We start from the raw sequence: 55,581 nt of genomic DNA, 5'->3' as shown, positions 1-55,581 counted from the left end.
CCCGAGCCCCACCTCGTGTCCCTCGCGACCTGCGACGCGGAGGGCCGCCCCGACGCCCGCGTCCTCGTCCTGCACGGGGCGGACGAGACCGAGGGCTTCTCCTTCGCCTCGCACTCCGGCAGCCGCAAGGGCCGCCAGCTCGCGGACCGGCCCTACGCCTCGCTCGTCTTCTACTGGCCGGTGCTCGGCCGCCAGGTACGGGTGCGCGGCCCGGTGACCACCGCCCCGCACTCCAGGGCCGTCGCCGATCTGCACGCGCACTCCGCGGGCGCCCTGGCCGCCGCGCTGACCGGCCACCAGAGCGAACCGCTGTCCGGGACCGGCGAACTGGACCGCGCCTCGGACGCCGCCTGGGAGCGGGCCCGTCGCGAGCCGGAGGCCGACGCCCCGAGCTGGACCCTGTACCTCCTCGACCCGCACGAGGTCGAGTTCTTCCAGGGCGACCACCGCCGCCGCCACGTCCGCCTGCGCTACGGCCGGGTCGCGGACGGCTGGGTACGGGAGTCGCTGTGGCCGTGAGCGGGTCCGGCCCTCAGGTCGCGCACTCCCCGCCCGGCCCGCGGGCGGCGCGGCCCGCGGGCTCCGGGTCCCCCGCGAGCCGGGCGTGCAGGTGGAGGTCGCGGTAGCGCTCCAGGGTGCTGTCGGCGAACATCGCCTCGCGCAGCAGCCCTTCCGGCCGGTAGCCGCAGCGTTCCGCGACGCGGCAGGAGGCCGCGTGGCCCGCCGCGTGGCCGAGTTCGACGCGGTGCAGTCCGGCCTCCTCGAAGGCCCAGCGGCTCAGCAGGGCGAGCGCGCGGCGGGCGACGCCCCGGCCGCGCGCCTCGGGCAGCACCCAGTAGCCGACACGGGCCTCGCGCAGGGTGGGCTCGATCGCCCGGAGGCTGATCTGCCCGAGCAGTACGCCGGTTGCGGCCTCGGTGACGGCGTACGAGACGCCCCGGCCGTCCGTGCGCAGCTGCGCCATGCGCGCGAAGTAGTCGAGGACGTCCTCCGGTGTCGTCATGGGCTGGCCCAGGACGTTCCAGCGCAGGAACTCGGGGTCGCTCAGCCCGCGCAGCACGGTGCGCGCCTCCTGCGCGCAACCGGCCCGGTGCGGGCGCAACAGCAGCCCGGCGCCCGCTATTTCGGAATCGGGCAGGGGGACGGGTACGGCGGCACGCTCAGGCATGCGCGCCATTGAAGCGGCGACCGGGCCGCGTGTCCAAGGGGCGGCGGCAGTGGACGCGCCTCGACGGTCCCGCCCCACGCGCCTCCTCGCGACCGTCCCGCCCTGCACACCTCGTCGCGACCGTTGCGTCGTGATCATTTCGCAACCGCTTTCCGGGACGACCGCGCCCCTCGCCCGGCACGGGACACTACTGTCCGGTACATGCCCAAACCGCTCCCTCTCGAACAGCTCTCCCCGCTCCCGTCGGACCGTCCCGTGTACGTGGTCGGCGCGGGCCCCGGCGGTCTCGCCGTCGCGGCGGCGCTGCGTACGCGGGGCCTGCGGGTCGTGGTCCTGGAGAAGGCGGACCGGGTGGGCGCCTCGTGGCGCGGTCACTACGACCGGCTGCGCCTGCACACGACGCGCAGGCTGTCCTCGCTGCCCGGCCTGCGGATACCGCGCCGTTTCGGCCGCTGGGTCGCGCGCGACGACGTGGTGCGCTACCTGGAGAAGTACGCCGAGTTCCACGCGCTCGACGTCGTGACGGGGGTGTCGGTGGAGCGGATCGACCCCGTCCCGCACACCGAGGGCGGCGGCTGGCGGCTGAGCGCGAGCGGCGGCAGGCAGCTGACCGGCGCCGCGGTCGTCGTGGCGACCGGCTACAACCACACGCCGTACGTGCCGAAGTGGCCCGGCGCGGACGCGTACGAGGGCGAGCTGCTGCACGCGGGCCACTACCGCAACCCGGAGCCCTACCGGGGCCGGGACGTCCTGGTCGTCGGGGCCGGGAACACCGGCGCGGAGATCGCGGCGGACCTCGCGCAGGGCGGCGCGGGCCGGGTACGGCTCGCGGTGCGCACCGCGCCCTACATCCTGCGGCGCTCCACTCTGGGCTGGCCCGCCCAGCGCACCGGCATCCTGGTGCGCCGCCTGCCGGTACGGCTCGTGGACACGCTCGCCGACCCGGTGTGCCGGCTGTCCGTCCCCGACCTGTCGGACCGGGGGCTGCCGCGTCCGGCGGGCGGCCTGTACTCGAGGGTGCGGCAGGGCGCGATCCCGGTGCAGGACGTCGGGCTGGTCGCGGCGGTACGCGCGGGCCGCGTCGAGCCCGTCGCCGCCGTCGAGGGCTTCGAGAACGGCGCGGTCCTCCTCGCGGACGGCTCCCGCCTCACCCCCGACACGGTGATCGCCGCGACCGGCTACCGGCGTGGACTGGAGCCCCTGGTCGGCCACTTGGGGGTACTGGACCCGCGCGGCCGCCCCCGCGAGCACGGCGCCCGCACGGTGCGTTCGGCCCCCGGCCTCTACTTCACGGGCTTCACCAACCCGATCAGCGGCATGTTCCGCGAACTGGCCCACGACGCCGAACGCATCGCGGGGCGGCTGGCCAGGGAGTCGGCGGGGTAGGGCGCCGCGCGGCGCCCCGGCGCCGCGGATCTCCGGGCGCCCGAGCGGTGTCGCCCGCAGCCGGGGCCTTACGAGGCGGAGGAAGCCTCCTTCCCGGTCGTCGCGCGGGCCCGCGCGGTGTCCGGGACGGCGCGTCCTCGCCACGCCGTCGCGCCCCACAGCACGGCGCCCAGGACCGGGAGGGCGGCGAGGGCGAAGCACACCGCGAGCGGCAGTGCCGCCAGCAGGAGGCCGACGAGCGCCGTACCGCCCGAGGAGCCCGCGTTGAAGGCCGTGTTGACCCAGGCGCCGGTGCGGGTGCGGTGTTCGGGCGCGGCGAGTTCGTCGGCCGCGAGGTACGCGGTGGCCATGGCGGGCGCGAAGAACAGGCCGGCCAGGGCGACGACCGCGCCCAGCGTCCACGTCCCCGGCGCGAGACCCGCGAGGGCGAGGATTCCGCCGAGCGCCCCCGCGCACAGCAGGAGCCGGCCGGTCTCGGTACCGCGTCGGGGCAGCGCGCCCTGAACGAGCCCGCCGACGGCGCTGCCCGCCGAGAGCGCGGCCAGAATCCACGGCACCGCCCCGGCGGACCCGTGCTCCTCGGCGTACGCGAGGACGAGCAGGTCGAGCGCGCCGAGGCACAGCCCGACCCCGCCGAGTACGAGCACGACGCGCAGCAGCGGCGTGGGCAGCCCGCGCGGGCGCCTCGGCCGGAGACCGCGGCGCGGGGACGGCTGCGCGGGCTCGGCGGGCCGCTCGCGTACGGCGGCCACCGGGGAGGTGACCATCCCGCACCCGCCGACGAGCACGAGGGCCGCGCTCAGCACGAGCCCGGCGTCCGGCCCGGTCCGCGTCAGCAGGGCGCCGACGATCAACGGACCGCTCAGGAAGAGGAGTTCCTCGGCGACGGCGTCGAGGCCGTAGGCGCGGCGCAGCAGTTCCCGGTCGGGCAGCAGCCTGCTCCACAGCGTGCGCATGACGGGGCCGAGCGGTGGGGTGGCGGCCCCCGCGAGCGTCGCGAGGACGAGGAGCGGGGCCGTGCCCACGGGGCCGGGCCCGTGGGTGAGGGCGGCGAGCGCGGTGAGCAGGAGGGCGTACAGCGCGCTCATCGGTGGCAGGGCGCGCCGCACCCCGTACCGGTCCAGGAGCGCGGCCCGCGCGGGCGACAGCACGACGCTCGCGGCGCCGAACAGGGCCATGACGAGCCCGGCGGCGGCGTAGGAGCCGGTGGAGCGGCGCACGGAGAGCAGGAGGGCGAGTCCGGCCGTCCCGTAGGAGAGCCGGCCCAGCAGCGCCAGGGAGAAGGTGCGTGCCGCCTGCGGGGTGCGCAGGACAGCACGGTACGACGGTGGGGCGGACGAAGACATGGGGGTTCCTCGAAGTGCCCGGCGGCCCGCGACGGTTCGGGGCGGCCGGTGGGATCAGCAGGGACACCGGGGTGAGCGGTGTCGCCTACGCACAGAGGAGAGCCACGCGCGAGAGCATACTGTCGGCGCGCGGCGCCCGCCACGGGTTTCTGGCGGGCGCCCGGCCGCGGCTCAGGCGGGCGCCCCGGAGGGGGCCGGGCCCGGTGCCGGACGGGCGGCCCTGATGACGAGGACCATGAGCGTGGCCACCGCGCACAGCGCCCCGGAGACGTACCACATGACGTCGTACGCGCCGAAGACGTCCCGGACCACCCCGCCCGCGAAGGCCACGGCGGCGGCGCCGATCTGGTGCGCGGCGAGCACCCAGCCGAAGACGATCGCGCTGTCCTCGCCGTAGTGCTCGCGGCACAGCGCGATGGTCGGCGGCACCGTCGCGACCCAGTCGAGTCCGTAGAAGACGATGAAGAACACCATCGGCAGGTGCTCCGCCGAGGCCAGTGGCGCGGACCCGCCCACCGTGTCGAGCAGCATCGGCAGGAACAGCAGGGAGACGCCGCGCAGCGCGTAGTAGACGGCGAGCAGCCGGCGCGGCGAGTACCGGTCGGTGAGCCAGCCGGAGGCCACCGTGCCCACGATGTCGAACACCCCGATGACGGCGAGCAGGGAGGCGGCGGCCGGGACGGGCATGCCGTGGTCGTGCGCGGCGGGCACGAAGTGCGTCTTGATCAGCCCGTTGGTCGAGGCCCCGCAGATCGCGAAGGACCCGGCCAGCAGCCAGAACGGGCCGGTGCGCGCCGCCCGGGAGAGCACCCCGAGGGTGCGCCGGGCGGCGCCCCGTACGGGCGCGGGCTTGGGGACGAACTCCGTCGCCCCGTAGGGCGCGAGGCCCACGTCGGCGGGGTGGTCGCGCAGCAGCAGCCACACGAAGGGCACGACGGCGGCGGCGGTCAGCGCGACCGTCACCGAGGCGGGCTCCCAGTCGTGGTGCTCGACGATCCAGGCCAGGAGCGGCAGGAACACGAGCTGGCCGGAGGCGCCGGCCGCCGTGAGGACGCCGGTGACCAGTCCGCGCCGGGCGACGAACCAGCGGTTGGTGACCGTCGCGGCGAAGGCGAGCGCCATCGACCCGCTGCCGAGCCCGACCAGCACGCCCCAGTACAGGACGAGTTGCCAGGCCGTCGTCATCGTCACGGTGAGCGCCGAGCCGATCGCGATGACGGTGAGCGCGACCGCGACGACCTTGCGGATGCCGAAGCGGTCCATGAGGGCGGCGGCGAAGGGCGCGGTGAGCCCGTACAGCGTCAGGTTGACCGAGACGGCGAAGCCGATGGTCCCGCGCGACCAGCCGAAGTCGCGGTGCAGCGGGTCGATGAGCAGCCCCGGCACCGACATGAAGGCGGCGGCCCCGACGATCGTGACGAAGGTGACGAGCGCCACCCACCACGCACGGTGCGGGCCGCGCCGGGGGCGCGGGGCGGGACCGGGACCGGGACCGCCGGGGTGGTGGCCGCGCGGGTTCTCGAAACCGTGGGCGCCGGGGACGCCGGGGGCGCCGGCCGGCGCCGGAACCGCCTCGTCGGCCGAGGCGCCGGGGACGCCGGCCGGCGCAGGGACCGCCTCGTCGGCCGCCGCGCCCCCGACCGGCCCCGCCGGGAGCGCGTCGCGGACCGCCCGGCCCCCCACCGCACCCGCCGGGAACCCGCCCGCGCCCTCCGCGGCGGCCTCGCGGACCGTCCCGCCCTCGTCGGGGCCCGCCCCGTCTTCCCGTGTCAGCTGTTCTGCCATGCCCACAGCCTCGGTCGCGGCCGGCCCGCACACCACTGGCCCGATGGACAGCATTCGCTAGGATCGGGCCATGGCTGTCCCCATCCAGCGCCCCCAGGAGCCCGCGCGGCCCGCGCACCGTGTCGTCCTGCTCGCGCTGGACGGCGTCCTGCCCTTCGAACTCGGCATCGCCGTACGCATCTTCGGCAAGGCGCGGGACTCGGCGGGGCGGCCGCTGTACGAGGTGACGACCTGTTCGGTGCGGCCCCCAGGGCCGGTGCGCGCCGAGGCCGACTTCTCGATCCTCGTGGAGCACGGCCCCGAGGCGCTGACGGACGCCGACACCGTGGTGATCCCGGCCAGCCACGAGCTGGGCTCCGCGCACAAGGAGGGCGTCCTCACCCCCGGACTGGCCGGGGCGCTGGACCGGGTACCGGCCGGAACCCGCATGGTGTCGATCTGCACGGGCGGCTACGTCCTCGCGGCGGCCGGGCTGCTCGACGGGCGCCCGGCGGCGACGCACTGGGCCCACGCCACCCACTTCCAGGAGCTGTTCCCGCGTGTGCGGGTCGTGCCGGAGGTGCTGTTCGTCGACGACGGGGACGTCCTGACCTCGGCGGGCGTCGCGGCCGGTATCGACCTGTGCCTGCACATCGTGCGCCGCGACCACGGGGCCTCGGTAGCCAACGAGGTGGCCAGGCAGACCGTCGTCCCGCCCCACCGGGAGGGCGGCCAGGCCCAGTTCATCCGCAGGCCGGTGGCCGCGCCGGGCGCGGAGTCGACCACCTCGGCGCGGGAGTGGGCGCTGGAGCGGCTGCACGAGCCGCTCCAGCTGCGCGACCTCGCACAGCGCTCCGCGATGTCGGTACGCACCTTCACACGGCGCTTCCGCGAGGAGTGCGGGGAGAGCCCGGGGCAGTGGCTCACCCGTCAACGCGTGGAGCACGCGCGGTACTTGCTGGAGACGACGGGGCTGTCAATGGACCGGGTGGCCGAGGACTGCGGCTTCGGCACCGCCCAGTCCCTGCGCCGGCACCTGCGCTCGGCGACCGGCGTCACCCCGACCGCGTACCGCAGGACCTTCCGGGGCGCCCCCGCCGTCCCCTCCCCCGCCTAGGGCCCGTCATCCACAGCCTGTGGACAGAGCGCGCGCGGCGTAACCGCGGGCGGCCCCGCCCACCGGGAGGCGCCGGTCGACCTCGCACCAGATCCGCTTCCCGGTGCCCTCCGGCAGCCAGCCCCAGCGGTCGGCGAGCCCGTCGACCAGCTCCAGTCCCCGGCCGCCCGTGTCCTCCCCCGCGGCGTGCCGCTGGAGCGGGGGGCGCGCACACGCGTCGGAGACCTCGACGCGCACCGTGCCGGTCGGCTCGGGCTGCGGACCGCCCGGCATCTGCATGCGCAGCACGGCCGGCCGGCCGGTGTGCACCACGGCGTTCGTCACCAGTTCGGAGACGATGAGGACCAGCGTCTCGGCGACCGGCTCGTCCTCCCCTATCCCCGATCCCGCCAGGCGGGAACGCACCCATCTCCGGGCCCTGCCGACCTCGGCGGGGTCGGGACCCACTTCGAGCTGCACCTGAAGTACCTGCACCGCTCACACCATCCGAACCGGCGGACACATCGCCTCGCGCCTTCGCTGGGCAATGAGGATCACGGTCTGTGATCTCCCTGCCACACAGCATGGTTGACGTACAGTCACCCCAACAAGCGCTTCGGGCATATTCCCGCGCGAAGGAGTACGCCTGGGGCATACTGTGCGACGCGCCTCCCGGGGAGTCGAACAGGCAGGCACGCGGCTTCGCCCTGCCCTGCGAACTGGGCGCGCCGCGGACACCCGCCCCTCGGCGGCCCTCCGGCCGGCGCTCTCGCCGGCCGGGCCGCGCGGGCCGTGGCCGGGGTTCACTCGCATTGCACAGAAGGTACCGGAGCGCGGGCCCGACTCCGTGCCGTGACGGCCCCGGCGGCGCCCCCGGGCCTTCGTCGACGCTGGGTGACCGCCCCCGGGCGGACGGAAGAGCAGGACAGAGGCCCTTCTCCCTCCGCTCCGGCCGGTACTGGCGCATGCGTTCCCCAGGTGAAAACAGCGCGGTGCCCCGCGACGGCGTGACCGGCGAGGCGGCCCCGGACGCCCCGCACTCCCCCCTTTTGTCACATCCCGCGCACCCGTGCGCCGTACACGGACCCGGCGCGCGGGCGTCGTTTGGTACGCGGAGGCCCGCGACCGTGCGACGCTCGAAGCATGAGTACCCACACGGCGGTGCGTCCGCCCCCGCAACAACCTCCTACCGGGAGTGATTTCGCGGGTCTGTCGAAACTCGTCTCCGAGGCCGGTCTGATGGCCCGCAGGCCCGGCTACTACGTCCTGCGGATCTCGGCGGTGGCCCTGGTCTACGTGGGCGGCTGGACCGCCTTCTTCCTCGTCGGCGCGAGCTGGTGGACCCTCGCGGTCGCCGCCTTCCTCGCCCTCGTCTTCGGCCAGGTCGCCCTGGTCGCGCACGACATCGCCCACCGCCAGGTCTTCCGGCTGCGCCGGGCCAGCGGCATATCGGGCCGGATCGCGGGCGCCTCGATCGGCATGGGCTACGGGTGGTGGCAGGACAAGCACACCCGGCACCACGCCAATCCCAACCACGCGGAACTCGACCCCGACGTCGCCCCCGACATCATCGTCTGGTCCCAGGACCAGGCCCGCGCGGCCACCGGCCTCGCCCGTTTCATCGGCCGCTCGCAGGCGTGGCTGTTCTTCCCGCTGATCGCCCTGGAGGGCTTCAACCTCCACGTGGCGGGCGTGCGGGGACTGTGGAATCGCTCACTCAAGCACCGCACCCTCGAAGGCGCGCTGCTCATCGGGCACTTCGTGCTCTACCTCACGGCCCTGTTCCTGGTGCTGCCGCCCGGGATGGCCTTCGCCTTCCTCGCCGTGCACCAGTGCCTGTTCGGCCTCTACCTCGGTTCGGCCTTCGCGCCCAACCACAAGGGCATGCCGATACTGTCCGGCAAGGACCGCCCCGACTTCCTGCGCCGCCAGGTGCTGACCTCGCGCAACGTGCGCGGCGGCTGGTTCGTGGACCTCGCGCTCGGCGGGCTCAACTACCAGATCGAGCACCACCTGTTCCCCAGCATGCCGAGCCCGCACCTGCGCCGCGCGCAGGTCGTCGTGCGCCGCTACTGCGAGGAACTGGGCGTCGACTACCTGGAGAGCGGCTTCGTCGACTCCTACCGGCAGGTGCTGCGCAGCCTGCACGAGGCGGGCGCGCCCATCCGGGAGAGCCGTGCCGCCGCGGCGGCGGCGGCCAGGGCCGCCGGCCCGGCCTGACGGCCCCGCCCGGCCCGTCCGCGTACTGCCGCCGCCCGCTTTCGTCACGAGGGGAAGCGGGCGGCAGGGTGTACGGCCTCGCCGGGCCGCTCAGGGCGTGTGCTTGACCGCGTCCCCGTAGCCGGCGATGTCCCGCGGGTCCCGGTTGCCGGGGCCCGTGTAGCGCGCCGAGGGACGCACGAGGCGCCCGGTGCGCTTCTGCTCCAGGATGTGCGCCGACCAGCCGGCCGTACGGGCGCACGTGAACATCGAGGTGAACAGGTGGGCCGGCACCTCGGCGAAGTCCAGGACGATCGCCGCCCAGAACTCCACGTTGGTGGCCAGCACCCGGTCCGGCCTGCGGGCGTGCAGCTGAGCGAGGGCGGCCCGCTCCAGCGCCTCGGCCACCTCGAAGCGCGGGGCGCCCAGCTCCTTCGCGGTACGGCGCAGGACGCGGGCGCGCGGGTCCTCGGCGCGGTAGACGCGGTGCCCGAAGCCCATGAGGCGCTCCCCCGAGTCGAGCGCGCGCCGCACGTAGCCCTCGGCGTCGCCGGTGCGTTCGATCTCCTCGATCATGCCGAGCACCCGGGAGGGCGCCCCGCCGTGCAGCGGGCCCGACATCGCGCCGACCGCCCCGGACAGGGCCGCCGCGACGTCCGCCCCGGTCGAGGCGATGACGCGGGCAGTGAAGGTCGAGGCGTTCATGCCGTGTTCGGCGGCGGAGGTCCAGTAGGCGTCGACCGCCTTCACGTGGCGCGGGTCCGGCTCCCCGCGCCAGCGGATCATGAACCGTTCGACGATCGACTCGCCCCGGTCGATCTCGCTCTGCGGCACCATCGGCACGCCCTGGCCGCGCGCGGCCTGCGCGACGTAGGACAGCGCGGTGACCGCCGAGCGGGCGAGGTCATCGCGGGCCTGCTCCGCGTCGATGTCGAGCAGGGGTTTCAGGCCCCAGACGGGGGCGAGCTGGGCGAGCGCGGACTGCACGTCGACCCGGATGTCCCCGGAGTGCACCGGCAGCGGGAAGGGTTCGGCGGGCGGCAGGCCCGGGGTGAAGGCGCCGTCGACCAGGAGCCCCCACACGTTCCCGAAGGACACGTGACCCACCAGATCCTCGATGTCGACGCCCCGGTAGCGCAGGGCACCGCCCTCCTTGTCCGGTTCGGCGATCTCCGTCTCGAAGGCGACGACCCCTTCGAGGCCGGGCACGAAATCCGACATCTTGCGGCTCCTCTATCGGCTGGCTGACTGCGGCTTGGGCGGAGCTGTGCTCATTCCCCGTACGGCACCGTGTCACCCCTTCCGGTGGGGCAGGATGGCGGGGTGAGCGACGATCACCACCCGCAGAGCGCACAGCCCGGCACCGACGCCTCCCGCACGGACGGGGCGGGGCTCCGGGACCCCTTGAGCGACCTCGACTTCGACCCCGGGCGGATGCGGGAGCAGTACCGCGCGGAAGGGGTGACGGCGGCCGGTTTCGCCGCGGACCCGATGACCCAGTTCGGCCGCTGGTTCAGGGATGCGGCGCGTTCGGGCCTGTTCGAGCCGAACGCGATGGTGGTGTCGACCGTCGACGCGGCGGGCCGGCCGAGTTCCCGCACGGTGCTGCTGAAGAAGTACGCGGACACCGGCTTCGTGTTCTTCACGAACTACACCTCGCGCAAGGCCGCCGAGCTGTCCGGGAACGCGCAGGTGGCGCTGGCGTTCCCGTGGCACCCGATGGCCCGCCAGGTTCTGGTGACGGGCACCGCGGTGCGCACCGGGCGGGACGAGACCGCCGCCTATTTCCGTACCCGTCCGCACGGCTCGCAGCTCGGGGCGTGGGCCAGCGCGCAGTCCTCGGTGATCGGTTCGCGCGAGGAGCTGGAGCGCGAGTACGCGCAGCTCGCCGCGCGCTACCCGGAGGGCGAGCGGGTGCCGGTGCCGCCGCACTGGGGCGGCTACCGCGTCACCCCGCGCACCGTCGAGTTCTGGCAGGGGCGCGAGAACCGGCTGCACGACCGGCTGCGCTACGTACGCGGGGACGAGGGGGCCGGCGAGGACCCGTGGCGGCTGGAGCGGCTGAGCCCCTGAGCGCGGGGCGGCGGGCGGCTGCGGCGCCGGGCGGGCCCGGGAACGCAGTCGACCCGCAGGCCGTGGTTCCTCCCTGGGGAGGAAGCCGGCCGGACGTACCGGCGGCCTGCGGGTCGGGTGAACTGCTGGGATTGGGCCGGCGGCGCGCATTTCCACACGCTCCGGCCAACCGCACATGAGTGCGGAGACAGGGGCCGCTAGCCCGCAGTCACCTCACGCGTCCGGCTGTCATACATCTTCCGAACCACCTCCTTTCTCATGTGCCCACCACTGTAGGAACGCCCCCGGGGCCCAGGCAAATGTTTTTTTCCGCGACTTTCCCCGCTTCTCCTCCGCCCTCCCCGGGGGCGCTCCCCGTGCCCCGCCGGGCGTCGTTCCCCGTGCCCCGCCGGGCCTCGTTCCCCGTGCCCCGCCGGGGCGTCCTCCGCTCCCCTCGCGCTCCCTTCGCGCCCCCTGCGTGCGCCGGGCCGCCCCTGGGCCGCATCACCGCCCCGCAACGATTTCTTCGAAGGGTGTGTGGGCTGTGTCACCTTGGAGTTCAATTCATTCGAGGTATGGCAGACGTACGACACGACGTACGTACGGCAGGGGGTGCCAGGTGAGTGCTTCCCGGCGCAGTGGGACCACGGACGAACCGGATGCTCAGGAACCGGAGCACGACGATTCGGACTTGCTGGCCGCGCTGCTCGACGGCATGGACGCGGCGCTCTGCGCCCTGGACGCGGACGGTGTGATCACCCACTGGAACAGGGAGGCCGAGCGCATCCTCGGCTGGAGCGCCGAGGAGGCGGTGGGCCGCGCCGGTTTCGCGGGCTGGGCCGCCCGGGGCGCCGACGCGCCCGAGATGCAGCTGCGGCTGCTGGCCGCGATGCGCTCGCCGGGCCGTCAGGTCCACGAGTTCGCCCTCCTCACGAAGGAGGGCGGCCGGGTGCTCGTGCGGACCCAGACGGCCGCGGTGCGCGACGCCGACGGCCGGCCCGCGGGGGTGTACTGCGCGTTCAGCGAGGTGCACACCCAGATCGACCTGGAGCGGTCCATCGCGTTGAGCGAGGCGCTGTTCGAGGACGTCGGCTGGGGCGTCGTCCTGGTCGACGCGGACCTGCGCCCGGCGCTCGCCAACGCCTACGCGGCGCACGCCCTGGGCACCGGCCGCACCGCCCTGCTGGGCCGGCCGCTCGGCGATCTGCTGGGCCAGGGCGTCGAGGAGCTGGAGAGCGTCCTCGCCCACGTGCTCGCGGAGGGACCGCCGCCCGCCCCCTCGGAGGTGTGGGTCTCGCTGCGCGAGGACGGCGAACCGGGCCGGGACGCGCGCCGCTGCTGGCGTTCCGGCTTCGTCCGCCTGTCCTCCCCGCTGAGCGAGGAGCCCTCGCCGCTCGGGGTGGGCTGGTTCTTCCAGGACGTCACCGAGGCGCGGATCGCCGAACAGGACTCCTCGCAGTTGCGGTTCCGGGCCGGTCAGCTGCACCGGGCGGCGCGCGCGGCGGCCGAGTGCGAGGACCCGGGCGAGGCGGTCACGGTGCATCTGGACTTCGCCCTCGCCGGTTTCGCCGACCACGCCCTCGTCGACCTGCTGCGCGATCCGCTGCCGGACCACGCGGCGCCCGACGAGGCGGAGCCCGAGGTACGGCTCGTGCGCGCCGCCGTCACCCCGGCGGGCCCCCAGGGACCGCCGCGCTCGGCGCTGAGCGGCGCGGGCGTGCCGCTGCGCTACCCGGACCAGCACCCCGCCGTGCAGAGCGTCCAGCGCGCCGGGACGGTACGGGTGACCTGGGGCGGTCGCGACGGTCAGCGGGCCCGGGAGTGGGCGGCGGCCAGGCGCTGGCCGGAGGACACCGCGCACGCGCTGTGCGCGGTCCTGCGCAGCCGGGGCACGACCCTGGGCGTGGTGACCTTCCTGCGCGGCCCCGGCCGTCAGCCCTTCGAGCGCGCGGACACCCTGTACGCCGAGTCGGTCGCCCTGCGCGTCGCCTCGGCCGTCGATCTGGTCCGCCTCACGGAGCGCGGCTGACGCGGCCGGGGGCGAGCGGGGGCGGCCCTCAGTCCTGGTAGAAGATCCGGTCGCCGTACTGGTCGAAGACCCCGGCGTTCCACTCGGTGCCGCCGTCGACGTTGCCGGAGCGCAGCAACGGGGGCTCGATGCCGCGGGCGGCGAGTACGGCGGCGGCGCTCGCGGTCGTGGCCTGGAGGAGCGCGCTCGTGACGACGGTCGAGGCGGGGGCGAAGGGCGCGGCGATCCCGTCCAGCGCGAGCACGGCGTCGCCCACCGGGATCTTGTTGTCGAGCACGACGTCGCAGTGGTCCTTAAGGAAGGTCCCGGAGGGGTTGCGGGCCCCCGTCTCGCTCGCGTACACGACCGAGGTGACGCCGATGACCTTGAGGCCCAGCGCGCGGGCGTGGCAGGCCATCTCGACGGGCAGGGCGTTGCGGCCGGACAGCGAGATGACGACGAGGACGTCGCCGGCCCGCGCGGGGCTCGCGTCCAGGACGGCGGTGGCGAGCCCCTCGACCCGCTCCAGCGCCGAACCGAGCGTCGCGGGCCGTACGTCGACGCCGACCGCGCCCGGCACGGCCAGCAGGTTGACGAGGGCGAGGCCGCCCGCGCGGTAGACGAGGTCCTGCGCGGCGAGCGAGGAGTGCCCGGCCCCGAAGGCGAAGACCCGGCCGCCCGCCGCGATCGTGTCGGCGAGCAGCCGCCCGGCCTGTTCGACGCTCCCGCCGGGCCCCGCCTCCTCGGCCCGCACCCGCGCGAGGAGGCCGGCCGCCGCGTCCAGGTACCGGGTGGCGACGGTCTCGCCGGGGTCGGGGAGCCGCGCCGCGTCCTGGTCCCGGTCGGCTCGGGGCGGGGTGGGCCGTGCGGTGGACTGGTCTGCGGCGGGGGTGTCCGTGGCGCTCATCGGGGGCCTCCTGCTCCGGTGCGGGCCGCCGGGCGGATCGGTCCTGACCGGGCCGCCCGTTCCGGGTGGTCCGGTGCGGCGCCCGGGGGTGGCACGGCGGCGTGCCGCGGATCACGGTGCGGCCCCGGGAGCCGGGCTGTCAACAGGGCCCCCGGCCCGCCGCCCCCGCGTCAGGGGCGCCCCCGGACGGGTCCGCGGGCTTCGGCCGGGGCCGGTTGTCAGTGGGATGCGTCAGAATTGGGTCAGGGCCAGCGCACGCCGACTTCGCGAAGTCACAGCACCGAGGGGCACGTATGTCCGGTTTGATCGACACCACGGAGATGTATCTCCGCACCATCCTCGAACTCGAAGAGGAAGGTGTTGTGCCCATGCGCGCCCGGATCGCCGAGCGGCTCGACCAGAGCGGCCCGACGGTCAGCCAGACCGTGGCGCGGATGGAGCGGGACGGACTGGTGTCCGTCGCCAGCGACCGTCATCTGGAGCTGACCGACGAGGGCCGCAGGCTCGCGACCCGCGTCATGCGCAAGCACCGGCTCGCCGAGTGCCTGCTCGTCGACGTGATCGGTCTCGAATGGGAGCAGGTGCACGCGGAGGCGTGTCGCTGGGAGCACGTCATGAGCGAGGCCGTCGAGCGCCGGGTGCTCGACCTGCTGCGCCATCCCACGGAGTCCCCGTACGGCAACCCGATCCCGGGCCTGGAGGAGCTGGGCGAGGAGGCCGAGGCCGATCCCTTCCTCGACGCGAGCATGGTCTCGCTCGCCGACCTGGACCCGGGCAGCGACGGCCAGACGGCCGTCGTGCGCCGTATCGGCGAGCCGATCCAGACCGACGCGCAGCTCATGTACACGCTGCGCCGGGCCGGGGTGCAGCCGGGCTCCGTGGTGAGTGTGGTGCGTTCCACGGCGGGCGGCGTGCTGGTCGGCTCCAGCGGGGAGGCCGCCGAGCTGGACCAGGAGATCGCCTCGCACGTTTTCGTGGCCAAGCGCTGAGCCGGGCGTCCCGGGGGCCGGAAGGCTGCGGGGGACCGGCGGGGAGGGCCCGGGTCTCCGTCGGCCGGTGACGGGCGGCGGTGGCGGGATCGGGCGCCTCCGGGGGCCGGACGCCGGGGACCGCACGCCCCTTCGCACCGCCCGCGCGCCCTTGTGCGCCTCTGTGCGCGGTCCACGCGGGGCCTGATTCAGCCGCCCCGGCCGGAACGAATCGTCCGTATCCCAAGATTCACTGTGCCGAACCGCAGCGCGGGGGCGCCGACCGTGCCAATCTGTCGCGATGAGGCTTGTGGCCCCGAGGGGCCGGGCGGCCCCGCTCCGGGCGGCGTGCGCCCCGCTGCCCGCGTGCGCCCCCCGGTTGCGCCGGGCGCGTGAACGGTACGGACGCGACCGCGCGCACCCCCTTCTCCTCGCGGGTGTCCGGGCCCCGGCACCTCGCGGTGCCGGGGCCCGGTTCCCCCCGGTGACGACCCGGAGCCCCGAGCTCTCAGGGTCGTCCCCCCACGGGCCTGTTCCCCGAGCGGCCCGTCTCCCGGCAGAGACCTCCCCAGGGTCACGGCCGCCAATCTTCCCAGGTCGTCACTCGAACGAGGGGTATTGGCGACAGGGACAGGGCTTTCGAATGGGGGTTCGATAGCTTGTGGCCGGGTGACCGTTTTCTCCGCGAGGGGGCGCCGACAGGGCGTGCGCGGACCGCGAGGCAGTAGCCCAGGAACACGATCGTGAACAGTAGGGGGGTGCCGGACCGATGGCGCGGCGAATCGACGTGACGGGTGCGGACGGAGTGCGGCTGGCGGCGTGGGAGTTCGCGCGGCCGTCGGAGGAGAGCGAGGAGGGGCGGGCGCCGGGGGTGCTGCTCCTGCACGGTCTGCTGGGCCGGGCCTCGCAGTGGGCGGACGCGACCGGCTGGCTGGCCGAGCGGCACCGTACGGTCGCTCTCGACCAGCGCGGCCACGGCGCGAGCGAGAAGCCGGACGGGGGGCGGTTCACCCGCGAGGCGTACATCACCGACGCGGAGGCGGCGCTGGAGCAGCTCGGCCTCGGCCCGGCCGTCCTCGTCGGCCACGGCATGGGCGCGCTCACCGCGTGGCAGCTCGCGGGGCGCCGCCCCGATCTGGTGCGCGGCGTGGTCGTGTCCGACATGCGGGCCTCGGCCCTCGGGGTGGCCGCGCAGCGGGAGTGGGTGGACTGGCTCAACGCGTGGCCGCTGCCGTTCCCCACGCTGGAGGCCGCCCGCGTGTGGTTCGCCGAGCAGGACCCGTGGGTGGAGCGGCCGAACGCGGCGCGCGGCGCGTTCTACGCGGAGATCATGACGCGCGCCGGGGACGGCTGGCGCCCCGAGTTCGTCAAGGAGCAGATGCTCGCCTCCCGGGAGGCCTGGGTGCACGAGGCGCACTGGGAGGACCTGTCGCGGGTGAGCTGCCCGACCCTGGTGCTGCGCGGCCTGGACGGGGTCCTGGGCCGGGCCGAGGCGCAGGAGATGGTGCGGGTCCTGCCACGCGGCACGTACGCCGAGGTACGGGACGCGGGCCACCTCATGCACCGCGAGCGGCCGGACGCCTGGCGGGCGGTCGTGGAGCCCTTCCTCGAAGGTGTCCTGACGGGGTGACGTACTGAGGGACCGGCGCGGGCGGGGGCCCGGGGCCGTCGGTGAGAGCGGGGGCCCCGGGCGCGTGCGGGGACGGAGTGGGGCCGAGGCCGTGAGGCGCCACCGTGTGCGCTCCGGGGCGCACCGACGTACCCCCGGGGCGCACGGCCGGCACGTCCCTTGGCCCGGCTGCGGAGCGGACGCGCCGGGGCCGGGGCGGGTGCGAGGGACCAGGGAGGACGCGGGACGCCTGGGTGTCCCGCGTGACCCGCGCGGGCCCGCGGCGCCGGCGCGCCGGAACGGCGGCCGCCCCCGTCAGGAGCGGTCCCTCCCGCAGGCGTAGGCGAGCGGGCTGATCAGCTCTCCCACGTCGGGCAGCCAGCGGTTGGCCGAGGTCGGGCGGCGGGCCCACTGCACGGCGCCCCGGCCGCCGAAGCGGGTCGGTGGCGCCGGTACGTACTGGCCCTCGCCGAGCGGTACGAGGTCGAGCCGCGAGGGGGACCAGCCGAGGGCGCGTACGAGGTCACCGGCCTTCGCCCCGCCGCCGGGCAGGACGAAGAACTGCATGCGGCGCTCCGGGGTGCGGGTGACCGGACCGAGCGTCAGGTCCATGCGGTCCATCCGGGCCAGAGCCAGGAACCCGGCCGTCTCCGGTACGTCGATCGCGTCGAAGGCACGGCCGGTGGGCAGCAGGACCGCCGCGCCGGGCCGCTCCGTCCACAGCGTGCGGGCGACGGTCACGCTGCCCGTGGCCAGGGACCGCCAGTCCTCGTCCACCGGGTGCGCCCCGGGGGCCGGGCAGTCGGCGGCGCCGCACGAGCAGCGCTCGGACCCGTCCACCGCCTCCAGCCAGGTGCCGGGGACGACGTCCCAGTGCCGCTCCTCCGTATAACGCGCGGCGGCGTCGCGCGGGGACTCCGCGCGCTGCACGGGGACGGTTCCGGCTCCGGTCACTGCGATGGTCTTTTCCACGTCCAGCACAACTGCGCCCGGCATTCCGGGTTACGGGGCGGGCGCGCGCCGGGGAGGTGCATCGATCCTGCACGTGGGGCGCACGGTGGCACCGCCGGGGGCGCGTACGGGCCGCCGGGCCGGGAGGCGGGTACGCAGGTGGGGGGCGCTTACGGAGCCCCGCGGTCCGGGTACGGCCACCGGCATATGTCCCCGGGAGGGAGCCGGAGAGGACGGGAGGAGCGGCGCGCCAAGGCAGGGACACGGCACGGACACGGCGGACACGGCAGGGACACGGCAGGAGAGGCGGTCCGGCGGGAGCCGGGGAAGCGATCCGGCCGGGAAGCCGGGCGAGCCGAGTGAGCCGAGCGAGGAGAGCCGGGAGAGCCGGGAGAACCGGTCCGAGCAGGGCCGGGAGAAGTAATACCGCATAGGTCCCGTATGCGGCGCATCTTCGGTTTGTCCGCAGGGCATTGATCAGCGAGGGCAGCACTTCACCAGCTCCACGAGGTCACTTCACCCAGTCCATCGAACGAGACCGATCACGCTGACCCTCGACGGTCCACGGTGCACACAGGGGGTATGCCATGGCCGCAAGGCCACTAGTCGCGCGGCAGCCGAACGAACGGCTGCAAGCGCTCATCCAGGAGGCCGGCTGCTCCAACGCCGGTCTCGCCCGCCGCGTGAACATGTGCGGCGCGGAACACGGGCTCGATCTGCGGTACGACAAGACGTCCGTGGCCCGCTGGCTGCGCGGTCAGCAGCCGCGCGGCCGGGCGCCCGCCGTGATCGCCGAGGCCCTGGGCCGCAAACTGGGCCGGGCGGTGACGATCGACGAGATCGGCATGGCCAACGGCAAGAACCTCGCCTCGGGCGTGGGCCTCCAGTTCTCCCCGACGGTGCTCGGCGCGATCGAGCAGGTCTGCGAGCTGTGGCGCAGCGACGTGGGGCGCCGGGACTTCCTCTCGGGTTCCTCGGTGGCCTCCTCGGCGCTCGTCGAGCCCAGCCGGGACTGGCTGATCTCGGTGCCGGACGGGCAGGTCGCGCGTAACGGCGGCCCGCGCGTGGGCCCTTCGGACGTCGCGGCGGTCCGGGCGATGACGGAGGCCCTGGTCGGCCTCGACCACCAGTACGGCAGCGGGCATGTGCGGCCCGTGGTCGTGCACTACCTCAACAGCGTCGTCTCGGGGCTGCTGTCCGGCTCGTACCGGGAGAGCGTGGGCCGTGAACTGTTCGGTGCGGTCGCCCGGTTGACGGAGCTGGCCGGGTACATGGCGATCGACACCGGTCAGCCGGGGCTCGCCCAGCGGTACTACATCCAGGCCCTGCGGCTCGCGCAGGCGGCGGACGACCGGGCGTACGGCGGGTACGTGCTGGCCGCCTCGATGAGTCATCTGGCCGCGCAGCTCGGCAATCCGCGGGAGATCTCGCAGCTCGCGCGGGCCGCCCAGGAGGGGGCCCGGGGCCGGGCCACACCCCGGGCCCGGTCGATGTTCCACGCGGCGGAGGCGCGCGGGCACGCCCTGCTGGGCGACCGCCGTTCCGCGCAGGAGGCGGTGGGGCGGGCCGAGTCGGAGCTGGCGCGCTGCGCACCGGAGCGGGACGAGGACCCGGCGTGGATCGCGCACTTCGACGAGGCGTATCTCGCCGACGAACTCGCCCACTGCTACCGGGACCTGGGCGATCCCGTGCAGTCGGCGCGGGCGGCGGGCGCGGCGCTCGCGGGGCATCCGCGGTCGCGCACCCGGCGGCGCGCCATCGGCCTGGTCCTGCTGGCCACGGCACAGGTGCAGCAGCGGGAGGTGGAGGAGGGCTGCCGTACGGGGCTGCGCGCGGCGGAGTTGCTGGGCTCGCTGCGCTCGAACCGGGGCGCCGAGTACCTGGACGACTTCCGGCTGCGTCTGGAGCCGTACCGGGAGGAGGCGGCGGTCCGGGAGTTCGGGGCGCGGCTCGACCTCCAGGCGGTGGCCTGAGGGCGCGGCGGCGGGGGCGGCACCAGGGCGGGGCGGGCGGGTGGCGAAGCGGCCCGGCCGCCCCGCCGCTCCCGGCCGCCCGGCCCGCTTCCGGCCTGCGGGGTAAGGGAGTTTGGCGGCGCCGCCCGGCGTCCGGGGGTTGGTGCTGCGTGGTGGGGGTACCCGGCGACCGGGTAGCGTGAGCCGACGATTCCGAGGGTCCCCCATTCGTAGGAGTTCCGGTGGCGCAGAGCGGTCATGGCGGAGAGCCGCGTCCTTCCGACGGTCGGCAGGCGCGCGAAGGGGTCGTGCTGCCGGCGGACGGCGGCGCACCGCTGACGCCGGGGCCGACGGCGACGCCCTCGGGCGGGACCCCGTGGGGCCCGCCGCCCGCCGACGCGCAGCGGGCACCGGGCTACGGGTATCCGCAGCCTCAGCACGGCCGGCCGCCCGCCCAGCCTCCGCAGTACCCCTACGGTGACGGCGGTTACGCCGCGCCCCAGGGCGCGGGCCCGGTGCCGCCGGTCCACGGGGCGGGCGGGTCCGACTCCGACGCCACCCAGTACATACCTCCCATACCCGGCGATCCGGGCCCGGCCGGCGGCCCGGGTGCCTTCGGCGCGGACTCGGAGGCGACGCAGTACATCCCGCCCGTGCCCGGCGGCCCCTCTCCCGTTCAGGGCCCCGGCCCCGGTGCGCCGCCGCCGGGGAACACCGATCAGGCGACGGCCTATCTCGGCCGGGTGCGGCCCGGGGCGCAGCCGGGCCCGGACCAGCAGTCCACGCAGTACCTCCCGCCGGTACCGGCGGAGCCGGGCGGCCCGTCCCCGTACGGGGAGAGCCGGACGCAGCCCCCGGCCGAGTTCGACAACCTCTTCCGGACCGAGAGCCCGCAGGGCCCCGGCGCCTTCGGTGAGGACGGGTCCACGCAGCAGATGCCCGTGGTCGCGCCGGGCGGCCCCGGCCAGGCCCCGCCGCCCCCTTACGGCCAGACCCCTCCCCCGTACGGCCAGACCCCTCCTCCCTACGGACAGCAGCCCGGTTACGGACAGCAGCCCGGCTACGGGCAGGACGGCGGGTACGGGCAGCCGCCCCGGTCCGGTGGCGGGCGGCGCTCGGGCGGGGAGGACGGGAAGCGGAAGAACCTCGTGATCGCCGCGGTCACCGGTCTGGTCGTCCTGGTCGGGGCCGGGCTCGGCGTGGGCGCGCTGCTGGGCGGCGGGGGCGACGAGGACTCCCCGAAGACGTCCGCCGTGTCCGCGACCGCCCCGACCGCCGACGAGGGCGGCGACGAGGGGAAGAAGCAGGAGGAGCAGCCGAAGCCCTCGCCGTCCGCCGATCCCGTCAAGGAGCAGGCGGTGGCGCTGGACAAGCTGCTCGGGGACAGCAACAACAGCCGGGACGCCGTGGTGCGCTCGGTCGCCAACATCGGGCAGTGCAAGGCGCTCGGCCAGGCCGCGAGCGATCTGCGGGGCGCCGCGAAGCAGCGCAACGAACTGGTGACGCGGCTTGGTTCGCTCCCGGTCGACAAGCTCCCGCAGCACGACCGGCTGACGGCCGCGCTCAACCGGGCCTGGAAGGCGTCGGCCACGGCCGACTCGCACTACGCGAACTGGGCGAGCGGCGGTTGCCGGGGCGGTCACCCGAGGGCCTCGGGGCAGCGGGCCGCGGGGGACCGGGCGAGCGGTCAGGCGACGTCCGCGAAGCAGGAGGCGGCGGGGCTGTGGAACGCGATCGCCAAGCGGTACGGGTTGAGCGAGCGGGACAAGAGCCAGTTGTAGGGGCCGGGGGCCTGGACTTGCGGGGGCCGTCAGCGGGCTGATTCCAGGGTTTTCGTGGTGTCCGTCGTGGTGGGGCCCTTCTCCGGGGCGCTCAGGCGGCCTTCGCGGACGGTCTGGAAGGTGACGCGGGGGTTGATCATGCGGGGGTAGCCGATCACCGTGCGGGCTTCTCCGGTGCGCCAGTTGAGGGTGGGGGTCAGTCCGCCGGTGGGGACGCTCAGGCCGTTGTCGAGGGCTTTCCTGACGGTGGCGGCCGTGACGGGGCCGTTCTTGAGCGAGGCGACGGCGGCGCGCAGCACGGTGTAGGCGACCCAGGTGGTCTGCACCCCGGCGTCGGCGGGGTCGACCCGGTTGTCGCCGAAGGCGTACTTCTTGACGACCTCGCGCATCGGTTCCCAGCGCGGGTCGTCGGCGGCCGGGTACCAGCCGGTGACGTCCGCCCCTTCGTACGGGCCCGAGGCGCCGCCCGAGCGGTCGAGGAGCGCCTGGTCGACGCTGCCGAGCACGGAGGAGATCCGCACGCCGGGGCCCTCGGGGGCGAGGCGGCGGAAGGAGTCGAAGAAGGTGGCGGTGCGTCCGCCGAGTACGGCGGCCACGCAGCCCCGTCCCGGGGGCGCGGTACGGGCCTGCCGCAGGGCCTGCTGGGCCTGCGGCGTGTAGTCGGACAGGTCGGTGGAGACGGGAAGGTCAACGGCGGTGCCGCCGTGCGCGGCGAGGCCGGTGCCCAGGAGGCGGGCCCAGGGGTCGCCGACGAGGGTGTCGGGCCGCACGAGGGCCACCTTGGCGCAGGTTCCGGCGAGCTGGCCGCCCGCTCCGGCGAGGAGGGCGGGCAGTCCGCCGTTGACCGGGTAGGAGATCTGGTCGGTGAACTCCGCGGGGGTGATGCCGTAGCCGCCGACGTAGGGGATGCCGGCGATGGCGAGCGGGGAGAGCACGGCTTCGCTGTGCTCGCTGTAGGAGCCGACGACGGCGACGGCCCGCTCGCGGACGGCGCGCCGCGCGCAGCCCGCCGCGGCGACCGCGTCGCCGCGTTCGTCGCAGGTCAGAACGCGCAGCCGGCGGCCGTTGATCCCGCCGCGCGCGTTGACCCAGCGTTCCACGGCGCGGGCGGTCGCCGTCATCCCGGGCAGCTTGGTCCCGGAGGACTTCTGCGGGGCCCAGGTCATGACGGTGACGGGTCCGTCGGCGTCCGCGCCGCCGGGCAGCAGTCCGCAGCCGGACAGCAGCGCGGCGCCCGCGCAGGCGAGCGCGGCGGCGGTCCGCAGCCGGGTGCGCCCCCGCCGCGCGGCGGGGGCGGCACCGGGTGGTCGGGGCGCGGCGGGGAAGGGGCGTCGGGGGCCGGTCGTCATGGGCCCGCAGCCTGTCCGCGGCGTGCCAATGCCCGGGTCACCCGCGGTCAACACGCCGTGACGTACGGATGAACAGCGGGGTGCGGCTCGGTGCGCGGCCGGCCGGGAACGTACGATCACTGACCGTGCAAAGCTCGGAAAGCTCTTCCCGTCGTACCCGCCGCTCCGCCACCATGGGGGGCATGCCACTCAACGACATGCCGTGGTGGCGCTGGCGCAGTACCGTGCGTTCCGCGCTGCACATGCTCTCCGACCCGGTGTTCCAGCAGGAGACCTGGCTCGCCGGGCGCGAGGGGTACGGGGACGTGACCGACGCGGTCTACCGGCTGGTGGAGGACACCTGGCTGGACAACTGGCCGGCCGAGAAGTACATCGGCGCGGTGTTCCGGGACGGCGCGGAGGCGGCCCTCGTGGACACCGCCGTGCTGCGGGTCCTGCGCATCCTGCATCAGGTCGGCCCGGACGCCCCGCCGGCCGCGTACCTCCAGCACCCGGACTGGCCCGCGGCGGTCCTCGCCTGCCGGGAGGCGCACGTGCGTCTCGCCGTGGCGGACGGGGACGACCCGGAGGAGGCGCCGCGCTCCCTGGAGGCGCTGCGGGCTCTCGTCCGCACCGGGTGAGGGGCCGGGGCGCCGGCCGGTGAGACGCGCCGCCGCGGGGGGTGGCGATGTGGGATTCTGGCGGGCATGACTGAACAGCCCGCCGCGTCCGCCCCCGCCGTCTCCTCGTACGTGCTGACCCTGTCCTGCCCCGACAAACAGGGCATCGTGCACGCCGTGTCGAGCTACCTGTTCATGACCGGGGCGAACATCGAGGACAGCCAGCAGTTCGGGGACGCGGACACGGGCCTGTTCTTCATGCGGGTGCTGTTCTCGGCCGAGGACCCGGTGACGCTGGAGAAGCTGCGGGCGAGTTTCGCGGCGATCGGCGACTCCTTCCGGATGGACTGGCAGATCCACCGGGACAGCGACCGCATGCGGATCGTGCTGATGGTCAGCAAGTTCGGGCACTGCCTCAACGACCTGCTGTTCCGTTCCCGGATCGGCGCGCTGCCGGTGGAGATCGCGGCCGTCGTCTCCAACCACACGGACTTCGAGGAGCTGGTGGGCGGCTACGGCGTGCCCTTCCACCACATCCCGGTGCCGAAGGACGGCAAGGCCGAGGCGGAGCGGCGGCTGCTGGATCTGGTGCGCGAGGAGGAGGTGGAACTCGTCGTCCTCGCCCGGTACATGCAGGTGCTGTCCGACGATCTGTGCAAGCGGCTCAGCGGCCGGATCATCAACATCCACCACTCCTTCCTGCCGAGCTTCAAGGGCGCCAAGCCCTACCACCAGGCGCACGCCCGGGGCGTCAAGCTGATCGGGGCGACCGCGCACTACGTGACGGCGGACCTCGACGAGGGGCCGATCATCGAGCAGGAGGTCGAGCGGGTGCACCACGGCGTGACCCCGGAGCAGCTCGTGGCGACCGGCCGGGACGTGGAGTGCCGGGCGCTGGCCCACGCCGTGAAGTGGCACGCCGAGCACCGCATCCTGCTCAACGGCCGCCGCACGGTCGTCTTCGCCTGAACCCGGCGCGGCGCCGCCCCGCTACAGGCGGCTGAGCGAGGCGGTCGCGGTGAGGACGCGGCGGACGACGGAGCGGTCGCCCTCCTGTCCGGCGGCGGCCTCCTCGGGCGCCAGGTGCCCGGCGGCGAGCATGCAGAACTCGACGCCGTCCAGGCGTACCTGGGCGACGTCCTCGTACGGGGCCCGTGTGTCGAGGCGTCCCGGTTCCTTCGGGTCGACCGCGATGCGCCACTCGCCGCCGCCCGGTCCCTCTATGTCGAGCCGCAGGGTGCGCCGGGCCCGGTCTGGGGGCGCGGGTCCTTCCGCGGCGGGCTCGGGCAGCGCGGCGAGGGCGTGCGGGACGAGCGCGGTGGCCAGGTCGATCATGCGGTGCAGGTGCGGTCCCGGGGGCGGGTCGTAGGGGTAGTCGACGGCTTCGGCGATGTCGCTCGCGTGCACCCAGCACTCGAAGGCCCGCTCGACGAGCGCGTCCCGCAGCGGCAGCGTGAACCCGCCGTAGGACACGGGCAGCGGCCCGGAGCCGGTCCCCTCCCCCTCGGCGGACACGGCGCGCACGAGGGCGTGGCTCTGTCCGCGCCAGGGCCGGTACTCGGCGCGGGTGGGCGGCCGCCCGGAGGCGCTCCAGTACGCCTCGGTGCGTTCCCCGGGCGGTGCGGGGATGCCGGGCGCCCGGTCGCCGAGCGGGTCGGGCAGTCCGAGCGCGGTCGCGACGAGCCCGTCGACGGCCAGCAGGTGGCTGATGACTCCGGCCACGGTGGTGCGGCGCCGGGCGGGGCCGCCGTTCTCGTACCAGCGCAGTCGCACGGGCGTGTGCCAGTCGGCGTCGCCGAGGGACTGGAGCAGCGCGTCGAGCCGCGCGGTCTCGGTGTCGTAGGGCACGGCCCACTCCGGTACGGGCACGCGGGGCGGCCTGCGGTCGAGGCAGCGCAGCAGGACGCGGGAGCGCAGCTTGGGGTCGAGGTCGAGGCTCTCCTCGGGGTGCAGGAGGCCCACGGCGTCGCGCAGCCGCAGCGCCTCCTCGGCGCACGGGCCGCACTCGCCGAGGTGGGCCTCCACGGCGAGCGCCTCGGGGGCGGGGCACGCCGACAGGGCCCAGGCGCCCAGCAGCGACTTGAGCACCCCGTGATCGAGCGCCCCTTCGTCCGCGCCCGGTGTGCCCTCGCCGGAACCGGGCGGCCGTCGCCCGGTCATCGCGGGTCCTCCCCGGGGGCGGCGGGCACCGGCGCGTCGTGGGCGGTGGCCAGGAGCTGGAGGCCCAGGCGCAGCCGGCGCGCCGCCTCCTCCTCGGTGATGTCCAGGTCGGCGGCGGTCTGCCGGTAGTCGCGGCGTCCGAAGTACGCCCGCCGGAGCGCGGCGCGCAGCGGGGCCGGCATGGCGGTCACGATGTAGTCGGCGCGGGCGGCGGCCGCGGCCTCGCGGATTCTGTCCTCCGCGGCCTGGGCCCTGCCGTCCTCGCCGCCGGGGCAGGGGCCGGCCGGGGACGCGGTCTCGCTCTGCCGCAGCCGGCGCACCGCCTCGGTCCTGGCGAGGTCGGCGAGGTGGGTGCGCAGCGGCTCGCGGTCGGGGTCGTAGCGCTCCGGGCGCTCCCAGACGCGGGCGAACACGTCGTGGGTGACCTGGGCGGCGGCGTGCTCCTCGGACAGGACGCGGTGGGCGAGCCCGTGCACGAGGGAGGCGTACCGGTCGTACAGCTCGCCGAGCGCCGCCGCCTCGCCGCGGACGAGCCGCTGCCGCATCGTCCGGTCCCAGCGGCCTGGCGCTTCCATCGGAATCCGTCCCCCTGGCTGGCTGTGCGCGCCGCCCGTGGCGACGTCCCTCCCGCCGGCCCCCGCACCGGTCACAGGCCCATCATCCACACCTGTGGCCCGAATGTAAGGGCCGTCCGGACCGTGACGGCGTCCTTTACGGCAATGTCGGCACTCTGAGACGCTGAAACTGGTAAAGGGAACCCGGAATGCCTCGTTCAGCCGATTTGTACGGACGAGAACCCTCCACAGTCGACTGAACCTGACCGATACCGATCGGCGTCTGACCGTATGTGGCCCTGCGGAACCACACTCGGCCCGGAGAGTGTGATGGCGTACACGGCGGTTTCGGGGAAGCGCAGCCGGGCAGTCGCCGGTTGCACCGGAGAACGGAAACGGAACGTGAGATTCCAGTACTACGGGGGCCGGGGGCCGGGGCCGGCCGCACAGGGCCGGCCCGAACGGGGGCCGGTTCGCGCGAGGACCGGTCGTACGGGGTTCGGTACGCGCGCTCGGGCGGCCGGGCCCGGGTCGTCGAGCGGAAGGCGTGAGACGTGTCATTCCAGGTGACCGACGAGGAGCGGGACGGCTGGGCCGTGCTGCGCGTGTCGGGCGAGATGGATCTGGTCTCCTCGCCCGCGGTGCGCCAGCGTGTCCACGAGGCGGTGGCGGAGGGCCGGCACAGCGTCGTCCTCGACCTGTCCGAGGTCTTCTTCTGCGATTCGAGCGGGGTCGGCGTCATGATCGCCGCGCGCCGCCTGATGCGCTCGTGCCACGGGAGCCTGCGCGTCGTGCTGCCGGCCCGGGGCGCGGAGGAGGGTTCGCACGTCAACCGGGTACTCGCGGCGCTCGGTGTGCGCCGCCTCTTCGACGTCTACCCGGACGTCACGACGGCCCTGGACGAGCGCGTCCGCCCGATGTCCGCCTGAACGGAGAGCCGCCGCCCCGGTGACCGCCTGAGACCGGCGTGTCCGCCTGAGCGGAGAGCCGCCGCCTGAGCGCGGGGCCGCCGCCCGATGCCCCCTGGAGCGCAGAACCGCCGCCCGGCGTCACGGTCTCTCCCCGGCGGGGGCCTCGCGGGGCGCGGGGCGGCTCTGGCTGCGTACCGCGCCGACGCTCGCCGCGATGACGAGGGTGATCGCCGCCGCCTCGGTCCAGGACAGCGACTGCGACAGGACGAGGAAGCCCGCGAGGGCGGCCACGGCCGGCTCCAGGCTCATGAGGACCGCGAAGGCCGAGGCGGGCAGCCGCCGCAGCGCGATCAGTTCGAGGGTGTAGGGCAGGACCGAGGAGAGCACCGCGACGGCCGCCCCGAGCCCGACGGTGCTCGGTACGAGCAGCGCGTCCCCGGCCTGGGCGATGCCGAAGGGCAGGATCAGCACGGCGCCCACGCCCATCGCGAGGGCGAGCCCGTCCGCCTGCGGGAAGCGCCGCCCGGTGCGGGCGCTGAAGACGATGTACGCGGCCCACATGGCGCCCGCGCCGAGCGCGAAGGCGACGCCCACCGGGTCGATGTCGCTCATGCCCGTCCCGCTGAGCAGGAAGATGCCGAGCAGCGCGAGCGCCGCCCACAGGACGCTGACGAGGCGGCGTGCGGCCACCACGGACAGCACGAGCGGGCCGAGCACCTCGAAGGTCACGGCGAGACCGAGCGGGATACGGTCGGCGGCCTGGTAGAAGAGGCCGTTCATCGCGGACATCGCGAGGCCGAAGGCGAGGACGGTGCCCCAGTCGGCGCGCCGGTAGCCGCGCAGCCCCGGCCGGCACACCACCAGCAGGACGACGGCGGCGACCACGAGGCGGATCGCGACGATGCCGAGCGGCCCGGTCCTCGGCATGAGGCTCACCGCGAGCGCTCCGCCGAACTGCACGGACACGCAGCCGCCGAGGACGAGACCGACCTGCCCCAGGTTGCCGGTGCCGTCCCCGCGGCCCCGGCCGCGCCCCGGCAGCCCGCGCCCGCGCGCCGCCCGCACCTCGCCCGCCACCTCGGGCTGTGCGACGGCGGCCGCCTCGGCCCCTTCGCCCCATGCCGCTCCCATGCCTCCGCCTTTCGACCCGTCCCGCCGGGCCACGGTAGGGCGCGGGGACGCACGCGTGAAATGCCCGGCGGGCTGTGGTTATGCTCACAAGGAATGAGCGTGCGGGTGCTGTGCCCGCCCGTGCCGCGCCGCCCGGGAGGTGCCGTGACCCCGCCCGCCTCCTCCGCGTCCCCCGAGACACTGGAGATCCGGCACCTGCGCTGCTTCCTCGCGATCGCCGAGGAGGGCAGTGTGACGGGCGCCGCGGCCCGGCTGCGGGTGGGGCAGCCGGCGGTCTCCCGCACCCTGGCCCGGCTGGAGCGGGCGCTCGGGCTGCGCCTGGTGGACCGCTCCACGCACCATCTCGTCCTGACGGCGGAGGGCCGGGCCTTCCGGGAGCGGGCGGCCGTCGCGGTCGCGGCCTTCGCGCAGGCGGTGGGCACGGCGGGCTCGCCGCGTCCGCTGCGGCTGGGGCACGCGTGGTCGGCGGCCGGCCCGTACACGACGCCGTTGCTGCGCCGCTGGCACGAGACGCGTCCGGGCCTGCCGCTGGAGCTGCTGCGGATCGACGACCGTACGGCCGGGCTGACGCAGGGCGAGGTGGACCTCGCGCTGCTGCGCGGGCCGGTCACCGCGCCGGGGCTGGTCACGGTCGAGCTGTACACGGAGCCGCGCGTCGCGGCGGTCCCCTCGGACAGTCCGGTGGCGGGCCGCCGCTCGCTGGTCCTCGCCGATCTCGCGCCGTACACCCTGGCCCTCAACACGGTCTCGGGCACGACGACGACGGACCTGTGGCCGCCGGGCGCCGGTCCCGGTTCGACGCTGACGGTCGCGAACACCGACGACTGGCTCGCGGCGATCGCGGCGGGCCTCGCGGTGGGGGTGACCGCGCGGGCCACGCAGGGCGTGCACCCGCACCCCGGCGTCGTCTACCTGCCCCTGGCGGACGCCCCGCCGCTGACCGTCTCCCTGGCCCGCAGGACCGGCCCGGTACGCCCGGAGGTGGCCGAACTGATCGCGCTGGCCCGGGAGGTCACGCGGGCGGGCGACTCGGCTCCGGGCTCCGCGCGCTGATCAGGGCTCCGCGCGCCGAGCGGGCGTGCCGTCCCCGCCCCCGTCGATCGCCGCCGCCAGCACCTCCGCGAGGTGCCGGGCGTGGCGCCCCTCGCCGAAGTGGCCGATCTGGGTGCGGCAGGAGTAGCCGTCGGCGAGGACGAGGGAGTTCCCGGGCGCCGTGCGCAGCGCGGGCAGGAGGCGGTCCTCGGCGCAGGCGGCGGAGACCTCCTCGTGCCCCTTCTCGAAGCCGAAGTTGCCCGCGAGGCCGCAGCAGCCGCCGCTCAGCTCACCGCTCAGCCCGGTCCGTTCCCGCAGACGGCGGTCGGCGGTGTCGCCGAGCACGGCGTGCTGGTGGCAGTGGGTCTGGCCGACGACGGGCGCGTCCAGCCGGGGCGGCCGCCAGCCGGGCGCGGCCCGCTCCTCCAGGATCTGCGCGAACGTCCGTACCCTGTCCGCCAGTCCGGCGGCGCGCGGGTCGTCGGGGAGCAGTTCCGGGAGGTCGGTGCGGAGGGTCGCGGCGCAGCTCGGTTCGAGGACGAGGAGCCGGAAGTCCTCTGCGCGGGGCAGGTCGCCGAGGGTGTCGAGGGTGCGGCGCATGGCGGAGCGGGCGAGGCCGAGCTGTCCGGTGGAGACGTAGGTCAGTCCGCAGCACACGGCGCCCTTCCTGACCCAGTCGGCCTCCAGGCGCGTGGGGACGCCCGCGTCGGCGAGGACGGTCAGGGCGGCGCGGCCGACCCGCGGGCTCAGGTACTGGGTGAAGGTGTCGGGCCACAGCCACACCGTCGCGTCCGGGTGCCCGGCGCCCGGGACCTCCCCCCGGCGCGGGACGAGGGGGCGGGGCGCGAGTGGCGGGATGTCGCGCGCCGGGGAGATCCCGGCGAGGCGTTTGGCGAGGGCGGCGAGCGGTCGTGGCCGGGCCGCCGCGTTGACCTGCCGGGCCAGGGGCGCGGACAGCCGCAGCAGGCGGGGCAGCCGGCCCAGCGTGTAGTGGCTCGCGGGGCGGCGGCGCCCGGCGTAGTGGTGGTGCAGGAACTCGGCTTTGTACGTGGCCATGTCGACGCCGGCCGGGCAGTCGGAGCGGCAGCCCTTGCAGGACAGGCACAGGTCGAGGGCGTCGCGGACCTCGGTGGAGCGCCAGCCGTCGGTGACGAGGTCCCCGGCGAGCATCTCGTGCAGCAGCCGGGCCCGGCCGCGCGTCGAGTGCTCCTCCTCGCCGGTCGCCCGGAACGAGGGGCACATGACGCCGGGCCCGGTCGAGGGCCCGCCCGAAGCGCCGCCCGGCTCACGGCACTTGGCGACGCCGACGCAGCGGCGTACGGCGGCGGAGAAGTCCCCGCCGTCCTGCGGGTAGCCGAACTCGACGTCGACGGGGTGCCGGGGCAGCGGCGCGAAGCGCAGGTTCTCGTCCAGTTTCGCGGGCCGCACCAGGATGCCCGGGTTGAGCAGGTCCTCCGGGTCCCACACGGCCTTGACCCGGGCGAACAGGCCGGTCAGCTCGGGCCCGTACATCGCGGGGAGGAGTTCGGCGCGGGCCTGCCCGTCGCCGTGCTCGCCGGACAGGGAACCGCCGTGCGCGACGACGAGCGCGGCGAGTTCCTCGGAGAAGCGGCGGAAGACGGCGACGCCCTCGCGGCTGAGCAGGTCGAAGTCGACGCGCACGTGCACGCAGCCCTCGCCGAAGTGCCCGTACGGCGTGCCGCGCAGCCCGTGCGCGGCGAGCAGCGCGCGGAACTCCCGCAGGTAGGGGCCGAGCCGGGCGGGCGGCACCGCGCAGTCCTCCCAGCCGGGCCACGCCTCGGTGCCGCCGGGCCCCCGGGTCGCCGTCCCGGCGGCGTCCTCCCTGACGCGCCACAGCGCGCGCTGGTCCGCGGGGCCGGTCACGAGCCGGGAGCCGAGCGCGTCGGCGGCCCGGACGATCTCCCCGGCGCGGTGGCGGGCCTCGGCGGGGGTGTCCCCGCCGGTCTCCACGAACAGCCAGGCCGCGCCCCGGGGCAGCCCCGAGGGGTCGGGCACGAGGTCGGCGGCCATGCCCTCGACGGTGAGCGGCCCGTACGGCAGGAGGCCGGGCGCGGCCTCGGCGGCGGCGCTCTCGTCGGCGTACCCGAGGACGGCGAGGGCGCGGGTCCTGGGCGCCTCGACGAGGCGGACGGTGGCCTCGGTGAGGACGCCGAGGGTGCCCTCGCTGCCGCAGAAGGCGCGGGCGAGGCCGGTGCCGTGCTCGGGCAGCAGCGCGTCGAGGGCGTACCCGGAGATGCGGCGCGGCAGTGCGGGGTAGCCGGTGCGCAGCAGCGCGAGGTTGTCCTCGACCAGGGCCCGCAGCCCGTCGGGCGCGCCGCCCGCCCAGCCCCGGCCGAGGCGGTACGCGGTGCCGTCGGCGGCGAGCACGTCGAGGCTCTCGACGTTGTCGGCGGTCGTGCCCCAGGCGACGGAGTGGGCGCCGCAGGAGTTGTTGCCGATCATCCCGCCGAGGGTGCAGCGGGCGTGTGTCGAGGGGTCGGGGCCGAAGGTCAGCCCGTGTCCGCTCGCCGCCGTGCGCAGCGTGTCGAGGACGAGTCCCGGCTGGACGCGGGCGGTACGGGTGCCGGGGTCGAGGTCGAGGAGGCGGTTCAGGTGCCGGGTGAAGTCGAGGACGACGCCGGTCCCGGTGGCCTGACCGGCGATCGAGGTGCCGCCGCCGCGCGCCAGGACGGGCACCCGGTGCTCCCGGCACACCGCGAGGACGGCCGCGACGTCCTCGGCGTCCCGTGGCGCGACCACGCCGAGCGGCACCCGCCGGTAGTTGGAGGCGTCCATGGTGGTGAGGGCCCGCGCGGTGACGGAGAAGTCGACGGGGCCGCGCACGGCGGCGGCCAGGTCCCGGCGCAGCGCCTCCGGGTCCGCGCCGGCGCCCGTGCCCGTATCCGTGCCCGTGCCCGTGTCCGTGCCCGTGTCCGTGTCCGTGTCCGGGGCCCGGCCCGCCGTCGTCCCGCCGCTGCCGCCCCGGTGCGCGAAGTCCGCCATGCCTCCCAGGAGATCACAGGAGAGGCGGACGGCAGGGGACGGCGCCGGACGCCCCCGGGGCGGTGCCGGGCGGCGTCCGGGCGTGACGTGGCCCGCATCCGTCCCCGTCCCCGCCCCTTGCGCGCAGGGGAGTTCGCCCCGGTTCGCCCCGCCTTGCAGGGACGATTCCACCATCCCGCCGTCCGGGGGCTTCGTCTCATCCGACGGACGCCCGGGGCGCGGGGCCGCCGGGAGGTACTACGCTCGCGACGTGGCTGAGATCCAGATTCCCGCTGACATCAAGCCCGCCGACGGCCGTTTCGGCGCGGGCCCCTCCAAGGTGCGGACGGAGGCGCTGGACGCGCTGGCCGCCACCGGAACCTCCCTGCTCGGCACCTCCCACCGCCAGGCCCCCGCGAAGAAGCTCGTGGGCCGGGTCCGGGACGGGGTGCGCGACCTCTTCCAGCTGCCCGAGGGGTACGAGGTGATCCTGGGCAACGGCGGTTCCACGGCGTTCTGGGACGTCGCGACCCACGGGCTGATCGAGAACAAGTCGCAGCACCTGAGCTTCGGCGAGTTCTCCTCCAAGTTCGCGAAGGCGTCGAAGCTCGCGCCGTGGCTCGCCGAGCCGAGCGTCATCAGCTCCGACCCGGGCACCCACCCGGAGCCGGTCGCCGAGGCCGGGGTCGACGTGTACGCGCTGACCCACAACGAGACCTCGACCGGGGTCGCGGCGCCGGTCAAGCGCGTCGCGGGCGCCGACGAGGGTTCCCTCGTCCTGGTGGACGCGACCTCGGGCGCGGGCGGCCTGCCGGTCGACATCGCGCAGAGCGACGTCTACTACTTCGCCCCGCAGAAGAACTTCGGTTCCGACGGCGGCCTGTGGATCGGCGTGTTCTCCCCGGCGGCGATCGAGCGCGCCGAGCGCGTGCACGCCTCGGGCCGGCACGTCCCGGAGTTCTTCAGCCTGCCGACGGCGATCGACAACTCCCGCAAGAACCAGACGTACAACACCCCGGCGCTCTCCACGCTGTTCCTGCTCGCCGAGCAGCTCGACTGGTTCAACGGCCAGGGCGGTCTGGACTGGGCGGTGCGGCGCACCGCGACCTCGGCGCGCACGCTGTACGGCTGGGCGGAGGACGTGAAGTACGCGAACCCCTTCGTGGCCGACCCGGCGAAGCGCTCGGCCGTCATCGGCACGATCGACTTCAGCGAGGACGTGGACGCCGCCGCCGTGGCGAAGGCGCTGCGCGCCAACGGCGTCGTGGACACCGAGCCGTACCGCAAGCTGGGCCGCAACCAGCTGCGCGTCGCGATGTTCCCGGCCGTGGACCCGGCGGACGTCGAGGCCCTCACGAAGTGCGTGGACTACGTCATCGAGCGCCTCTGACCCGGGGCGGGTGAGGCCGCTCCCCGGCCTCCCCGGTCCAGATGGGCGGGACGAACGGCCCTTTCCCGTACGGCTGTACGGGAAAGGGCCGTTCCTCGTACGCCGGGTGCGTCGTACGCCGGGTGAGGGGGCGGGCCTGCGGTCAGTGGCCTCCCCGGCGGCCGCCGCGACCGCCTCCGCGACCGCCGCCGAGGAGCCGTTTGCCGACGAGGACGACGCCGAGGGCGACGACGAACACGACGGCGACCTTGGAGAAGTCCGCGTCGAAGCTCGCGCCGTCGCCGTCCCGCGCGCTCCCTTCGCCCCGGTCGCCCTGGTGGTCCTTGTCGCCGGGCGGGTGCGCGCCGCCCTTCTCGCCGGGCGGCGCGGTGGACGCGTCCCCCTGGCGCGCGCCCTTCACGGGTTCGGGCCGCACCTCGCTGTGCTCGCCCTCGGAGCCGTACATGAGCGTCGTACCGTCCGGGGTGTACGTCATGGACTCGCCCTGGCGTTGCAGCGGGACGGAGAGCCGCCCCTCGGCCTTGGGCCGGCCGTCGTTCCAGGCGTAGGACTGGCCGCCGAAGTAGCCGCGCAGGGAGAGCTGCCGGCCGTCCGGGGAGAAGGCGCCGTCGGTGACCCACAGGTCGACGGGGGCCAACTTGCGGAAGACGTTGGTGCCGTGCGCGGAGAGGGTGCGGGGGCCTTCGTAGAGCGCGCCGCCGTCCTCCTTCTTCGACGCGATGTAGACGCGGCCGGTCCGGGGGTGGACCATCAGCGCCTCGGCGTTGCGGGGCCCGTCGGCGTACTGGACGGTGAACTGGGTGGCGCGCAGGGTCTGGTCGCGCAGTTCCTTCGGTTCGGGGAAGCGGTAGATCCACACGTGGGGCCACTTCCCGCCGAGGTTGTCGCCGATGTCGCCGAGGTAGATCTGGTGGCCGGGGCCGATGGAGACGGCCTCGACGTCGCGCGGGGCGCCGATCCCGGTGAGGGTGACGCGGGCGACGGTGCGGCCGGTGCGGCTGTCGACGGCGTACACGTAGGGGCCGTCGTCGCTGTCGTTGTGCGTCCAGTACACGCCCGGGTGCAGGGTGCTCGCGGCGAGACCGCTGGACTCGGTGACGCGCGGGTCCTCGATGGTGAACGCCTCGTGCCCGCCGTCGTCGGCGCGGGCGGGCGTCGCGGGTGCGCCGAGCGCCCCGGTCAGGGCTGCCGCGAGGGTCAGCAGCAGGGCGGCGAGGAGGGCGGGGCCCCGGCCGGCACGCGGGACGCGGAGCGCCTCGGAGCGGGGGTGGGGCGCCTCGAAGTGGGGGTGGGGCGCCTCGGAGCCGGGGCGGGGCGCCTCGGAGCCGGGGCGGGGCGCCTCGGAGTGGGGGCGGCCCCCTTCAGAGCGGGGGCGGTCGGCGGGACGGCGGTCGACGCGGCGGCGGAACGTGCGTGGGCGCATGGGGCCAGTCTCCCAAGCCGTCCGGGGTGGGTGCGGCCGGTACCGGCGGGGCCGCCCGGGAGGGGCCGCCGTGGCGATCGTCACCTCGCGGGTGGGGGCCGGGCGCGGCCGGAATCCCGGATGATGTTGCCCATGCGTTTTCTCTTCGTCGGCGACAGCCAGACCATCGGGCGGGCCGGCGACCACACCTGGCGTTACCGCATGTGGCAGCATCTCGGCGCCTCCTTCGGCGGCCCGTTCAAGATCGTGGGGCCGCGCGACGGCCTGTACGACCCCTCGGCCGACGCGCCCGTCTCGTACGCCTACGCCGACGAGGACTGGCCGCTGCACGCCCGCCGTCATCTCGCGGGCTGGGGCGAGGGCTGGCAGCACATGGTGCCGCTGGTCGGGGACGCGGTACGCGGCGGGAAGGCGCAGGTCCTGCTGGTCGCGCTGGGCCTGATCGACCTCGGTTTCTACACCAACAGCGAGCAGACCGCGGACAACGTGCGCCGCTTCTTCGCCGAGGCGCGCGCGGCGAATCCGGGGGTGCGGGCGGTGGTCCTGCCGGTGATACCGAACATCCGGGCGCAGGCCGACGACTCCTTCGCCGAGGAGGTGGACCACTTCAACACGCTGCTGGCGAAGGCCGTCGCGGAACTCGACTCCCCGTCCTCCCCGCTCCTGCTGGCCTCGCTGCCCCAGGACTACGACATCCACCGCGACACCTACGACGGCACCCACCCGGGCCCCTCGGGGGAGCGCAGGATCGCGGCGGCCTTCGCGACCGCCCTGCACCAGGGCTGGGGGCTCGGCGGGCCGTACGAGGACCGCTGAGCGTTCCCGGTGCGCCCGGCCGGCCGCGCGGGTCAGCCGCGAGGGCCCCACGGCGCAGGAGGTCCGGCCGCTCCCCGGCCCGGCGTCTCAGGTCTTCCCGAGGAGGCGCCGCAGCCACTCGGTGCGGGCGGCGAGGGCGGACCGGGTGAGCGCGGCCCCGGGCGCGACCCCGTCGAAGCCGTGGAACCCGCCGGGCCACACGTGGAGTTCGGCGCTTCCCCCGGACCGCCAGATCCGGCTCGCGTAGGCGACGTCCTCGTCGCGGAAGGTCTCCGCCGAGCCGACGTCGATGAAGGCGGGCGGCAGTCCCGACAGGTCCGTGGCGCGGGCGGGGGCGGCGTACGGGGACACGTCGGGGCCGCCCCGCGCGTCGCCGAGGAGGGCCTCCCAGGCGAGGTGGTTCGCCTCCCGGTCCCAGACCCCGAGGGCGGCCATCTGCCGGGCGGAGGGCGAGTCGTTGCGGTCGTCGAGCATCGGGCTCATCAGCAACTGCCCGAGCAGCGGCGGGCCTTGGCGGTCCCGGGCGAGCAGGGCGAGCGCGGCGCAGAGCCCGCCGCCCGCGCTGTTGCCCACGAGCACGATGCGGCCGGGGTCGATCCCGGCCTCCTCCGCGTGCCCGGCGATCCACACGAGGCCCGCGTAGCAGTCCTCGACGGGGGCGGGGTGCGGGTGCTCGGGAGCGAGCCGGTAGGCGACGGAGGCCACGGCGACGGTGAGCCCGCCGACCCACGGGTCGAGCATCTGCAGGACGCTCACCCGGTGGTCGCCGGTGATCATCCCGCCGCCGTGGGCGTGGTAGACGAGGGGCAGGGCCCGGCCGGCGAGCCCGGCCGGACGGACCAGCAGCAGGCTCACCTCGGGACCGCCCGGGGGGCCGGGCACGGCCCGCTCGCTGACCTCGTACTTGCCGCCGGCCCGCAGCTCCTCCAGGGTCGGGCGCGGCAGCATCCGGTCGAGTTCCGCGCGCCGCCGGGGCAGTTCCTCAAGGCTGCGGGGCGGCGGCGCCTCACCGAAGGCGTCCAGTTCGGCGGCCAGCTCGGGATCGTAGGACGGCGGCGGCCCGACCGGCTCCGGCCGGACGGTACGGGCCTCCGGCCCTTCCGCCCCGCCCGGCCCGTGCGCCCCGTCCGCCCCGCCCGCGTGGCCCGTCCCGCTTCCGCCCATCGCTTCCCCTCACGTCACCGCGTCCGCCGCGCCCCGGCCCCGCGCCGGGGCAGCCGTACGGACACAGTCGTGCCCCGTACGGACACAGTCGTGCCCCGTACGGACACAGTCGTGCCCCGTACGGTCACAGTCTTTCCCCGTACGGCCGGAGCACGCCGGACGCGGGGCCGGGGAACGCGGGCGGGCGGACAAAGACGCGGCGCGAGGCCGGGTGGTGGCGGCGCGCGGGCCGGGAGGGGCGGCCGCCAAGGCGTTTACCAGCGGCTTTCCACCTGGGCGCGGATACGCCGGTCGTACAGGTCGCGGATCGCCCGGAGGGTCTGCTCGGACAGCGGCGGGAGCTCCCCGGCCGCCGCGTTGCCCCTGGCCTGCTCGGGGGTGCGGGCGCCGGGGATGACGGTGGTCACTCCGGGCTGCTGCACGATCCACCGCAGCGCGGTCTGCGCGGGGGTGGCGCCCTCGGGGACGAGCGCCGCGAACTCCTGGGCCGCTTCCACTCCGGTGGCGAAGTCGACTCCGGCGAAGGTCTCGCCCTGGTCGAAGGCCTCCCCGTGCCGGTTGAAGGTGCGGTGGTCGTTGGCGGCGAAGGTCGTGTCCTTCGTGTACTTCCCCGACAGGAGCCCCGAGGCGAGCGGGACGCGCGCGATGACGCCGACACCGGCCGCCCGCGCGGCGGGCAGCACCTCGTCGAGCGGTTTCGTCCGGAAGGGGTTGAGGATGATCTGCACGCTCGCGACGCCGGGCCGCGCGATCGCGGTGAGCGCCTCGGCGCAGGTCTCGACGCTCACGCCGTAGCCCGCGATCCGCTCTTCCTGGACGAGGGTGTCGAGCGCGTCGTACGCCTCGTCCGAGGAGTACACGGCGGTGGGCGGGCAGTGGAGCTGTACGAGGTCGAGACGGTCGACGCCCAGGTTGCGGCGCGAACGGTCGTTCCACTGGCGGAAGTTGTCGAGGACGTAGTTCTCGGGGATCTGGTCGGCGCGGCGCCCCATCTTGGTGGCGACCATGAGGGGGACGTCGGGCCGCTCCTTGCGGAAGGCCGCGATGGTCTGCTCGCTGCGGCCGTCGCCGTACACGTCGGCGGTGTCGAAGAAGGTGACACCGGACTCGACGGCGGCGTCGAGCACCGCGAGCGCGTCCTTCTCGTCCACGTCGCCCCAGTCGGCGCCGAGCTGCCAGGTGCCGAGTCCGACGGTCGAGACGGACCGTCCCAGCCTGCTGAATTCACGCGATTCCATGAGGCCAGTCTGTCAGCCGCCCCCCGCCCGGCCCCCGCACCACCCACTGGCCCGCAAGGACCTGTCGGCGCCGGCCCTGGAACGTTCCGGCAGGTTCCGCACGCCGGGCCTCGCCCAGCGACTGGTGCCGGAACGGGACCTGTCCGTCCGGCAGGCGTACACCGGGGGTGCGCTGGTGCGTCGAGCACATGGCCTCGCTGGAGACGGTGGCCTGCGGCAGCGCGGGGCACCACGCGCCGGAGGACCGCCCCGGGGAGACCGCCGCCGCGCTCGCGTCCTCGGCGGACCGGCACGGCCCGCGCGGGGGCGCCGGGGAGCGCTGAGAGAAGTGACGCGAAGCGGCGGGGCGGGAAGCGGCAGGAACGGTCGTACCGCCGCGGCCGTACCGGGGCCGTCCCGTCTCAGTCCCTCTCGTGTTCCGGCCGGCCGTCCCAGCGCCAGGCGCCGAGCCGTTCCCGGCCGGGCAGGAGGCCACGTCCGGTGGCCCACAGCAGGGTCGGCCACGGCTCCCGCTCGCGTGGTGCGCCGGGGAACAGCCGGTCGAGGGCGCGGGCGGCGAGGTGCGCGGGCGGGTCCCAGTCGAGGCCGAGCCCGCGCGCGATGTCGTCGGTGTGCACGAGCGTCTCGACGACCCCCATGGCGGCGAAGCCCCGCACGTCGGACCGTCCGAAGACGTGGTGCGCGCGGACGGTGTCCGGGGTGACCCGGACCATGGCGGCGAGCAGCGCCCCGCACGCCTCCAGCACCTGGAGCAGGCCGGCGACACCCGCCCCCGGGTCGGCGTGCACGGCGTTGGAGGGCGCGCCCGGCTGCGAGGGCGCCCACAGGAACGGGACTTCGCCGGTCAGCGGAGGCGTGCGCGGGCCGATCTGCGCGGCGTAGGCGAAGAGGTCGTCGGCGAGGTGCCCGGCGGTGTCCCGGCAACTCCAGGTGAGCGGCCCGGCGGGCACGTCCCAGTCGCCCCCGGCCGCGCCGGCGAGCGTGTCGACGCAGAGCCGTACGGCCTCCAGGACGTCATCGGCGTACTGACCGGCGGCGGCCGAACCTGCGGCACCGGGGGCGGGATGCGGAACGTGGGAGGTCATCGCGCTCACGGTGCCGGTGCCCGGCCCCGCCCGCAACCTCTTTCCCGGCGGCCCGGCCGCGCGTTTCCCCCCTTCCTTCCCGACGGTACGGCCCTCCGGGTCGGGCGCCCTCACAGGCGCGCGTGCCGCCCGCCGCCCTCCCGGGTGTCGCGGGCGGCCCGGTCGCGCCGCGCGCCACGCCGGGGCAGGGCCAGCACGGCGAGGACGACGGTGCGGGAGACGAGCCCGGCGAGCAGAGCCGTTCCGTAACCGGAGACCCCCAGTTGCGGGCCGAGCTGCCCGGTCGCCCAGGAGATCAGCAGCCACACCAGGGAGTCCTGGAACACGCCGACCACGCCGAGGGCCAGCAGGACGACGTACGGCGTCTCACGGACGTCGTCCGAGGGCCAGGCAGAGATCAGCTGGTTCACCACGGTGTAGATCAGGTCGGCCAGCACGAAGGCGAGCAGCACCGACATCGTCCCGGCCACGTGGAACTTGACCCCGGGGAGCAGAACGACCGCGAGGCCGATCCCCAAGTAGCTCCCCCACAATCTCCGCTTTCTGTTCACATCCATGGCCGAAGCCTCACGCGGAGGGCGCGACGGGGGAAGGGCCCGCCGCGCCTCGGGGACGGGTTGTTACACACGAGACGGCCAGGTGACACGGGCCCCGGCGGCGGTCACCTCCCCGCGAGCAGCGCCTCGGTGAGGCCCCGCAGGCGCCGCGCGGCCCCGGGGTCGAAGGAGCCTGAGTCGACGGGGATGCGGCGGCCCTCGACGTAGGCGCTGAGCGCCTCGGCCGGCGGGGTGTCGACGGCGGCGAGGACCGGCGGCAGCGCGGCCCCGACCGGCTTCGCGTGCTGCCGCATGGAGTGGATGTGGCGGGCCGTCTCGGCGTCGTACTCGCCGGAGAAGCCGGTGGCGGTGACCCCGGGGTGGATCAGTACGTAGCGGATGCCGCTCGTCCCGTACTCCTCGGCGTAGGCGGTGCCCAGCAGGTCGTTGAGCACGCCGCCCTGCCCGAGCGCGGCGCCACCGTGGTAGGCGCGGCTCAGCTGGAGGTCGTCCCAGTGGATCAGGTCGAGGGGCGCTCCCGGACCGGCCACGTTGACGACGACCGGACGCGCGGAACGGGCGAGCGGCCCGGCGAGGGCGCGCCCCAGCAGGTAGCGGCTGAGGTAGAACAGCGCGAAGTTCTCCTCGAAGCCCTCGGCGGTCACGGTGCGCCGCGAACGGTAGTGCCGGGCGCACAGCACGAGCGCGTCGACCGCCGGGAACCGCTCGGCGATCTCCCCGGCGGCGCGGCCGGTTTCGGCGAGCAGGCTGAGATCGGCGGTGACGAAGTGGGCGCGGCCGAGGGCCCCGGCCGCCCGCGCGGAGCCGAGGAACCGTTCTCCCTTCCCGGGGTTCCGGCCGATGACGACGACGGTGTCCCCTCTGTCCAGGGCGTGTTCGGCGAGAGCCTTGCCGATGCCGTCGGTCCCACCGGCGATGACCAGGGTCTTCATGGACGGCTCTCCTCGTACGGGTGATCAGTGGTGGACGGTGGCGGTGGCGACGGACGGCGGAGAGGTGGCCGAGGGCCCACGGCCAACGGCCTCCGGAGGGCCGGTGGACGAGCGCCGCCGACTGGGCCCGCAACTGGCCGAGTACGCCGGGGCAGGGCCGCACCCGGTGTGGGCGTCGGTGCGGGGCAGGACACCGCGTATGACCCGGGTGGGCAGCCCGGCGGCGAGCAGCCCCCGGACGGGGCGCACGGTCTCCACGGCGGTCTCGTCGTGGGTGCGGTATCCGTTGGCGCAGCGTCCGGGCCGCAGCGGACCGACCCGTTCGCGGGAGCGCCGGAGGCGTTCACCGGTGCCGGTGCGCCGGGCCAGTTCCCCGATGAGCACGTACGAGCCCGCCTCTCCGCGCTTGGCCTTCCCACCGTGTCATGGAGCAACAGTGGTCGCGCGCCCCGCATTCCGGCGCGCGGCCGGACCGTCGGGCGAACCGGGACGAGCAGGCGAACCGGGTCACGCGAACAACTGCCGTACGAGTGACTCCGATTCCTCCTCGGCGGCGAGCCAGCCACCGTGTCCGCCGGGGAAAAGCACCGGTCTCAGGCCGAGTTCCCCGGCGAGCTGGGCGGCGGGCCGGTGGGACAGCGCCCCGCGCGAGGTGGTCCCGGCGGCCAGGACGAGCCGGCCGTCCCGGGCGGCGGGCCGCAGCGCCTCGACGTCCGGGAGGTAGGAGGTGACCTCGCGCAGCTCGTACTCCAGGAAGTGCGGGAAGTTCCCCATGAGGCGGGCGGCGAGACCGGGGGCGGGCTCCCAGTGCTGATCGTCCCCGGTGGCCCCGACCCCGGCCCCGAACCGCGCTCCCGCCGCACCGGGCCCCTCCCGCTTGTAGACGGCGTAGACCTCGTCGACGAACGCCCGGTGTTCGGCGGCGCCGGGCAGCACCTGGAACACCGGCGGTTCGTGGGCGAGGAGCCGCGCGACATGCCGCGGATGCCGGGCGAGCAGATCGAGCCCGACGACCGCCCCGGAACTCCCGCCGAGCACGTAGGCGGGCCCGTCGGCCGCACCACCGCGCTCCCGCCCGGCCTGCCTGATGAGCGCGAGGGCGTCGTCGGCCTGCGTGCCGACGCGCAGCGTCTCGCGCGGCCCGTCGAGCGTGCTGCGGCTGTACCCGCGCGGATCGAAGGCGACGACGGTGAACGAGCCGGCGAGCCGCGCCCCGAAGGAGTCGTACACCCCGGCGTCACCACCCCCGCCGGGCAAGAGCAACAACAGCGGCCCGCTGCCCCGCACTTCGTAGTACAGGGTCGCCCCCGGGACCTTCAGCTGTCCGGGGACGGGAGCGGCGGCGGAGGCATGGACGTCCATGGCGGCAACCTAACGTGACCGGCCCAAGGACCTCCCCCGGTTTTCCGCCCCGTCAGGGCACGGCGGTCAACGCGACGCCCACCATCTCGTGCAGCAAGTCGGCCTCCACGAAGGGGTATTCCCGGGTCGGCCGGGACCGCCAGTCGAGCGGCCAGGTGAGCCCTTCGAGCGCGGGAACCCCGACATAGGCGAGCCGGCCGTCCCCCTTGTGCAGCACCCGGGTCCCGGGAGGCCAACGCCGATCACCGAGCGACCCGGGCGCGAGCAGGAAGTACATGGCCCGCTCCCCGCTCAGCTCCCGCACGATGGGCCCCGCCTCGAAATTCGTGAACTGCATGATCTCGTAAGCGACCTGCTCCCCGAGAAACCCGCCGATCCGCACGGCGTCGAAGTGCACCCCGACGTGCCGCAGAGCATGCCCGTGGGCGGGAATCCAGTCGTGGACAGGGAAGAGGGCGGGCCGATGACGTGGTGTGGGTGAAGTTTTCCGTTCCATGAGCACGAGGGTGGGGGGCGCTCACATACTGTGACCAGCCTTACACGCACAGGGTGCGTTTTCGTGTACACGGGGAGAACGACGTGGCAGGTAGTGATCAAGCATCAGCGGCACTGGCCGTGTTCGGCGCGTTGCTCCGGTTCTACCGGTTGCGTGTGAACATCTCGCAGGAGCGACTTGCCAAGCATGTCGGCTACTCGAAATCGCAGGTCGCGATGGTGGAGGCGGGTAAACGCCTGCCCAGCGACCGCTTCGTCGTGGCCGCTGACGAACTGCTTGGTGCACAAGGTGCACTGAGGGCAGCAGCGGAGGCACTCGCCGAGATCAAGCGTTTCCCTGAGGGCTTCCAGAGCTACCTGGAGGAGGAAGCACAGGCCGTCATCATCGGCTCGTACGAGAACAGCCTGATCCCGGGCCTCCTCCAGACACCGGCGTACGCGCGCGCCGTCTACCGAACAGCCTGCCCGCCGCTGGAGGAAGAGGCCATCGACAAGAAAGTGGCCGAGCGGATCGAGCGCGCAGCGATCTTCACCCGAAAGCCGAAGCCGAAAGTGTCCTTTGTGATCGAGGAGAGCGTCCTCACGCGCCCCTTGGGCGGACAGCCGGTCTTGAAAGAGGCGCTGCGTCACATGCTCGGGCTCACTCAGCACCCCGGCGTAAGCCTCCAAGTGATGCCGAACGACGTACGTACGCACTCCGGGCTCAGCGGCCCGATGGTGCTGGTGGACACCGCCGACTACCGACGTTTCGTCTACGTGGAAGGCCAGAGCGGGAACTATATGCTTACCGAGCCCTCGATGACTTCGGTGCTCTTTGAGAAGTACGCGACGCTGCGGGAGCAGGCCAGGAACGTGGAGGATTCGGCGCGATGGATCGAAGAGGCGGTTGGGAACTTGTGAGTACCCCCCTGTGGATCAAGTCGAGTTACAGCAGCGAACAGGGCGGCAACTGCGTCGAGGTCGCCACTGGATCCGACTGCGTCAGGGTTCGCGACTCCAAGGACACCAGTCGCCCGCTCCTGCGGTTCGACAACGGCGCCTGGGCTGGGCTCCTGGGGTACGTCACGGGCGAACAAACCCCCCATTGAGCCACGGGCCGGGAACGAGAGGCGCGAGGATCAAGCACCCGGACCGGCCGCGCCGTTAGGAGAGTGCTTGGCCGAATTGCCCGAAAGGCGAAGCATGACGGAATCTTGGTTAGTTGCTGAAACCGGCTCTTCCACCGGATAAACCCGCAGGTCAGAAAGAGTGGTCCCCGCGCACGCGGGGATGGTCCCGTCCCAGAAATCAGGATTCCAAGGTTGTTGACGTGGTCCCCGCGCACGCGGGGATGGTCCCATCATCGGCCTTAACGGAACAATCACCCGCGAGTGGTCCCCGCGCACGCGGGGATGGTCCCGCCAAGAGGTGATGGACCACCTGGAGGTGATGGTGGTCCCCGCGCACGCGGGGATGGTCCCGGTGCGAACAGCAGCCCCAACAGCCGGACTGCGTGGTCCCCGCGCACGCGGGGATGGTCCCCGCACTCGCCCGGTCGCCATTTGGCGACTGGGTGGTCCCCGCGCACGCGGGGATGGTCCCCCCTCTGGAGCGCCTGACGTGCTCACCCTCGCGTGGTCCCCCGCGCACGCGGGGATGGTCCCAGGGCCACGCCGGGCCGGGTGGACGGCGGGCCGTGGTCCCCGCGCACGCGGGGATGGTCCCGCGTGTCACGATGCGGTGCGACTGTGTGAGGGGTGGTCCCCGCGCACGCGGGGATGGTCCCTGACCGCCGGGAACGGCGAGGTCGAGCAGACCGTGGTCCCCGCGCACGCGGGGATGGTCCCGCGTGGCGCGACAAGCTGTCGTCGGCGTACCTGTGGTCCCCGCGCACGCGGGGATGGTCCCTCCCAACCCAAAGGCGGGTGGTCACCCCATCTGTGGTCCCCGCGCACGCGGGGATGGTCCCAGCGCGTCCCTCGCCAAGGGGGTCTAGGGGTGGTGGTCCCCGCGCACGCGGGGATGGTCCCTTCGCGGAGGCGGCCCGCCGCGCGGACGTCCTGTGGTCCCCGCGCACGCGGGGATGGTCCCTCGGTGATGACGTCGCTGCTGACGACTGAGGGGTGGTCCCCGCGCACGCGGGGATGGTCCCAGGGGCAGGTCCGGGGCCGCGCTCACCGTGGAGTGGTCCCCGCGCACGCGGGGATGGTCCCGCTGCCTGGAACGCGGCGCTCACGGCGCGGTTGTGGTCCCCGCGCACGCGGGGATGGTCCCGCCGACCACGGCGACTACGAGGCGGTCCGGGCGTGGCCCCCGCGCACGCGGGGATGGTCCCTGGATGGACGACCTCGACCAGGAGCAGGCCCGGTGGTCCCCACGCACGCGGGGATGGTCCCCTACGGGCCGCCGCCTCCGCGCTGCCCGCGCTGTGGTCCCCGCGCACGCGGGGATGGTCCCCTGGCGCTCGTCAAGCAGGCCGTCCTCGCCGCGTGGTCCCCGCGCACGCGGGGATGGTCCCACGTATAGCTCGGGACAGGGGAACTGGGCGGTGTGGTCCCCGCGCACGCGGGGATGGTCCCGCCGTGCCCCCGCTCCTCGCCGCGCACATCGTGTGGTCCCGCGCACGCGGGGATGGTCCCAGGCGGCTCAGGAGCGTGAGGAAGAGGCTGAGGTGGTCCCCGCGCACGCGGGGATGGTCCCCATGCTGGTGGCCATCTGTCACACCCCGGAGTGTGGTCCCCGCGCACGCGGGGACGGTCCCACGACAGGCCCCGCCACAGGGCCTGTCGATCCGTGGTCCCTGCGCACGCAGGGTGTTGCGACCAACTAGTTGGTCGCAACAATCAAAAGGGCGGGCCGCTCATGCCCCCGGTGCGCGGCGGAACGGCCGAAGTCAGGCGGGAACGAGTACGCGCGACGGAAGCCCGTCCCCCGCAGGAGCAACCCCGGCGTCCACCCGCCCGCACGGTGTCGGGCAGCCCCCGCCTCGTTCCCCGCGCCCCATAGCCGGCAAGGCTCCCGCGACCGCCCGACCGTCCGGCCGCCGCCCACCACCGCAGTCACCTCCTGGCGTCCTCCACCGGTGCCGGACTGCGGTCCTGGATGTCCTGCTCCGGCGTCGCTCCGCCGTAGTAGGCGATCTTGTCGTCAAGGACCTCCATGGCCCGGTGCAGTGCCGCCACCCGCTGCTCCAGGGCGGCCCGGTGCTCGCGGAGGAAGGCGACCCGGTCCTGCGCGGGGCGTTGCGCGCGCAGGAGGGCGACGAAGCCGCGCAGGTCCGCGATGCCGAGGCCCGCGTCGCGGAAACACGTGACCAGGCCGATCCAGAACACGTCCTCCTCGGTGTACTGCCTGCGCCCGCCGGAGGAGCGGCCGATCGGGCCGATGAGCCCCTCCCGCTCGTAGTAGCGCAAGGTCTCGATGGAGACGCCGGTGCGGTCGGCGGCCGCCGAAGGGGGAAAAGTGCTCACGGAGGGGCTCCTTGTGTGACTGCGCCCGCGCTACCTCGCTTCGGCGAAGCGGGCCACCTGCTCGTCGTCGAGCCGCACACGGCGCGCGGCGAGTGCCTGCTCGATCTGCTCGACGCGGCTCGCACCGACGATGGGATCGATGCCCTGCCGCATCAGCCAGGCGAGGACCACCTCGTTCCTCGTGGCCGAGAGTTCCCCCGCGACCTCGTCCAGAACCGTGAGCACACGGGTGGTCCCGGGGTGATCATAGGACTGCGGAAGTGGCTTGTCCGGGCGTACGTAGGAACCCCACAGCAGCGAGCTGTACGACCACACCGCCAGCCCCTCCGCGTGCGCGAGGTCCAGGTCCTCGGCGGTGAGCATCCGGTGGCCTCCCTCCGCGACGGGGGTGAGGGGGCGCTGCTGCACGAGCGAGTGCCGCAACTGCAACGCCGTCCAAGGCTCCACGCCCTGTTCCCGGGCGAGAGACCGGGCCCGTTCGACGCGCCAGGCGGGGTGGTTGGCCGCCCCGACCCGCAGGGCCGTCCCCTTCGCGACCAGCTCGCCGAACGCCCCGACCGTCTCCTCCAGCGGAACGGCGCGGTCCTCGGCGTGGGCCCAGAGCAGGTCGACGTGGTCGACTCCGAGTCGCGTCAGGCTCTCTTCCACCCCGGCGTGGACGGCGCGGGCGGACAGCCCTTCGGCGCTTTCCGGCCAGGAGTGCGCGACGAGCGGGTTCTGCCGGACCTTCGTGGCGATCCGCACCGTGTCGCGCGCGCCCGGACGGGCCTTGAGCCACGAGCCGATGACCCGCTCGCTCGCGCCTCCGACGCCGCTGGGGTCGCTCCAGAAGGAGTAGCAGTTGGCGGTGTCCAGCCAGACACCGCCACCGGCGGCGAAGGCGTCCAGGATCGCGAAGGCCTGATCTGGTTCGACTCGGGTGCCGAAGTCCATGGTCCCGAGAACGATTTGAGGTGCGGTGTTGTTCATGCCGGTCATCCTCGAACCTGTAGCGCGCTACAGGTCAAGAGCGACGGTGGCGGGGCGGACACGTATGAGAGGCGAGGGTCGCGAAGCGGCTGCCCGGTTCCAGAAATCAGAGTGCGGCAGAGAGCAGAGAGCCGAAGGCAGAAAGCAAGCTTGAGGGATCTCAGGGTTCCCCGGAATCTCAGGCGCCCCAGGGTTCACAGGTGCCTCAGGGTTCATCGACGTCTCAGGGTGCACGGGATCTCAGGACTTACACGACGAAGACCAGGAACGATCCGGCATCACAGGCGGACGGTGATCTCCACTGTCACCGCGTCACCCACCGAGAGGCCCACCCGCTTGCGTACCGCCTGTTTGAGGGGCACCAGATAGCCGCCGTCCTTCGGGAAGAGCGACGTGGTGAAGCCGGTCGCACCGATGCGGGCCTCGACGGGGATCACGCCCCAGCCGTACGTGGCCATCGCCGCCACCTCGCCGATGCCGGCGGCCTGCTCCTCGGGGACAGGGGCGAAGTAGAACGGCGAGGGGCCCCGCCACTCGATCACTCGGCTCGTGAAGGCCAGCCGCATTCCGTGTCCCGTCATCCGTCGGCTCTCCGTCCCGTCACTCACCCTGTCCCGACACCCGTCCCGTCCCGTCCCCACACTCGTCCCGTCCCGTCGTCGCCCGCCCGCCCACGGGGCGTCCCGGCCACCGGTCGGTCAACCCCGTGCCCGAGACCACCGGGCGCGGCCTCTCCGTCCCGTACGGCGCGATGGGCCGCGCCACCACTCGGCAACCGCCGGTCATCCTCCGGCAGTTCGACGATCACCAGTATGCCCCCGCTTCCGGGAGGGACCACCGTACGATCACCGTGGTCGCCGCGACCACAGCCAGGACGCACTCGACGCCGAGCACCAGCGCGGAGACCAGCAGCGGCGTCGCAGAGAGCGGTGCGGTGTCTCGCCGAAGGCGGCCCGGAAGGTGCGGCCGAAGTGCGCCGGCGACACGGGGCGATCGCGGCGCGCGAAGGCGCCGCGTATGACGACACGGTGTGTGAGGACACGGTGTGTGAGGGACCTCCAACGGCTGCGTGTACACACGGTCCACGGCGTTCCGGGCGCGCGGCATACGGCGGTTGCCCCTTGCCCTCCTCGGCGGCGCGGCTCACACTCCCCGCGCGCCCTGTTCCGCACCGGCCGGAGGTGGTGTTGATCCCGGCAGCCCTCCTCCGCTGAGTTCGACGAGCAGCCCGTACGCCGTCGCCGTCAGCCCGACGGCCCGGCCGCGCCGGGTCGACAGCGCGACGAGTGCAGTTCCGGAGGCGCGATGGAAGCCGAGAAACGCCTGTTGGCCGGGCGAGGCGCCACTGGAGAAGAGCAAGGGGCCGCTCTCACCGGGTTGTTGGAGCCACCCGGCCAGAGTGTGGGTCTCGCGGCGCGTGGCAGGCCCCCGGATCAGTTGCGGTCGCTGCGCGTCGAGTACGGCCGCACCCAACGGGCCCCTCTCCGGTCCGGCTTGAGCCTCCAGGTAGGCCAACAGGTCCTCCGGCGTGGCACGCAGGCCCACCGCCGGGGCGAACGCCCCCACACGGGCCGGACGTACGGGAGTCATCCCGTCCCCGCGATGCCCCACGGCGACGGCACCACGCGGTCCAGGTGCCGTACTGGTCGACGTCAGTCCGAGCGGACCGAGAACGTGCCGGGCGAGAAGTGCCGGGTAGCGCTCACCCACCGCCTCCTCCAGCGCGGCCGCGAGAAGCGCGACCCCGAAACCGGACCGGGCCCAGTACGCGCCGGGACGGTGCCGGGGCCGGGTCCGCGCGAACGCGTCGAGCAGCCGCGCCGTGTCGTACCGGTCGTAGCCGCTCGCGTACGGCCGCAGGACGGCACCCGGCAGCAACCCGGCCGGGAGGCGCGGCAACCCGGAGGTGTGCGTGGCCAGATGGCGCAGGGTGATCGCCCGCGCCGCCGTCGGGAACCGCAGCCGCAGAGGCGGGAGTCGCGCGATCAGCGGGTCGTCGAGCCGGACGGCCCCCTGACGGGCGAGCACCGTGAGCAGCAGCACCGTGTACGAGGCGGAGCACGTCCCCACCTCGTAGCGCAGGATCGGGCGAGGCGGTTCGGGGGCCGGCCCGGTGCCACCCGTGACGACCGTACGGCGGCCCGCGCGACTCACGGCGAGAACCACGTCAGCCGCGTCGACCCCCTTCAGCGCCACCCGCAGCCGTTCCCGGACAGCGACATCCGCCGGGCCGATGCCGTCCGGAATGTACGGCGCGTCCGGCCGCTTCACGTCCGCACATCCCGCAGCAGGTGGGCGGCCGTGACCTGGAGCAGCACCCACGGATCGTCCCCGGCCCCGCGCCGGATACGGCCGGTCCCCTCATCCAGCAGCGGACCCGACGGTGCGCCCGGCAGCAGCGCGAGCCAACGCCCGGCACCCGCCGCCCGCCGCCAGTCCCCGCGATCCACCGCCTCCTCGAATCCGTACGCCAAGTCCGCCGCACGCGCGTCGAGTTCGGCGCCGAGCGGCGAGGACTCCGCACCCGGCACGGCGAGGGCGGCGAGCTGCGCCGCGAGATGCGGCAGCCGGGCGGGCGCCGCCTCGCGCACCCACGCCGCATCCGGCACCACGATGTCCGCCGCCCGGGACACACGGAGATCCGCCGCCTCGGCACCACCCCCGGTCGGAAGAACCGCACGGGCCGCCTGGACAAGGCCGTGATGCCGCCACCGCGAAACCTCCGAGCCGCCGGGCCCGGACGGAAACGCGTCCAGGACCCGGCCCACCAGCAAGGAGTCCTCGGGCACGGGCACATGCCCCGCCAGACGGTACGGAACGAGCGCGTCGGCCCCGAGCACCCGCACGGCGACGAGCGCGTGGGGATCGTCCGGGCGCAGCAGGTGGGACAGGGCGAAGGACCCGTTCCCGGGGACGACTTCGAGAGCACGGGCGATCTCCCGGGTCGCGTCGCGCAGCACCGCACTTAGCGAGGACGACGCCCGCCCGGCCTCCCCCGGCACCACTCCCCGCCCGTCCGCCCGCCGCTCCTCCACCTGCTGCCGCTCCTCGGCCATGCCTGAGCCGCCCTACCCGGCGTCCGAGGCGGGAGCGGCGGGGTGCGGACGGGTGGGGGCGGTGGGGTGCGGACGGGTGGCGGCGACTGGTTGCGGGCGGGTGGGGGCGAGGGGTTGCGGGCGGGTGGGGGCGACGGTGGGTGCGGGTGCGGGCATGGGTGCGGGCCACGGTCCGCGCGCCCGGGTTGCCGCCAGCCGGCTGATGAGCGGCGGACGCCGAACCGGACCGTACGGGGCGAGGACGCCGGGTGACGGGGCCGGAGCGAGGCCGCGGGCGACTCGTGCGGCGCGAATGGCCGGGCGGGCGCCACTGGCGGAGGAGGAACCACTGGCCGAAACCGGACCACCAGCCGGTGCCGGATCACCAAGCAGAGCCGGACCACCAACCGAAGCAGGACCACCGGCGGGGCCTGTACCACTGGCCCCGTCGGTGGTAGAGGCGGCCGGGTCTACGTGGGCGGCCGCCGAGGCCCGGGGCGTGGAGGCGGTGCGGGTCGTCTGGATGGTGCGGGTAGTGCGGGTGGTGCGGGTGGTGCGGGTGGTGCGGGTGGTGCGGACGAGTCGTGACGCGCGGTCCTTGCCCATGAGCCCAGTTCCTCCCGTTTCCCCAAGTTTCTGCTTATTGGTGAGTCCACCGTCACATTTCAACCGAAAGGCCGCAAATGAAGGCCGCAATGGCGTAGATCCATGAACGGACAATTCCGGCTCGATTCCATGGACACCGCAAAAAGAGAGCAGCGCTCTCGTTTCGGATTGCCGATCTCGCTTGTTCGGTGCCCCTTCCCGCTCACCGCAACCCTCCCTCCACCCCTTGCCCCCGACGGCACGGAGCGGACTCGCTCTCGCGAGGCTCGCGAGAGCGGTGCTCTCCCAGCAAAGCGAGAGCGGCGCTCTCGCAACGCGGCGAGAGCACTGCTCTCGCTCGCCGGAAAGAGCGGCGCTCTCGCAACTGTCTAGGAGACCGCCACACAACGGCGGCGGCGGCGACAGCGGCAGCGGCACCGAGAGCAGTGCTCTCGCTGCGGCACCGGCAGCGAGAGCACCGCTCTCCTCAGGGCATGCCCGTCATGCCCGTCACCACCCGGCAGCGGCGACTCGACCGTCCGAAGGTCAACGCGAGTCGCTCCCGCCAGGGATCGCCCCGCACCCTCGCGCCACGGTAAAGGCGGCACAGGAGGCAGCAGCCATAGCGCCGGCACTTCGGCACCAGCGCCCCGGCGCACCCGCGCACCCGCGCACCCGCGCACCCGCGCACCAAGATCGCCCCCGGTATCCTCAACACCGACTTCGACATCGAAGTCCCGCCATGTCGGCACAGACAGTCCCGCCATGTCGGCACAGACCACTCGTGTGCCCCCCATCGCTCGTTCCGGTCGCCCCCGATGACCCGACGCCGAGACAAGGAACCAGCCATGTGGATCGTCTTCGCACTCGTCGCATGCGCTCAGTTCGCTCTGATAGGCGGGTACCTGGCCGCCCGGCGCAAGGCCGGCCCCCCACATGCCGACCCGAAGCGCTGGCCGCGTCTGGGCGACGAAGTGCCGTACACCGGTCCGGTCGCCGCCGTGATCGGCACCTTGGGCGGCTGGCTCATCACCCGGGGAGACCGCGATCTCGTCGTCCTCGGTCTGGCCGGAGTGGTACTGCCCCTCCTCAGCGGCCAGGCTGGCGCGCTGCTGGCGACGGGGCGCCGCCACAAGGACGCGACCGGCACCTCGCCCGCGAACGGACCGGAAGCCACGTCGCCCCCGGGGGCCTTCACCAAGGTCTTCGCCCTCATAGCCCTGTTGGGCGGTCTGGTCGCCGGTCTCACCCCTCTGGAGTGAGACGTTCACGATGATCGACGCAGGGCCGGGGCCGGGGCTGCCCGGCAGTCGCCCACGTCCGACATCAGTGCACTCCGCACGTACCTGCCGTTAAAGTGCCGCGATAGGACGTTGAAGGGGCGCGCGGCACATCCCGGTTCAGTACGGGCCCAGCCGGGGCCGGCGGGAGCCGCTCGCACGGACGGGACGGGACGAGGCACGCGGGATGAGCGATCTACGGCTCGACGACACGGTGTTCGCGGATCTGAAGGACACCTTCTCCACGATCAGCGACCGCATGGACCGGGTGCGGCGGACGCTGAAGAACACGGACGCCTCAGCGGTCGGCGCGAGCAAACTCGTGGACGAGGTGCACGAGTTCTCCGACGAGTGGGGGTACGGCGTCAAGCAGCTCGGCAAGCACACGCACGGCGCCGTCAAGATGATCGACAAGATCGGCCAGGAGTTCGGCAAGCTCGACCAGGACCTCGCGGCCTCCCTGAAATCGACCCACAAGGGCGGTAAGTCCGGCTCCGGCAAGGGTCACTGAGGTGACGGCGGAGTGGCCGGCCTTCCCACAGATCAGCTGAGACCCGGCATCCGGGGCCCCTGGCGACAGCCGTGAACCGGCGAAGAAGCCGGGCGGCCTCGCCTCCGAACCCGGCACCTCTCTGCGGGAACCACGGGAGCTGGAACGTATCGAGTGCGGTGCCTGGAAGGGGCGGACCGCGCCGGCCCTCGTCGAGTACACCGGCCACGACTCCCACCCTGCGATGCCGCGACACCAACGCCCGCCACCCCGAGGTCCTCACGGCCCAGGTGCCGCGAACGCGCCCGCGTCCGCAGCGCGACAGGCACGCTCGGGCGGACGCCCACTTGCCACGGCGGCCCGACCAGGCTGCGAGACTCGTGCGCCAGGGGCCTCGGGCACGGCCCGGGAGCTGACGCTTTCCGTCCCGGCCCGGTAGGCGCCCGGCGCCCGGTCGAGGTCCCGGTCACGACTCCGACTGGGCGTCCACGAGGGCCTGGCCGGCTGACGTGCGGTAGTAGAGGACGGACCGGCCCGCTCGGCGGCGTTCCGCAAGGCGGGCCTCGCGCAGGATGCGCAGGTGGCGGCCGACCGAGCCCAGCGGCAGGCCGGTGAGGGCGACCAGTTGCGTGGTGCTCTTCGGGCTCTCCAGCAGTGCGAGCAGCTCGGCCCTGGCGGAGCCGAGCAGCGCCGAAAGCGCCCGCGGGGCGCGCTTCCTGTCTGGCTCGGCGGCCAGGACGCCCGCGCACGGGTACACCACCGCGAACCGGCGCGCGGTCCGGGCCGTGTCGCTTCCGGGCGGCGAGTCCCAGCAGACCCAGCTCCGGGCGAAGGTCACCGGGACGAAGAGCAGCCGAACGTCGGTGAGCTCCTGCGGGGGACTCTCGTACGCGGTGATCTGCAGGCGGTTGCCGCCCAGCCAGCGCATCCCCGGGCGCATGTCGTCCAGCGCGGCGGCCCAACCGCCGGCCGCCAGGCGCGCGGTGCGGGCGACCACGTCCGCTTCGACGATCCGGCCGCGACGCGACCACGTCGGCTGGACGGTCTCCCACCACACCCACTCCAGCAGGTCCGCGGCACACCTCGCCAGGTTTCCGTGGTCCAGCAACGGGGTGGGCAGGGAGCCGTTCGACGACTCCGCCAGGTCGGCGAGGGCGGTATCCGAGGGCGTATGCCGGATCCGGGAAAGCTCCTCCTCGAAGTCGGCCTTGTCTCCCGTGGGCGTCGGCGTGAGGAAGGTCGCGTTCCAGCGCGGCCCCAGCGCGGCGGGGACGAGCGCCGCGGTGACCGGATCGGCGGACAACCGCGCGCGGTAGGCCGGTTGATGGATGTCCAGCCAGCGGCGCTCGCCGGGATGGGCCGGAGCGCCGTCGTGCAGCGTCTTCAGCGCCGCGACCGTCTCGGCCAGAGGGGAGGCGACGAAACAGCTCGCGGCGAGCGTGTCCGCGGTCACCTGCCACCAGCTCATTGGTTTCGCCTCCCTGCGAAAGTCTCCCACCGCGCCGATCACGCCGGACAGACTCCCCGGTCATGCGCACCTACCGCGGCCTCTTCCGCACCCCGGAGTTCACCCCGCTGCTGCTCGCCTCGACGGGGCTCAGCGCCGCACAGACGGTCGCCGGCCTGGCCCTCGGCCTCCTTGTTCTCGAATCGACCGGCTCCCCGCTGCTCTCGTCCCTCGCCATGTTCGGCCCCGCCCTCGCCCAGTTGGCCGGTGCGGCGACGGTGCTGTCCGGCGCGGACCGGCTGCCGCCGCGCGCCGCACTGACCGGCCTCGCGCTGGTCTCCGGCCTGGGCACCGCCCTCCAGGCACTCCCCGGGCTCCCGGTCTGGGCGCTTTTCGCGGTGCTGCTCGGGCTCGGCCTAGGGGGATCGCTCGGCGGTGGGGTCCGCTACGGACTGCTCCACGAGATCCTTCCCCGGGACGGATACCTGCTCGGACGGTCAGTCGTCAGCATGTCCGCCGGGATCGTCCAGATCTGCGGCTTCGCGGTCGGCGGCATACTCGTGGCCACGCTCTCCGCGCGCGGCACCCTGGTCGCCGCCGCCGCACTGCACCTGCCCACAGCCGCGGTGACACGCTTCGGGCTGCGCCCGCGCCCGCCGCGAGCCGGAGGCCGCCCATCGGTCACCGAGACCTGGCGCACCAACGCCCGTCTCTGGTCCTCGGCACCCCGCCGCGCGGTGTTCCTCGCGCTCTGGCTCCCCAACGGGCTGGTGGTCGGGGTGGAATCGCTCTACGTCCCCTACGCGCCCGGCGGTGCGGGACTGCTCTTCGCCGTCGGCGCGCTCGGCATGCTGGCTGGGGACCTGCTGGTCGGACGGGTGCTGCCCACCCGCTGGCGGCCCCCGCTCGCCGTCCCCCTGTGCGCACTGCTCGCCGCGCCCTACCTGCTGTTCGCGCTGCGTCCGGGACCGGCTCCGGCAGCGGGCCTGGTCGCGCTCGCCACGGTCGGCTACGCGTCCGGCCTGCTGCTCCAAGACCGCCTGCTGGCTCTCACTCCGGCGGAGTTGAGCGGTCAGGCGCTCGGTCTGCACAGTTCCGGCATGCTGGCGGGGCAGGGCTTGGGCGCGGCAGCGGCCGGAACCGTCGCCCAACTCACCTCTCCCGCTGTCGGGATGGCGTTGACGGCGGCGGCATCACTGGCAGTGACGCTGATGTTGGCACGAAGGCTGGGCTGATGCCGTACGGTAAGGAAAACCCGTTCGCCGCCGGGCACAAGCCCGCCTACTGTGCCCCCATGGCCACCGACACCCCACTCGACCCCGGCGCCCCGCGCGAACTGCGCACCGAACGCCTTCTTCTGCGTGGCTGGCGGGAGAGTGACCTGGGCCCGTGGGCCGCGCTCAACGCCGACCCCGAGGTCCGCGCGTACTTCCCCGAAGTCCTGGACCGGGCGCAGAGCGAGGCGAGTGCGGCCGAGTTCCAGCGGCAACTGCTCGCACGCGGGTGGGGCTGGTGGGCCGTGGAGGTGCGGGCGACCGGGGAGTTCATCGGTTTCGCGGGCCTCGATCCGGTCGACGAGGAAGTGCCCTTCGACGGGGTCGAGGCGGGGTGGCGGCTCACCAGGAGCGCCTGGGGACACGGTTACGCCACCGAGGCGGCCCGTGCCGTACTCGCCTTCGGCTTCGAGGAGTTGGGACTGCCCGAAATCCTCGCCCTGTGCGCCGCCGGGAACCTGCGCTCGCGCGCCGTGATGGAACGGCTCGGCATGGAGCGCGACCCGGCCGAAGACTTCGACGACCCGACGGTCCCCGAGGGCCCGTTGCGGGCGAGCGTGGCCTACCGGGTCCGCGCGGCCGTCCCTCCGCGTCCGTAGACCGGCGGCTTCGCGCGCTGACGCCCCGCTCTCGAACGCGAGGCGCTACCAAAGTCGCCGGGACCGCGACTTTCCCCCGATGGCCG

General features: G+C 74.4%; 49 protein-coding genes, 2 pseudogenes and 1 CRISPR repeat array (1 of these 52 running past the window's edge). Of the genes and pseudogenes, 23 read left to right on the top strand and 28 right to left on the bottom strand.

Features of this window, described 5'->3' with window-relative positions; genetic code table 11:
* Positions 1-519 carry the 3' portion of a pyridoxal 5'-phosphate synthase gene (locus ACFYMP_RS07030; protein WP_388851751.1) on the top strand. Its footprint begins 309 nt before the window's first position, so only the last 519 of its 828 coding nucleotides appear in the window; its start codon lies off the left edge, out of view; its stop codon occupies positions 517-519.
* A gap of 13 nt (positions 520-532) precedes the next feature.
* Here ACFYMP_RS07030 and ACFYMP_RS07025 read toward each other — a convergent pair whose 3' ends face one another.
* Positions 533-1,168 (bottom strand): GNAT family N-acetyltransferase, encoded by a 636-nt coding sequence (locus ACFYMP_RS07025; protein ID WP_388851748.1) that lies wholly within the window; start codon positions 1,166-1,168, stop codon positions 533-535.
* A gap of 201 nt (positions 1,169-1,369) precedes the next feature.
* Here ACFYMP_RS07025 and ACFYMP_RS07020 point away from each other — a divergent pair, with 201 nt between their 5' ends.
* On the top strand, positions 1,370-2,554 hold the full coding sequence (locus tag ACFYMP_RS07020; protein ID WP_388851745.1) for a flavin-containing monooxygenase: 1,185 nt from the start codon (positions 1,370-1,372) through the stop codon (positions 2,552-2,554).
* 68 nt (positions 2,555-2,622) lie between these two features.
* On the opposite strand, the gene ACFYMP_RS07015 is transcribed toward ACFYMP_RS07020, so the two are convergent.
* A complete protein-coding gene (locus ACFYMP_RS07015) occupies positions 2,623-3,900 on the bottom strand; it encodes an MFS transporter (protein WP_388851742.1) in 1,278 nt (425 codons plus the stop codon).
* 171 nt (positions 3,901-4,071) lie between these two features.
* Positions 4,072-5,685 (bottom strand): MFS transporter, encoded by a 1,614-nt coding sequence (locus ACFYMP_RS07010; RefSeq protein ID WP_388851739.1) that lies wholly within the window; start codon positions 5,683-5,685, stop codon positions 4,072-4,074.
* Between the two features lie 70 nt (positions 5,686-5,755).
* Here ACFYMP_RS07010 and ACFYMP_RS07005 point away from each other — a divergent pair, with 70 nt between their 5' ends.
* Positions 5,756-6,781, top strand: coding sequence for a GlxA family transcriptional regulator (locus tag ACFYMP_RS07005; protein ID WP_388851736.1), 1,026 nt, complete (start codon positions 5,756-5,758; stop codon positions 6,779-6,781).
* Between the two features lie 6 nt (positions 6,782-6,787).
* Here the strand turns inward: ACFYMP_RS07005 and ACFYMP_RS07000 are convergent, their stop codons facing one another.
* Positions 6,788-7,255 (bottom strand): ATP-binding protein, encoded by a 468-nt coding sequence (locus tag ACFYMP_RS07000; RefSeq protein ID WP_388851733.1) that lies wholly within the window; start codon positions 7,253-7,255, stop codon positions 6,788-6,790.
* A gap of 648 nt (positions 7,256-7,903) precedes the next feature.
* On the opposite strand from ACFYMP_RS07000, the gene ACFYMP_RS06995 reads away from it, so the two are divergent.
* On the top strand, positions 7,904-8,980 hold the full coding sequence (locus tag ACFYMP_RS06995; RefSeq protein ID WP_388851730.1) for a fatty acid desaturase family protein: 1,077 nt from the start codon (positions 7,904-7,906) through the stop codon (positions 8,978-8,980).
* Positions 8,981-9,070: 90 nt separating this feature from the next.
* On the opposite strand, the gene ACFYMP_RS06990 is transcribed toward ACFYMP_RS06995, so the two are convergent.
* The gene (locus tag ACFYMP_RS06990; protein WP_388851727.1) at positions 9,071-10,180 is read right to left on the bottom strand and encodes a citrate synthase 2; all 1,110 of its coding nucleotides are present in this window, start codon (positions 10,178-10,180) and stop codon (positions 9,071-9,073) included.
* Between the two features lie 102 nt (positions 10,181-10,282).
* On the opposite strand from ACFYMP_RS06990, the gene pdxH reads away from it, so the two are divergent.
* A complete protein-coding gene (pdxH, locus tag ACFYMP_RS06985; protein WP_388851723.1) occupies positions 10,283-11,032 on the top strand; it encodes a pyridoxamine 5'-phosphate oxidase in 750 nt (249 codons plus the stop codon).
* Positions 11,033-11,630: 598 nt separating this feature from the next.
* On the top strand, positions 11,631-13,040 hold the full coding sequence (locus ACFYMP_RS06980) for a PAS domain-containing protein (protein ID WP_388851720.1): 1,410 nt from the start codon (positions 11,631-11,633) through the stop codon (positions 13,038-13,040).
* A 28-nt stretch (positions 13,041-13,068) separates the two neighbouring features.
* Here the strand turns inward: ACFYMP_RS06980 and ACFYMP_RS06975 are convergent, their stop codons facing one another.
* Positions 13,069-13,926, bottom strand: coding sequence for an SIS domain-containing protein (locus ACFYMP_RS06975; protein WP_388851717.1), 858 nt, complete (start codon positions 13,924-13,926; stop codon positions 13,069-13,071).
* 293 nt (positions 13,927-14,219) lie between these two features.
* Here ACFYMP_RS06975 and ACFYMP_RS06970 point away from each other — a divergent pair, with 293 nt between their 5' ends.
* Entirely contained in the window at positions 14,220-14,915 is a 696-nt protein-coding gene (locus ACFYMP_RS06970; protein WP_388851714.1) for a metal-dependent transcriptional regulator, read from the top strand.
* A 748-nt stretch (positions 14,916-15,663) separates the two neighbouring features.
* On the top strand, positions 15,664-16,524 hold the full coding sequence (locus ACFYMP_RS06965) for an alpha/beta fold hydrolase (RefSeq protein ID WP_388851711.1): 861 nt from the start codon (positions 15,664-15,666) through the stop codon (positions 16,522-16,524).
* A gap of 294 nt (positions 16,525-16,818) precedes the next feature.
* Here ACFYMP_RS06965 and ACFYMP_RS06960 read toward each other — a convergent pair whose 3' ends face one another.
* On the bottom strand, positions 16,819-17,475 hold the full coding sequence (locus ACFYMP_RS06960; RefSeq protein WP_388851708.1) for a bifunctional DNA primase/polymerase: 657 nt from the start codon (positions 17,473-17,475) through the stop codon (positions 16,819-16,821).
* A gap of 566 nt (positions 17,476-18,041) precedes the next feature.
* On the opposite strand from ACFYMP_RS06960, the gene ACFYMP_RS06955 reads away from it, so the two are divergent.
* Entirely contained in the window at positions 18,042-19,427 is a 1,386-nt protein-coding gene (locus ACFYMP_RS06955; RefSeq protein WP_388851705.1) for a transcriptional regulator, read from the top strand.
* A gap of 221 nt (positions 19,428-19,648) precedes the next feature.
* Complete coding sequence (locus ACFYMP_RS06950) at positions 19,649-21,187, top strand: hypothetical protein (protein ID WP_388851703.1); 1,539 nt, start codon at positions 19,649-19,651, stop codon at positions 21,185-21,187.
* Between the two features lie 29 nt (positions 21,188-21,216).
* Here the strand turns inward: ACFYMP_RS06950 and ACFYMP_RS06945 are convergent, their stop codons facing one another.
* Complete coding sequence (locus ACFYMP_RS06945) at positions 21,217-22,536, bottom strand: ABC transporter substrate-binding protein (RefSeq protein ID WP_388851700.1); 1,320 nt, start codon at positions 22,534-22,536, stop codon at positions 21,217-21,219.
* A gap of 119 nt (positions 22,537-22,655) precedes the next feature.
* On the opposite strand from ACFYMP_RS06945, the gene ACFYMP_RS06940 reads away from it, so the two are divergent.
* Both ACFYMP_RS06940 and purU read left to right on the top strand, forming a co-directional pair.
* Complete coding sequence (locus tag ACFYMP_RS06940; RefSeq protein ID WP_388852285.1) at positions 22,656-23,156, top strand: hypothetical protein; 501 nt, start codon at positions 22,656-22,658, stop codon at positions 23,154-23,156.
* Between the two features lie 66 nt (positions 23,157-23,222).
* Positions 23,223-24,104: a formyltetrahydrofolate deformylase gene (purU, locus tag ACFYMP_RS06935; RefSeq protein ID WP_388851696.1), complete on the top strand. Its 882-nt coding sequence runs from the start codon at positions 23,223-23,225 to the stop codon at positions 24,102-24,104.
* A 21-nt stretch (positions 24,105-24,125) separates the two neighbouring features.
* On the opposite strand, the gene ACFYMP_RS06930 is transcribed toward purU, so the two are convergent.
* Complete coding sequence (locus tag ACFYMP_RS06930) at positions 24,126-25,295, bottom strand: maleylpyruvate isomerase N-terminal domain-containing protein (RefSeq protein ID WP_388851693.1); 1,170 nt, start codon at positions 25,293-25,295, stop codon at positions 24,126-24,128.
* On the bottom strand, positions 25,292-25,870 hold the full coding sequence (locus ACFYMP_RS06925; protein ID WP_388851690.1) for a sigma-70 family RNA polymerase sigma factor: 579 nt from the start codon (positions 25,868-25,870) through the stop codon (positions 25,292-25,294). The genes ACFYMP_RS06930 and ACFYMP_RS06925 overlap by 4 nt, the downstream gene beginning before the upstream one ends.
* Before the next feature lie 533 nt (positions 25,871-26,403).
* Here ACFYMP_RS06925 and ACFYMP_RS06920 point away from each other — a divergent pair.
* Positions 26,404-26,778 carry an STAS domain-containing protein gene (locus ACFYMP_RS06920; protein ID WP_388851687.1) on the top strand — a complete coding sequence of 125 codons (375 nt, stop codon included), beginning with the start codon at positions 26,404-26,406 and terminating at the stop codon, positions 26,776-26,778.
* A gap of 120 nt (positions 26,779-26,898) precedes the next feature.
* Here the strand turns inward: ACFYMP_RS06920 and ACFYMP_RS06915 are convergent, their stop codons facing one another.
* Positions 26,899-27,891: a DMT family transporter gene (locus ACFYMP_RS06915; protein ID WP_388851684.1), complete on the bottom strand. Its 993-nt coding sequence runs from the start codon at positions 27,889-27,891 to the stop codon at positions 26,899-26,901.
* Between the two features lie 93 nt (positions 27,892-27,984).
* Between ACFYMP_RS06915 and ACFYMP_RS06910 the strand changes: the two genes are divergently transcribed.
* The gene (locus tag ACFYMP_RS06910) at positions 27,985-28,944 is read left to right on the top strand and encodes a LysR family transcriptional regulator (protein ID WP_388851681.1); all 960 of its coding nucleotides are present in this window, start codon (positions 27,985-27,987) and stop codon (positions 28,942-28,944) included.
* Here ACFYMP_RS06910 and ACFYMP_RS06905 read toward each other — a convergent pair whose 3' ends face one another.
* Positions 28,945-31,926, bottom strand: a complete 2,982-nt coding sequence (locus tag ACFYMP_RS06905) for an FAD-binding and (Fe-S)-binding domain-containing protein (RefSeq protein WP_388851678.1) — start codon at positions 31,924-31,926, stop codon at positions 28,945-28,947.
* A gap of 250 nt (positions 31,927-32,176) precedes the next feature.
* Between ACFYMP_RS06905 and serC the strand changes: the two genes are divergently transcribed.
* Complete coding sequence (gene serC, locus ACFYMP_RS06900) at positions 32,177-33,295, top strand: phosphoserine transaminase (RefSeq protein WP_388851675.1); 1,119 nt, start codon at positions 32,177-32,179, stop codon at positions 33,293-33,295.
* Between the two features lie 142 nt (positions 33,296-33,437).
* Here the strand turns inward: serC and ACFYMP_RS06895 are convergent, their stop codons facing one another.
* Complete coding sequence (locus ACFYMP_RS06895) at positions 33,438-34,718, bottom strand: WD40 repeat domain-containing protein (RefSeq protein ID WP_388851672.1); 1,281 nt, start codon at positions 34,716-34,718, stop codon at positions 33,438-33,440.
* Between the two features lie 132 nt (positions 34,719-34,850).
* Between ACFYMP_RS06895 and ACFYMP_RS06890 the strand changes: the two genes are divergently transcribed.
* Positions 34,851-35,534, top strand: coding sequence for a GDSL-type esterase/lipase family protein (locus ACFYMP_RS06890; protein ID WP_388851669.1), 684 nt, complete (start codon positions 34,851-34,853; stop codon positions 35,532-35,534).
* 87 nt (positions 35,535-35,621) lie between these two features.
* Here ACFYMP_RS06890 and ACFYMP_RS06885 read toward each other — a convergent pair whose 3' ends face one another.
* A complete protein-coding gene (locus ACFYMP_RS06885) occupies positions 35,622-36,698 on the bottom strand; it encodes an alpha/beta hydrolase (RefSeq protein WP_388851666.1) in 1,077 nt (358 codons plus the stop codon).
* Between the two features lie 254 nt (positions 36,699-36,952).
* The gene (locus ACFYMP_RS06880; protein ID WP_388851663.1) at positions 36,953-37,936 is read right to left on the bottom strand and encodes an aldo/keto reductase; all 984 of its coding nucleotides are present in this window, start codon (positions 37,934-37,936) and stop codon (positions 36,953-36,955) included.
* A 188-nt stretch (positions 37,937-38,124) separates the two neighbouring features.
* Here ACFYMP_RS06880 and ACFYMP_RS06875 point away from each other — a divergent pair, with 188 nt between their 5' ends.
* Positions 38,125-38,259 carry a hypothetical protein gene (locus ACFYMP_RS06875; protein WP_388851660.1) on the top strand — a complete coding sequence of 45 codons (135 nt, stop codon included), beginning with the start codon at positions 38,125-38,127 and terminating at the stop codon, positions 38,257-38,259.
* A gap of 78 nt (positions 38,260-38,337) precedes the next feature.
* Here the strand turns inward: ACFYMP_RS06875 and ACFYMP_RS06870 are convergent, their stop codons facing one another.
* From ACFYMP_RS06870 to ACFYMP_RS06845, 6 genes are all read right to left on the bottom strand, one after another.
* Positions 38,338-39,021 carry a hypothetical protein gene (locus ACFYMP_RS06870; protein WP_388851657.1) on the bottom strand — a complete coding sequence of 228 codons (684 nt, stop codon included), beginning with the start codon at positions 39,019-39,021 and terminating at the stop codon, positions 38,338-38,340.
* Positions 39,022-39,131: 110 nt separating this feature from the next.
* Complete coding sequence (locus ACFYMP_RS06865; protein ID WP_388851654.1) at positions 39,132-39,578, bottom strand: hypothetical protein; 447 nt, start codon at positions 39,576-39,578, stop codon at positions 39,132-39,134.
* 104 nt (positions 39,579-39,682) lie between these two features.
* Positions 39,683-40,510 (bottom strand): SDR family NAD(P)-dependent oxidoreductase, encoded by an 828-nt coding sequence (locus tag ACFYMP_RS06860; RefSeq protein ID WP_388851651.1) that lies wholly within the window; start codon positions 40,508-40,510, stop codon positions 39,683-39,685.
* 24 nt (positions 40,511-40,534) lie between these two features.
* Positions 40,535-40,894 (bottom strand): MerR family transcriptional regulator, encoded by a 360-nt coding sequence (locus tag ACFYMP_RS06855; protein ID WP_388851648.1) that lies wholly within the window; start codon positions 40,892-40,894, stop codon positions 40,535-40,537.
* Positions 40,895-41,017: 123 nt separating this feature from the next.
* A complete protein-coding gene (locus ACFYMP_RS06850) occupies positions 41,018-41,872 on the bottom strand; it encodes an alpha/beta fold hydrolase (protein ID WP_388851645.1) in 855 nt (284 codons plus the stop codon).
* Between the two features lie 52 nt (positions 41,873-41,924).
* Positions 41,925-42,368, bottom strand: coding sequence for a hypothetical protein (locus tag ACFYMP_RS06845; RefSeq protein ID WP_388851642.1), 444 nt, complete (start codon positions 42,366-42,368; stop codon positions 41,925-41,927).
* A gap of 83 nt (positions 42,369-42,451) precedes the next feature.
* Here ACFYMP_RS06845 and ACFYMP_RS06840 point away from each other — a divergent pair, with 83 nt between their 5' ends.
* Complete coding sequence (locus ACFYMP_RS06840) at positions 42,452-43,267, top strand: helix-turn-helix domain-containing protein (protein ID WP_388851639.1); 816 nt, start codon at positions 42,452-42,454, stop codon at positions 43,265-43,267.
* A complete protein-coding gene (locus ACFYMP_RS06835) occupies positions 43,264-43,455 on the top strand; it encodes a DUF397 domain-containing protein (protein WP_388851636.1) in 192 nt (63 codons plus the stop codon). The genes ACFYMP_RS06840 and ACFYMP_RS06835 overlap by 4 nt, the downstream gene beginning before the upstream one ends.
* 160 nt (positions 43,456-43,615) lie before the next feature.
* A CRISPR array of direct repeats spans positions 43,616-45,161; the repeat unit is 22 nt; unit sequence GTGGTCCCCGCGCACGCGGGGA.
* Positions 45,162-45,474: 313 nt separating this feature from the next.
* On the opposite strand, the pseudogene ACFYMP_RS06830 reads toward ACFYMP_RS06835, so the two are convergent.
* The 6 genes and pseudogenes from ACFYMP_RS06830 to ACFYMP_RS06805 all read right to left on the bottom strand — a co-directional run.
* Positions 45,475-45,816 (bottom strand): annotated as a pseudogene (locus ACFYMP_RS06830) (MerR family transcriptional regulator); the annotation flags it as partial.
* A gap of 30 nt (positions 45,817-45,846) precedes the next feature.
* Positions 45,847-46,785 (bottom strand): aldo/keto reductase, encoded by a 939-nt coding sequence (locus ACFYMP_RS06825; protein ID WP_388851633.1) that lies wholly within the window; start codon positions 46,783-46,785, stop codon positions 45,847-45,849.
* A 278-nt stretch (positions 46,786-47,063) separates the two neighbouring features.
* Positions 47,064-47,351, bottom strand: a complete 288-nt coding sequence (locus tag ACFYMP_RS06820) for a DUF1905 domain-containing protein (RefSeq protein WP_388852282.1) — start codon at positions 47,349-47,351, stop codon at positions 47,064-47,066.
* A gap of 345 nt (positions 47,352-47,696) precedes the next feature.
* Positions 47,697-47,892 (bottom strand): annotated as a pseudogene (locus ACFYMP_RS06815) (hypothetical protein); the annotation flags it as partial.
* 36 nt (positions 47,893-47,928) lie between these two features.
* Positions 47,929-49,056, bottom strand: coding sequence for a serine hydrolase domain-containing protein (locus tag ACFYMP_RS06810; RefSeq protein WP_388851630.1), 1,128 nt, complete (start codon positions 49,054-49,056; stop codon positions 47,929-47,931).
* Entirely contained in the window at positions 49,053-49,841 is a 789-nt protein-coding gene (locus ACFYMP_RS06805) for a hypothetical protein (protein WP_388851627.1), read from the bottom strand. Before ACFYMP_RS06805 ends, ACFYMP_RS06810 begins: the two co-directional genes overlap by 4 nt.
* A gap of 1,412 nt (positions 49,842-51,253) precedes the next feature.
* Here ACFYMP_RS06805 and ACFYMP_RS06800 point away from each other — a divergent pair.
* Both ACFYMP_RS06800 and ACFYMP_RS06795 read left to right on the top strand, forming a co-directional pair.
* Complete coding sequence (locus ACFYMP_RS06800; RefSeq protein ID WP_388851624.1) at positions 51,254-51,667, top strand: hypothetical protein; 414 nt, start codon at positions 51,254-51,256, stop codon at positions 51,665-51,667.
* 205 nt (positions 51,668-51,872) lie between these two features.
* A complete protein-coding gene (locus tag ACFYMP_RS06795) occupies positions 51,873-52,196 on the top strand; it encodes a hypothetical protein (protein ID WP_388851621.1) in 324 nt (107 codons plus the stop codon).
* 445 nt (positions 52,197-52,641) lie between these two features.
* Here the strand turns inward: ACFYMP_RS06795 and ACFYMP_RS06790 are convergent, their stop codons facing one another.
* Entirely contained in the window at positions 52,642-53,643 is a 1,002-nt protein-coding gene (locus tag ACFYMP_RS06790; protein ID WP_388851618.1) for an ArsR family transcriptional regulator, read from the bottom strand.
* 62 nt (positions 53,644-53,705) lie between these two features.
* On the opposite strand from ACFYMP_RS06790, the gene ACFYMP_RS06785 reads away from it, so the two are divergent.
* Positions 53,706-54,857 carry an MFS transporter gene (locus tag ACFYMP_RS06785; protein WP_388851615.1) on the top strand — a complete coding sequence of 384 codons (1,152 nt, stop codon included), beginning with the start codon at positions 53,706-53,708 and terminating at the stop codon, positions 54,855-54,857.
* A gap of 59 nt (positions 54,858-54,916) precedes the next feature.
* Positions 54,917-55,495 carry a GNAT family N-acetyltransferase gene (locus ACFYMP_RS06780; RefSeq protein ID WP_388851612.1) on the top strand — a complete coding sequence of 193 codons (579 nt, stop codon included), beginning with the start codon at positions 54,917-54,919 and terminating at the stop codon, positions 55,493-55,495.
* The last annotated feature ends 86 nt before the right edge of the window (positions 55,496-55,581 follow it).

It is taken from the genome of Streptomyces sp. NPDC007088, from assembly GCF_042869355.1.
GTDB lineage: Bacteria > Actinomycetota > Actinomycetes > Streptomycetales > Streptomycetaceae > Streptomyces.
The sequence above is the reverse complement of the archived record's forward strand: the minus strand, read 5'-3'. Positions and strand labels throughout refer to the sequence as shown.

Coding starts and splice junctions, on each gene's coding strand:
- ACFYMP_RS07025 (WP_388851748.1), bottom strand. CDS start 1,168: ATGCCTGAGCGTGCCGCCGTACCCGTCCCCCTGCCCGATTCCGAAATA.
- ACFYMP_RS07020 (WP_388851745.1), top strand. CDS start 1,370: ATGCCCAAACCGCTCCCTCTCGAACAGCTCTCCCCGCTCCCGTCGGAC.
- ACFYMP_RS07015 (WP_388851742.1), bottom strand. CDS start 3,900: ATGTCTTCGTCCGCCCCACCGTCGTACCGTGCTGTCCTGCGCACCCCG.
- ACFYMP_RS07010 (WP_388851739.1), bottom strand. CDS start 5,685: ATGGCAGAACAGCTGACACGGGAAGACGGGGCGGGCCCCGACGAGGGC.
- ACFYMP_RS07005 (WP_388851736.1), top strand. CDS start 5,756: ATGGCTGTCCCCATCCAGCGCCCCCAGGAGCCCGCGCGGCCCGCGCAC.
- ACFYMP_RS06995 (WP_388851730.1), top strand. CDS start 7,904: ATGAGTACCCACACGGCGGTGCGTCCGCCCCCGCAACAACCTCCTACC.
- ACFYMP_RS06990 (WP_388851727.1), bottom strand. CDS start 10,180: ATGTCGGATTTCGTGCCCGGCCTCGAAGGGGTCGTCGCCTTCGAGACG.
- ACFYMP_RS06975 (WP_388851717.1), bottom strand. CDS start 13,926: ATGAGCGCCACGGACACCCCCGCCGCAGACCAGTCCACCGCACGGCCC.
- ACFYMP_RS06970 (WP_388851714.1), top strand. CDS start 14,220: ATGTCCGGTTTGATCGACACCACGGAGATGTATCTCCGCACCATCCTC.
- ACFYMP_RS06965 (WP_388851711.1), top strand. CDS start 15,664: ATGGCGCGGCGAATCGACGTGACGGGTGCGGACGGAGTGCGGCTGGCG.
- ACFYMP_RS06955 (WP_388851705.1), top strand. CDS start 18,042: ATGGCCGCAAGGCCACTAGTCGCGCGGCAGCCGAACGAACGGCTGCAA.
- ACFYMP_RS06945 (WP_388851700.1), bottom strand. CDS start 22,536: ATGACGACCGGCCCCCGACGCCCCTTCCCCGCCGCGCCCCGACCACCC.
- purU (WP_388851696.1), top strand. CDS start 23,223: ATGACTGAACAGCCCGCCGCGTCCGCCCCCGCCGTCTCCTCGTACGTG.
- ACFYMP_RS06930 (WP_388851693.1), bottom strand. CDS start 25,295: ATGACCGGGCGACGGCCGCCCGGTTCCGGCGAGGGCACACCGGGCGCG.
- ACFYMP_RS06925 (WP_388851690.1), bottom strand. CDS start 25,870: ATGGAAGCGCCAGGCCGCTGGGACCGGACGATGCGGCAGCGGCTCGTC.
- ACFYMP_RS06915 (WP_388851684.1), bottom strand. CDS start 27,891: ATGGGAGCGGCATGGGGCGAAGGGGCCGAGGCGGCCGCCGTCGCACAG.
- ACFYMP_RS06910 (WP_388851681.1), top strand. CDS start 27,985: ATGAGCGTGCGGGTGCTGTGCCCGCCCGTGCCGCGCCGCCCGGGAGGT.
- ACFYMP_RS06905 (WP_388851678.1), bottom strand. CDS start 31,926: ATGGCGGACTTCGCGCACCGGGGCGGCAGCGGCGGGACGACGGCGGGC.
- ACFYMP_RS06895 (WP_388851672.1), bottom strand. CDS start 34,718: ATGCGCCCACGCACGTTCCGCCGCCGCGTCGACCGCCGTCCCGCCGAC.
- ACFYMP_RS06890 (WP_388851669.1), top strand. CDS start 34,851: ATGCGTTTTCTCTTCGTCGGCGACAGCCAGACCATCGGGCGGGCCGGC.
- ACFYMP_RS06885 (WP_388851666.1), bottom strand. CDS start 36,698: ATGGGCGGAAGCGGGACGGGCCACGCGGGCGGGGCGGACGGGGCGCAC.
- ACFYMP_RS06880 (WP_388851663.1), bottom strand. CDS start 37,936: ATGGAATCGCGTGAATTCAGCAGGCTGGGACGGTCCGTCTCGACCGTC.
- ACFYMP_RS06875 (WP_388851660.1), top strand. CDS start 38,125: ATGGCCTCGCTGGAGACGGTGGCCTGCGGCAGCGCGGGGCACCACGCG.
- ACFYMP_RS06870 (WP_388851657.1), bottom strand. CDS start 39,021: ATGACCTCCCACGTTCCGCATCCCGCCCCCGGTGCCGCAGGTTCGGCC.
- ACFYMP_RS06865 (WP_388851654.1), bottom strand. CDS start 39,578: ATGGATGTGAACAGAAAGCGGAGATTGTGGGGGAGCTACTTGGGGATC.
- ACFYMP_RS06860 (WP_388851651.1), bottom strand. CDS start 40,510: ATGAAGACCCTGGTCATCGCCGGTGGGACCGACGGCATCGGCAAGGCT.
- ACFYMP_RS06850 (WP_388851645.1), bottom strand. CDS start 41,872: ATGGACGTCCATGCCTCCGCCGCCGCTCCCGTCCCCGGACAGCTGAAG.
- ACFYMP_RS06845 (WP_388851642.1), bottom strand. CDS start 42,368: ATGGAACGGAAAACTTCACCCACACCACGTCATCGGCCCGCCCTCTTC.
- ACFYMP_RS06825 (WP_388851633.1), bottom strand. CDS start 46,785: ATGAACAACACCGCACCTCAAATCGTTCTCGGGACCATGGACTTCGGC.
- ACFYMP_RS06820 (WP_388852282.1), bottom strand. CDS start 47,351: ATGCGGCTGGCCTTCACGAGCCGAGTGATCGAGTGGCGGGGCCCCTCG.
- ACFYMP_RS06805 (WP_388851627.1), bottom strand. CDS start 49,841: ATGGCCGAGGAGCGGCAGCAGGTGGAGGAGCGGCGGGCGGACGGGCGG.
- ACFYMP_RS06800 (WP_388851624.1), top strand. CDS start 51,254: ATGTGGATCGTCTTCGCACTCGTCGCATGCGCTCAGTTCGCTCTGATA.
- ACFYMP_RS06795 (WP_388851621.1), top strand. CDS start 51,873: ATGAGCGATCTACGGCTCGACGACACGGTGTTCGCGGATCTGAAGGAC.
- ACFYMP_RS06790 (WP_388851618.1), bottom strand. CDS start 53,643: ATGAGCTGGTGGCAGGTGACCGCGGACACGCTCGCCGCGAGCTGTTTC.
- ACFYMP_RS06785 (WP_388851615.1), top strand. CDS start 53,706: ATGCGCACCTACCGCGGCCTCTTCCGCACCCCGGAGTTCACCCCGCTG.
- ACFYMP_RS06780 (WP_388851612.1), top strand. CDS start 54,917: ATGGCCACCGACACCCCACTCGACCCCGGCGCCCCGCGCGAACTGCGC.